The sequence below is a fragment of the Abiotrophia sp. HMSC24B09 genome (assembly GCF_001815865.1).
In the GTDB taxonomy this organism is placed as follows: Bacteria; Bacillota; Bacilli; order Lactobacillales; family Aerococcaceae; genus Abiotrophia.
Genome location: NZ_KV822202.1, coordinates 9,584 through 67,254, shown reverse-complemented (window position 1 = coordinate 67,254; position 57,671 = coordinate 9,584). Strand labels below are relative to the sequence as shown.

The 57,671-nt window shown below is 45.3% G+C and carries 52 protein-coding genes (1 of these 52 cut by a window edge); 15 read left to right on the top strand and 37 right to left on the bottom strand.

What is annotated here, in order from left to right; translation table 11 throughout:
- Both HMPREF3093_RS04565 and HMPREF3093_RS04560 read left to right on the top strand, forming a co-directional pair.
- Positions 1-311 carry the 3' portion of an ABC transporter ATP-binding protein gene (locus tag HMPREF3093_RS04565; protein ID WP_070755808.1) on the top strand. It extends 364 nt beyond the left edge of the window, so 311 of the gene's 675 nt are visible here — the last part of the coding sequence; its start codon lies off the left edge, out of view; the stop codon is at positions 309-311.
- Between the two features lie 241 nt (positions 312-552).
- Positions 553-756, top strand: coding sequence for a hypothetical protein (locus tag HMPREF3093_RS04560; RefSeq protein WP_070755807.1), 204 nt, complete (start codon positions 553-555; stop codon positions 754-756).
- A gap of 153 nt (positions 757-909) precedes the next feature.
- On the opposite strand, the gene HMPREF3093_RS04555 is transcribed toward HMPREF3093_RS04560, so the two are convergent.
- Positions 910-2,118 carry a hypothetical protein gene (locus HMPREF3093_RS04555; protein WP_070755806.1) on the bottom strand — a complete coding sequence of 403 codons (1,209 nt, stop codon included), beginning with the start codon at positions 2,116-2,118 and terminating at the stop codon, positions 910-912.
- 416 nt (positions 2,119-2,534) lie between these two features.
- Here HMPREF3093_RS04555 and HMPREF3093_RS09555 point away from each other — a divergent pair, with 416 nt between their 5' ends.
- Genes HMPREF3093_RS09555 through HMPREF3093_RS04540 form a run of 4 tightly spaced genes read left to right on the top strand, consistent with a single transcriptional unit; the run spans position 2,535 to position 3,779 of the window.
- Complete coding sequence (locus HMPREF3093_RS09555) at positions 2,535-2,780, top strand: hypothetical protein (protein ID WP_001813542.1); 246 nt, start codon at positions 2,535-2,537, stop codon at positions 2,778-2,780.
- Positions 2,777-3,112: a DinB/UmuC family translesion DNA polymerase gene (locus tag HMPREF3093_RS04550; RefSeq protein ID WP_000806926.1), complete on the top strand. Its 336-nt coding sequence runs from the start codon at positions 2,777-2,779 to the stop codon at positions 3,110-3,112. Before HMPREF3093_RS09555 ends, HMPREF3093_RS04550 begins: the two co-directional genes overlap by 4 nt.
- Positions 3,113-3,124: 12 nt before the next feature.
- Positions 3,125-3,493, top strand: a complete 369-nt coding sequence (locus HMPREF3093_RS04545; RefSeq protein WP_000567222.1) for a hypothetical protein — start codon at positions 3,125-3,127, stop codon at positions 3,491-3,493.
- Positions 3,480-3,779, top strand: coding sequence for a DUF5960 family protein (locus HMPREF3093_RS04540; RefSeq protein ID WP_001072467.1), 300 nt, complete (start codon positions 3,480-3,482; stop codon positions 3,777-3,779). Before HMPREF3093_RS04545 ends, HMPREF3093_RS04540 begins: the two co-directional genes overlap by 14 nt.
- Before the next feature lie 117 nt (positions 3,780-3,896).
- Here the strand turns inward: HMPREF3093_RS04540 and msr(D) are convergent, their stop codons facing one another.
- From msr(D) to HMPREF3093_RS04485, 11 genes are all read right to left on the bottom strand, one after another.
- Positions 3,897-5,360, bottom strand: coding sequence for an ABC-F type ribosomal protection protein Msr(D) (msr(D), locus tag HMPREF3093_RS04535; protein ID WP_000420313.1), 1,464 nt, complete (start codon positions 5,358-5,360; stop codon positions 3,897-3,899).
- Between the two features lie 119 nt (positions 5,361-5,479).
- Entirely contained in the window at positions 5,480-6,697 is a 1,218-nt protein-coding gene (gene mef(A), locus HMPREF3093_RS04530; protein ID WP_000417519.1) for a macrolide efflux MFS transporter Mef(A), read from the bottom strand.
- A gap of 385 nt (positions 6,698-7,082) precedes the next feature.
- A complete protein-coding gene (locus HMPREF3093_RS04525; RefSeq protein ID WP_000873143.1) occupies positions 7,083-7,253 on the bottom strand; it encodes a hypothetical protein in 171 nt (56 codons plus the stop codon).
- A 514-nt stretch (positions 7,254-7,767) separates the two neighbouring features.
- On the bottom strand, positions 7,768-9,141 hold the full coding sequence (gene rlmD / locus HMPREF3093_RS04520) for a 23S rRNA (uracil(1939)-C(5))-methyltransferase RlmD (RefSeq protein ID WP_070755805.1): 1,374 nt from the start codon (positions 9,139-9,141) through the stop codon (positions 7,768-7,770).
- 409 nt (positions 9,142-9,550) lie between these two features.
- Positions 9,551-11,314, bottom strand: coding sequence for a flavocytochrome c (locus tag HMPREF3093_RS04515; RefSeq protein WP_070755804.1), 1,764 nt, complete (start codon positions 11,312-11,314; stop codon positions 9,551-9,553).
- A 571-nt stretch (positions 11,315-11,885) separates the two neighbouring features.
- On the bottom strand, positions 11,886-12,500 hold the full coding sequence (locus tag HMPREF3093_RS04510; RefSeq protein WP_070755803.1) for an ATP-binding cassette domain-containing protein: 615 nt from the start codon (positions 12,498-12,500) through the stop codon (positions 11,886-11,888).
- A complete protein-coding gene (locus tag HMPREF3093_RS04505) occupies positions 12,497-13,180 on the bottom strand; it encodes a hypothetical protein (protein WP_143227654.1) in 684 nt (227 codons plus the stop codon). Before HMPREF3093_RS04505 ends, HMPREF3093_RS04510 begins: the two co-directional genes overlap by 4 nt.
- A gap of 149 nt (positions 13,181-13,329) precedes the next feature.
- A complete protein-coding gene (locus tag HMPREF3093_RS04500) occupies positions 13,330-14,175 on the bottom strand; it encodes a hypothetical protein (RefSeq protein ID WP_070755801.1) in 846 nt (281 codons plus the stop codon).
- A 1-nt stretch (position 14,176) separates the two neighbouring features.
- Complete coding sequence (locus tag HMPREF3093_RS04495) at positions 14,177-15,262, bottom strand: hypothetical protein (RefSeq protein WP_070755800.1); 1,086 nt, start codon at positions 15,260-15,262, stop codon at positions 14,177-14,179.
- A gap of 854 nt (positions 15,263-16,116) precedes the next feature.
- A complete protein-coding gene (locus HMPREF3093_RS04490) occupies positions 16,117-16,854 on the bottom strand; it encodes an amino acid ABC transporter ATP-binding protein (protein ID WP_143227653.1) in 738 nt (245 codons plus the stop codon).
- Complete coding sequence (locus tag HMPREF3093_RS04485; protein WP_083316274.1) at positions 16,854-18,461, bottom strand: ABC transporter substrate-binding protein/permease; 1,608 nt, start codon at positions 18,459-18,461, stop codon at positions 16,854-16,856. Before HMPREF3093_RS04485 ends, HMPREF3093_RS04490 begins: the two co-directional genes overlap by 1 nt.
- Positions 18,462-18,660: 199 nt before the next feature.
- Between HMPREF3093_RS04485 and HMPREF3093_RS04480 the strand changes: the two genes are divergently transcribed.
- A complete protein-coding gene (locus tag HMPREF3093_RS04480; protein WP_070755798.1) occupies positions 18,661-19,683 on the top strand; it encodes an LTA glycolipid anchor biosynthesis glycosyltransferase, IagA/BgsA family in 1,023 nt (340 codons plus the stop codon).
- Between the two features lie 360 nt (positions 19,684-20,043).
- Here the strand turns inward: HMPREF3093_RS04480 and HMPREF3093_RS04475 are convergent, their stop codons facing one another.
- The 8 genes from HMPREF3093_RS04475 to spxA form a co-directional block, all read right to left on the bottom strand.
- Positions 20,044-20,478: a hypothetical protein gene (locus HMPREF3093_RS04475; RefSeq protein WP_070755797.1), complete on the bottom strand. Its 435-nt coding sequence runs from the start codon at positions 20,476-20,478 to the stop codon at positions 20,044-20,046.
- A gap of 631 nt (positions 20,479-21,109) precedes the next feature.
- Positions 21,110-21,460 (bottom strand): hypothetical protein, encoded by a 351-nt coding sequence (locus tag HMPREF3093_RS04470; protein ID WP_023392317.1) that lies wholly within the window; start codon positions 21,458-21,460, stop codon positions 21,110-21,112.
- A 16-nt stretch (positions 21,461-21,476) separates the two neighbouring features.
- The gene (locus HMPREF3093_RS04465) at positions 21,477-22,313 is read right to left on the bottom strand and encodes a Cof-type HAD-IIB family hydrolase (protein ID WP_070755796.1); all 837 of its coding nucleotides are present in this window, start codon (positions 22,311-22,313) and stop codon (positions 21,477-21,479) included.
- Between the two features lie 343 nt (positions 22,314-22,656).
- Positions 22,657-24,321 carry a hypothetical protein gene (locus tag HMPREF3093_RS04460; protein WP_070755795.1) on the bottom strand — a complete coding sequence of 555 codons (1,665 nt, stop codon included), beginning with the start codon at positions 24,319-24,321 and terminating at the stop codon, positions 22,657-22,659.
- Between the two features lie 462 nt (positions 24,322-24,783).
- On the bottom strand, positions 24,784-25,707 hold the full coding sequence (locus HMPREF3093_RS04455; protein ID WP_070755794.1) for an aldo/keto reductase: 924 nt from the start codon (positions 25,705-25,707) through the stop codon (positions 24,784-24,786).
- A 44-nt stretch (positions 25,708-25,751) separates the two neighbouring features.
- Positions 25,752-27,245, bottom strand: coding sequence for a helicase HerA-like domain-containing protein (locus HMPREF3093_RS04450; protein ID WP_070755793.1), 1,494 nt, complete (start codon positions 27,243-27,245; stop codon positions 25,752-25,754).
- Between the two features lie 140 nt (positions 27,246-27,385).
- Entirely contained in the window at positions 27,386-28,099 is a 714-nt protein-coding gene (locus tag HMPREF3093_RS04445) for an adaptor protein MecA (RefSeq protein ID WP_070755792.1), read from the bottom strand.
- A gap of 126 nt (positions 28,100-28,225) precedes the next feature.
- Positions 28,226-28,624, bottom strand: a complete 399-nt coding sequence (gene spxA, locus HMPREF3093_RS04440) for a transcriptional regulator SpxA (protein ID WP_035364812.1) — start codon at positions 28,622-28,624, stop codon at positions 28,226-28,228.
- A gap of 305 nt (positions 28,625-28,929) precedes the next feature.
- On the opposite strand from spxA, the gene trpS reads away from it, so the two are divergent.
- Positions 28,930-29,925 carry a tryptophan--tRNA ligase gene (trpS, locus tag HMPREF3093_RS04435; RefSeq protein ID WP_070755791.1) on the top strand — a complete coding sequence of 332 codons (996 nt, stop codon included), beginning with the start codon at positions 28,930-28,932 and terminating at the stop codon, positions 29,923-29,925.
- Between the two features lie 69 nt (positions 29,926-29,994).
- Entirely contained in the window at positions 29,995-30,459 is a 465-nt protein-coding gene (locus HMPREF3093_RS04430; protein WP_023392324.1) for a Fur family transcriptional regulator, read from the top strand.
- A 97-nt stretch (positions 30,460-30,556) separates the two neighbouring features.
- Here the strand turns inward: HMPREF3093_RS04430 and HMPREF3093_RS04425 are convergent, their stop codons facing one another.
- The 3 genes from HMPREF3093_RS04425 to HMPREF3093_RS04415 are packed head-to-tail and all read right to left on the bottom strand — an operon-like array spanning position 30,557 to position 36,427.
- A complete protein-coding gene (locus tag HMPREF3093_RS04425) occupies positions 30,557-32,416 on the bottom strand; it encodes a beta-N-acetylhexosaminidase (RefSeq protein ID WP_070755790.1) in 1,860 nt (619 codons plus the stop codon).
- A 5-nt stretch (positions 32,417-32,421) separates the two neighbouring features.
- Positions 32,422-35,115, bottom strand: coding sequence for an alpha-mannosidase (locus HMPREF3093_RS04420; protein WP_070755789.1), 2,694 nt, complete (start codon positions 35,113-35,115; stop codon positions 32,422-32,424).
- A gap of 19 nt (positions 35,116-35,134) precedes the next feature.
- A complete protein-coding gene (locus HMPREF3093_RS04415; protein WP_070755788.1) occupies positions 35,135-36,427 on the bottom strand; it encodes a glycoside hydrolase family 125 protein in 1,293 nt (430 codons plus the stop codon).
- 210 nt (positions 36,428-36,637) lie between these two features.
- Between HMPREF3093_RS04415 and HMPREF3093_RS04410 the strand changes: the two genes are divergently transcribed.
- The 4 genes from HMPREF3093_RS04410 to HMPREF3093_RS04390 all read left to right on the top strand — a co-directional run bounded on the left by HMPREF3093_RS04410 (position 36,638) and on the right by HMPREF3093_RS04390 (position 41,448).
- Complete coding sequence (locus tag HMPREF3093_RS04410; RefSeq protein WP_070755787.1) at positions 36,638-37,906, top strand: DUF1576 domain-containing protein; 1,269 nt, start codon at positions 36,638-36,640, stop codon at positions 37,904-37,906.
- 12 nt (positions 37,907-37,918) lie between these two features.
- Entirely contained in the window at positions 37,919-38,263 is a 345-nt protein-coding gene (locus HMPREF3093_RS04405) for a hypothetical protein (RefSeq protein ID WP_070755786.1), read from the top strand.
- A 32-nt stretch (positions 38,264-38,295) separates the two neighbouring features.
- Positions 38,296-38,568 carry a hypothetical protein gene (locus HMPREF3093_RS04400; RefSeq protein ID WP_070755785.1) on the top strand — a complete coding sequence of 91 codons (273 nt, stop codon included), beginning with the start codon at positions 38,296-38,298 and terminating at the stop codon, positions 38,566-38,568.
- 921 nt (positions 38,569-39,489) lie between these two features.
- Positions 39,490-41,448: an ABC-F family ATP-binding cassette domain-containing protein gene (locus HMPREF3093_RS04390; protein ID WP_070755783.1), complete on the top strand. Its 1,959-nt coding sequence runs from the start codon at positions 39,490-39,492 to the stop codon at positions 41,446-41,448.
- A 216-nt stretch (positions 41,449-41,664) separates the two neighbouring features.
- Here HMPREF3093_RS04390 and HMPREF3093_RS04385 read toward each other — a convergent pair whose 3' ends face one another.
- The 7 genes from HMPREF3093_RS04385 to tsaB all read right to left on the bottom strand — a co-directional run bounded on the left by HMPREF3093_RS04385 (position 41,665) and on the right by tsaB (position 48,635).
- On the bottom strand, positions 41,665-43,389 hold the full coding sequence (locus tag HMPREF3093_RS04385; RefSeq protein ID WP_070755782.1) for an ATP-binding protein: 1,725 nt from the start codon (positions 43,387-43,389) through the stop codon (positions 41,665-41,667).
- Positions 43,390-43,400: 11 nt separating this feature from the next.
- Positions 43,401-44,471 (bottom strand): SIR2 family protein, encoded by a 1,071-nt coding sequence (locus HMPREF3093_RS04380; RefSeq protein WP_070755781.1) that lies wholly within the window; start codon positions 44,469-44,471, stop codon positions 43,401-43,403.
- A 51-nt stretch (positions 44,472-44,522) separates the two neighbouring features.
- Positions 44,523-45,563, bottom strand: a complete 1,041-nt coding sequence (gene adhP, locus HMPREF3093_RS04375) for an alcohol dehydrogenase AdhP (protein ID WP_070755780.1) — start codon at positions 45,561-45,563, stop codon at positions 44,523-44,525.
- 250 nt (positions 45,564-45,813) lie between these two features.
- The gene (gene tsaD, locus HMPREF3093_RS04370) at positions 45,814-46,827 is read right to left on the bottom strand and encodes a tRNA (adenosine(37)-N6)-threonylcarbamoyltransferase complex transferase subunit TsaD (protein WP_070755779.1); all 1,014 of its coding nucleotides are present in this window, start codon (positions 46,825-46,827) and stop codon (positions 45,814-45,816) included.
- The gene (gene rimI / locus HMPREF3093_RS04365) at positions 46,824-47,309 is read right to left on the bottom strand and encodes a ribosomal protein S18-alanine N-acetyltransferase (protein WP_083316273.1); all 486 of its coding nucleotides are present in this window, start codon (positions 47,307-47,309) and stop codon (positions 46,824-46,826) included. The genes tsaD and rimI (HMPREF3093_RS04365) overlap by 4 nt, the downstream gene beginning before the upstream one ends.
- 11 nt (positions 47,310-47,320) lie before the next feature.
- Positions 47,321-47,914 carry a ribosomal protein S18-alanine N-acetyltransferase gene (rimI, locus tag HMPREF3093_RS04360; protein WP_070755778.1) on the bottom strand — a complete coding sequence of 198 codons (594 nt, stop codon included), beginning with the start codon at positions 47,912-47,914 and terminating at the stop codon, positions 47,321-47,323.
- Positions 47,886-48,635, bottom strand: coding sequence for a tRNA (adenosine(37)-N6)-threonylcarbamoyltransferase complex dimerization subunit type 1 TsaB (tsaB, locus tag HMPREF3093_RS04355; RefSeq protein WP_070755777.1), 750 nt, complete (start codon positions 48,633-48,635; stop codon positions 47,886-47,888). The genes rimI (HMPREF3093_RS04360) and tsaB overlap by 29 nt, the downstream gene beginning before the upstream one ends.
- Before the next feature lie 292 nt (positions 48,636-48,927).
- On the opposite strand from tsaB, the gene HMPREF3093_RS04350 reads away from it, so the two are divergent.
- Positions 48,928-49,329: a DUF1310 family protein gene (locus HMPREF3093_RS04350; protein ID WP_070755776.1), complete on the top strand. Its 402-nt coding sequence runs from the start codon at positions 48,928-48,930 to the stop codon at positions 49,327-49,329.
- Between the two features lie 91 nt (positions 49,330-49,420).
- A complete protein-coding gene (locus HMPREF3093_RS04345) occupies positions 49,421-49,837 on the top strand; it encodes a DUF1310 family protein (protein WP_070755775.1) in 417 nt (138 codons plus the stop codon).
- 66 nt (positions 49,838-49,903) lie between these two features.
- On the opposite strand, the gene nagE is transcribed toward HMPREF3093_RS04345, so the two are convergent.
- The 7 genes from nagE to infC form a co-directional block, all read right to left on the bottom strand.
- Entirely contained in the window at positions 49,904-51,352 is a 1,449-nt protein-coding gene (gene nagE / locus HMPREF3093_RS04340; RefSeq protein ID WP_257244502.1) for an N-acetylglucosamine-specific PTS transporter subunit IIBC, read from the bottom strand.
- A 23-nt stretch (positions 51,353-51,375) separates the two neighbouring features.
- Complete coding sequence (locus tag HMPREF3093_RS04335) at positions 51,376-52,275, bottom strand: DUF7916 family protein (RefSeq protein WP_070755773.1); 900 nt, start codon at positions 52,273-52,275, stop codon at positions 51,376-51,378.
- Positions 52,276-52,545: 270 nt separating this feature from the next.
- Positions 52,546-54,312 carry an ABC transporter ATP-binding protein gene (locus HMPREF3093_RS04330; protein ID WP_070755772.1) on the bottom strand — a complete coding sequence of 589 codons (1,767 nt, stop codon included), beginning with the start codon at positions 54,310-54,312 and terminating at the stop codon, positions 52,546-52,548.
- Between the two features lies 1 nt (position 54,313).
- The gene (locus HMPREF3093_RS04325; RefSeq protein WP_070755771.1) at positions 54,314-56,056 is read right to left on the bottom strand and encodes an ABC transporter ATP-binding protein; all 1,743 of its coding nucleotides are present in this window, start codon (positions 56,054-56,056) and stop codon (positions 54,314-54,316) included.
- Between the two features lie 95 nt (positions 56,057-56,151).
- Positions 56,152-56,505, bottom strand: a complete 354-nt coding sequence (gene rplT, locus HMPREF3093_RS04320) for a 50S ribosomal protein L20 (protein ID WP_023392342.1) — start codon at positions 56,503-56,505, stop codon at positions 56,152-56,154.
- A gap of 30 nt (positions 56,506-56,535) precedes the next feature.
- Positions 56,536-56,733, bottom strand: coding sequence for a 50S ribosomal protein L35 (gene rpmI, locus HMPREF3093_RS04315; protein ID WP_023392343.1), 198 nt, complete (start codon positions 56,731-56,733; stop codon positions 56,536-56,538).
- A 22-nt stretch (positions 56,734-56,755) separates the two neighbouring features.
- Entirely contained in the window at positions 56,756-57,271 is a 516-nt protein-coding gene (infC, locus tag HMPREF3093_RS04310; RefSeq protein WP_023392344.1) for a translation initiation factor IF-3, read from the bottom strand.
- Positions 57,272-57,671: the final 400 nt, after the last annotated feature.

Below are 57,671 nucleotides of genomic sequence, written 5' to 3'. Positions count from 1 at the left end.
ATCGTCAAAAATTATTCAATCTATTAGATTTAGAGAAGGTAAAAAACAGCTACCCAAAAGAACTTTCTGGGGGCGAACGTCAACGTGCTGCGATCGCAAGAGCCCTCTACAATAATCCAAGTATCATTTTGGCCGACGAACCAACTGCGAGTCTCGACACCCAACGGGCTTATCAAGTCACTGATATGTTAGCTACTATTGCCCATGAACAAGGAAGAGGCGTTGTCATGATTACACATGACACACGACTTTTAGACAAGTTTGACCGTATTTACACCATGAATGACGGCCGCTTGAAAGAGAAAGTCTAAAACTATTGGTAAGTAATTCCATCTATTTGGTCTTCATATATAGAGAAAAAGCCTTGAAACCAAGGCTTTTTTTCTATCCACATCTATCTTCAATTTTCTAGGCTCTCAAGAGCAGCCCCACACACTCCACTAAAGCCAATCAAAACAAGAAAGGCATCCCTTCTACACAGTCACTACCTTAAGCGCCTTGATAAGCTAAACTGTCTACGAGTTCTTCAGACACTAAGTATACTCACCTTTTATGTACCTACTCTTCCTGATTCCCCTCCTACTAGAGCTAGCGCCTAATCTACTAGCCCAAAAACTTCATAAGTACTTCCTCAGCTCAGAAAACGCCAAGGCAGCCTACAAAATGGGCGTCCTCACCCTCATCTTCGGCTCCTTCCTAAAAGATGTCTTCGATATCTACGGCACCCATTCAGTCTATCCGACCTTCTACCATTAAAAGATTAGTACATATCGCGACTTATCCACCAAGACATAATCGCAGATTTATAGCTATTTCAATTACATCATATCTTAAACAGCCTATCTCCAAAACTTTTAAAGTAATCTTTTCTATTCTGAGTATATTCCTATGATTATTTTTTAGGATAAACTACTCTCTACTATCAATACTTTTAGAAGTCATACGCTCAATTCTAGAACAATAAAGGTATCGTGACAGTTCAGAACTTGCACGCTTAAGTAAATAAAAAAATTTCAGACTATCATAGATATCATAAGATAACCTAATAGTCTCCGCTTCTATTATTTTTTCATCCCCTCTAATTATAGATTCTTTTCGAGTTTTCAAAATTACGTCGACTCCGTTTTTAGTATAAAACAGCTTTTCAATATTATCTATTTCTTTTAAATCTTCAAGGGAAAATTTGGAAATGCTAGATTTTATTTTAATTGTACGGATGCCAAACTTTTTCTCTCCAAACAACATCCTTGCCCTCTCTAAATCTTTTTTATAGATACCCATAACTATATTTTTTAATTCCTCTACATCCGATAGCTCGATAAATCTCCAATAATATTTATCTCTAGGATATATTGCGGGAGAAAGCTCATTACAGGATCCATTTAATATATTTGCCACTATCAATCGTTGATTACCTATTACATAATCGAAGTTTTTATCGATATTGGAATCATGCCTATTAATCCAACCTAGTAATTTTTTGTATTGTAAAACTACCTCTTTAAATTCCTGATTAAACTCACTTTCAATTACTCTTCTAGCCTCGCTCTTTCTACCACTTTTATAAAAGTAGAAAACTATTACCACCAATGGCACAACTATACTAGTTAAGTTTGTAAATCCCCCAAAAATACTAACCCAATTATTTTTCGCATCAAAAACCATCTTTAACCTTTCTTGTGCTATCGAAGTTAGGTTATTTATCAGATTTATTTCGAAATCGAAATCAGCAGCAAACAAAATAGCCAACAGGGTATAGATGTTACAACCGAAAGGTAGCCGCACCCAATAAAGACGCAGAAATCGATATATTTGATTCCAAAAGTAATTAATCTGAATATAGGATTGGGCCCTTTGCCTATTTCCCATACGTACTGCATTACGACCTTTATGTTGTGTAATATATGATATGCCCTCATCCAATAGACTAAGGAGCACCCTAGCATAGCCAAAAAACACTACTTTCCACATAAAGAAACGTACTACAAATTTAGCAATCACATTCATCTCAGCCCATTTTTGCATAAGTTTTTCCTCTGGAAATAGTAAATTTTTTGCCAACATGAACACAAAAAACAAAAAAACGATGCCTATTACTATGTCTCCTACTTTTCTCATTACTATTAATCCCCTTAATTGATATAAATCGTATCGTGTTAATCGCTAATTACATAACTAGGATTCTATATGACTAGATACGAAACAGTTTCAATATTCTACATAATATCGAAAAACGCGGTAGTTTCGAACTAGTTACTTCACTTTTTTATAAGCACCGCCACACACTCAACATGTGCTGAGAGCTTTCTTCTATACTAATAGACGAAAGGGTGTGAAAATGATTTTTAAATGATACTGTGGAACGGAACAGTAGCCCTAGTATTGACTACTGTCGTTTCTATTCATATTGGCTATTCTAGGACTGAGATGAAAAAATCTATAAATGCTCAGAATAAAATTGAACCCGCAAATCTCCCCAAAACAATGGTGAGTCATGTACTTGTATTATTCCGAAAAAATACACCTCTGGTGCAGTGAGACAAATTGGTGTATCTTATAGTGGCTTCGTAGATGAAAGCTATACTCTACTATCACTCTTTGATGATGTAGAACAAATTGAAAAAGATAATAGACTTCAGACAGCTATTGATGTTGTCAGAGAACAGTTTGGTTTTTTAGCCATACAAAAAGGAACCGTCCTAACTGAAGGTTCCAGAAATATTGAACGCAGTAAACTTATCGGTGGTCATTCCGCGGGTGGATTGGAGGGATTAAAATGAAACAAGAAAAAAATACAGTACAATTTTCAGAAATCCGTAGCAAAGGATGTAATGATATTGAAATGCTTGAAAGATTTTTACATGGAATCGTTGAAACAGCAACTTCAAAACTTCGTCAGAGAAAACTCAAAACAACTGAAATATCGATACGACTAGTACATGCTAAATCTGAAAACCGATTACCATTGGAATTTACATTTAGCATTAAGCCAACAAGCTCATCTGTGATAATCTATACTGAGGTAATCAATCGCTTTAAAGAATGTTACACAGGTGGGGGAATTCAAGGTTTTACGATTCAATTTGATAAAAATACCCTTGCCTCTGCATAGAAAGGATTTGATATGATTGACCGTTCATATTTACCATTTCAATCAGCAAGAGAGTACCAGGATACAAAGATGCAAAAATGGATGGGCTTTTTCCTATCTGAACATGCATCAGCACTCTCTGATGATACAAACAAAGTAACGTACATGTCTGACTTATCACTAGAGAAGAAATTATTACTCCTCAGTCAAGTATACGCCGGGCAGCTACGCACACGCATTCAAGTGATTGAAAAAAACAAGCGTGTTTCCTACACTGGAACAATACCAAGTCTGACCAAAGATTTCATTTTGATAAAAACTACAACAGGTCACATCAATTTGAAATTAAAAGACATTATTAGTATTGAACTTGTCGAGGAGGTGCTCTATGAATCAGCTTGAGTTTCAGCGTAATCACCTACAAATGGACTATTATAGCGAGAGCTACCAAGATTTTGAACGTGACTTCTACCGCTACTCTAACATGAATATTCCATTGACCTTCCTAACTGATGATATCCTAAAAACAATGGCGACTTCACGTAAGAATTACTTTGTCCTCAATAAGGAAAAGTCCAGAGATAACCGCGATCACTTCTTCATATTTGAAGTAAGTACCGTAGATGAGAATCCGCTAATCTATCATTATACATATAAGAAAACTACAATATATTTAGCAGAAAAATAGGAGCAGTTCAATTGACTGTTCCTATTTTTAATATTCATAAAATCTAAAGTCTTTATACTCTTTAACAATGGAGTCGCCAACCAGAACAGACTATACTGACCAGCGACTACCTTAAATTTAATGTTTCAGATTTATTTTCTTATCTCTAATTTCATAAACTACATCTGCTACATTTTCGAGTAATCGTTTATCGTGGGTGATAAACACGATAGTTCCGGTGTACTCCTTCATTAGTATTTCCAAAGCCTCTAAACTTGGTATGTCAAGGAAGTTACTGGGTTCATCCATTATTAGGATGTTATATCTACCCATGAGCATTTTAGCAAGCAACAATTTTATAATTTCTCCACCGCTTAAAACAGATAAACTTTTTCCAATATCGTTCTGTTTGAACCCCATAGATGCTAGCACTGAACGAATTTCTGATATATTGTAGTCACAATCCTTCTGCATAAACTCCATAACATTCTGATTACTGTTGTACTTGTAACCATTCTGTGCAAAGTAACCTATTTTTGCCTTAGGCGAAATAGAAATTCCTTCTTCATGGTTTAAGATCATTTGGATTAAAGTTGTTTTTCCGATTCCATTACCACCAGTTAACGCCACTTTTGCTCCTAACGGAATTTGAAAAGATGCATTTTCAAACAGAGCCTTATCCCCAAATACTTTATTAATTTCTGCACCGACTATAGGGTATGGATTATGGAGCTCCAATGCTTTACTTTGCCTGAAACGAATTCTGCGAATGCCTTCCGGAGCTTCTACTTTTCCTAAGGCCGCAATCCTGTGCTCTAGGGTTTTAGCAGCATTATACATCTTTTTTTCCTTACTTCCTATTGATTTTTGATGAGCTAAACGCCCTCCGTCTTCAGTACTTTTTTTCTTTGAAGAACCTTTTGCCTTCTGTTCTATTTTACGAGCCTGTTTTCGCTTTTCCTCCGCAGCCCTTTCCAATCGGGCACGTTCCGCAATAAATTGTTCGTATTCTGCAGCTTGGCTCTTACGTTCTTCCTCTTTCTGACGAAGATAATCAGAATAGTTTCCCCAATACTCAGTGATTTTGCCATCTTTCAGTTCCCATATTTTATCTACTATTTCATCAAGAAAATAGCGGTCATGGCTAATAACTAACAGTGCACCTGTAAAATATTTTAGCTGTCCTATTAGAAAATCAATTCCTTCACGGTCTAAATGGCTCGTAGGTTCATCCGCTAAAATACCATGAACCTGTGCCGATAAGGCCTGTGCTATTTTAAGCCTTGTTTCTTCACCACCGCTCATAGTCTGTATATTTAATTGCTCAACACCTAGCTTGCCTACAAGTGCAAAATCTTTTTCCTCCTGCAGAGTTACTTCGTCCAACTGGGGAATATAGGCAAGTTCACCCAGACGATTCATTTTACATCCTGGGGGAGTTAATTCTCCTAAAAGTACCCTGAGTAAAGTGCTTTTTCCAGCACCATTTGCTCCTACTAAACCAATACGGTCATAATCATATACTTCTAATTCATTTATATCTAAAACATCGCGTCCTTTGAATTCCACACGAATGTCTTTTGCTTTTAATATTAATTCCATAACATTTCCTCCTGTCTATAATCGCATGCTTTCATTTGCTTGTATGCAGGGAAAACCCTGCGATTTTAGCAGGAAGAGTTACATGAAAATAAGATACATAAATATTCCTCCAATATTGTTTATTTTAAATCTAATTTTCTAACCTCAGTTATCATTTGGCAAACTATAGCAATGCCAATAATTAAAATACCTGATAGTAAAAACCAATGATTTACACCGATTTTATCAGCAAAGAATCCAGAAAGAATTAACCCAATTGGCATAGCAAGTGACATGATACTTCCGATCAAAGAAAATACACGTCCTAAATATTCAGGCTTAATTTTCTCCTGAAAAAGAGCTGTTTGCACACCGCTATAAAATGGCACCGAAAGCCCCATTATTGCACAGCAAACTACGAATATTACAAATCCATTTGGAGGAAGTATTCCCGAAACGGCTAAACTGGTCCCCATTATAAAAAATGAACTTGTTATTAGTAATACATGCTTTTCGAAGCCCCCTAATCTTCCTAATAATAAGCCTCCTGCTAGCATCCCAAATGCAAAGGAAATTTCCGTAATAGAAATATGCACAGGCGTTCCATTAAAGTGTTCCATGCTTATTAAAGGAAATAGTGCATTGATTGGCATATAAACAAAAGTATATAGTGTTCCTAAGAGTAATAAGGCAAACAATCCTTTGTTTTGTCTCAGAACCACAACTCCTTCTTTCATCTCCCTTATGAAATTTGGTTCTAAACTTTGCACTTGATTACCCAGCTTAGGTATACGTACAATTGCTACCGTAATAGATGCAATCACAGCACCCAATACGTCGATGGCAATAATAGCATTTAAATCCCAAACGGAGTATAAGAGTGCTGCAACTGCCGGACTAACAATATAGCTTATAGACTGCAAAGACTGACTATAGCCTGCGCATTTCGTTAGCTGTTCTTCTGGTACTAAAAGTGGTGTAACCGCATTGAGTGCTGGGGTATGAAAAGCTGTTCCAATGCTACGGATAAACAATACTATCATAATCATCCAGACAGGTAGCTCCATACAGAATGCAACAATAGCAAGCACTGCACCAGCTGCTGCGATAATTAAATCGGCACCAATCATTATCTTCTTCCTATCATGACGATCCACTAGCACACCAATGGCAGGTCCCAAAATCGCATAGGGTAAAAAACCTACTAATGAAGCCATAGACAAGACCATCGCAGATCCTGTTTTTTCTGTAAGGTAAAAAATAATCGCCATTTGCAGGATGGCACTAGTGATTAATGATACTGCTTGCCCTGCCCATATTGCATAAAATTTTCGTTTCCAATTGTTGTATTTTTCCATTTATATTATCTCCTGCATATTATTTTGCTTGAATTTCTATTTTGAATAGCATTCTAGGCAATAAAAAATGCAGGCCAAACCCCACAATGTGGCTTTTGGTCTGCATACATACAATTTGGAAACATTCATATTAAAGACATAGTTAAATAAAGGTATAGTTAAATAACCAATATCCTCACCGTAACTAATGAATGCTCAATATCGTATAAATAAGCACAACAAAAAAGCCTATCATCGGGTATAGATTCTGCTTTTTTTATTGCCAGCTTATCTTAAACGCATTGAGGCTGTCATAGTTTCGGTTCCTCCTACATCTTTGTTTATATCAATTTATAGTATAACACAACAAGATGATATGTTCAATATAAAAGTTATGGAATGAGACTCATACTTCCAATTCGATGCCAGATTTAAAGGATATGACGAAGTTTTCTTCATAGACTGTAACGCTCTGGATTATCTTCCTTAGTAGCAAGCGATTAGCTTTCACAAAATCTTCTGTTTGTAGTTTTAAAAATTCATCAGGATTTTCTAACTCAACCTCAAAATATTTCATTTTACATTCCCTCATTTCATTTATTGATAAATTGAGTTTGCAAAAAAGAGTGGACAATTTTTGTCTACTCTTAACCTTTAAAATAGTTTTTTTTAATCGATTTGAAGTTGCCTAAATTATTACTTATTCGGTAAAATGAAGTATTGCTTTCAACAGATTTCCTTCAACTACACTTCACTTGATTCAAACAAGGTGGGTACATTTCTATTCCCACAAACTCCTTGTCAATGGAAACAAACACGTACCCACAGGGTAAATGGAAATAGAAACTGATAATTTCTAGCTATCACTTCTACTCATTCCAAAAATTTTCTCACTCTGATACTTACCCACCATAAAGCAAAAAGCCTTGCAATCAAGGCTTTCATTATCCCTTTCGTTCAAAGGTTTCTAAGCTTTTACGAGCAGAGCGACACACTCAGCGGTTCGCTATCTCCGTTCTGTCTGCGTGCTAGCACTTGTCAATCACGGACAGCTATCGCATGGGCGGAAGTAAATGCTAATCTTCGTCGTTTTACTCCTTGACTAGCAAACTTACCGCCTCAACATGCGCAGTCTGCGGGAATAAATCAACCGGCTGCACCCACTGCAGCTCATAGCCTGCCTGGGCCAAGAGTTGACAGTCCCGGGCGCAGGTGGCTGGGTTGCAGGACACGTAGACGATCTTGTCTGGTGCCAGTTCAATCAGGGTCTTAACGAACTCAGGGTCTAGGCCCTTGCGTGGTGGGTCAACCACCGCTACATCAAAATGAATGCCTTCTGCCTGCCAAGCTGGCAGCACCTCTTCGGCCTTGCCGGCTTGAAAGGTGACATTGTTTAGGCCGTTGGCCTCGGCATTGGCCCGCGCCATGTCGATGGCCTCAGGCACGATTTCCATGGCATAGACCTGACCGGCTTGTTTGGCTAGGGCCAGGGAGATGGTGCCAATCCCGCAATAGGCATCCAGGACAGTCTCACTGCCACTTAAGTCAGCCGCCTCAAGGGCATAGCGATAGAGGGCTTCGGCCTGAGGGGTATTGACCTGATAGAAGGAATGCGGAGAGATAGAGAAATCCAGCCCAAGCATCTGATCCCGATAGACCGGCTGGCCCCACAAGAGGCGATTGGTCGGTCCCATAATGACATTATTTGCCTGCGTATGACTATTGAGGACCAGGCTGACTAAGTTAGGAATGGCCTCTGTGAGCGCCTGAATCAACTTATCTTCAGCTGGCAGTCCTTTGCCATTGACGATTAGGATCAACATGACTTGGCCACTATAGTGACCGCGTTTAACAATGATATGGCGAATTTGGCCCTTACGACTTTCCTCGTCGTAAGCCGAGTAGCCCAGCTGGCGCAAGATATCTCGCGTCTTAAGAATGGCTTGGTCGATGGCTGGATCTTGAATATGGAAATTCTCCACGGGCACTAGCTGGTGGCTATTCTTGCGGAAGAAGCCAGTCTCTAGTTGGCCTTTGACAGTCCGAACCGGAATTTGAGCCTTATTGCGGTATTGCCAAGGATGGTCCATGCCATGAGTTGGCCGGACCTCCAGACTTTCCGGGAATTTCCCTAGGCGACTGAAGACTTGCTTGACTAGGGCCTGCTTAGCCTTGAGCTGGGCAGGATAAGCCATATGTTGCAAGGTCATGGTGCCAATCTGACGGCCGATAGGGTCGGTAATCTCCACCCGATCCGGGCTGGGCGTTAGAACCTCTTCCAGGCGCGCAAAGCCGAAGGACTTGCCGACCTTGAGAACCTTAATAGCCACCTGCTCGCCCGGAATAACACCCTCCACAAAGAAGGGATAGCCCTCGATTTTGACTACGCCCTGGCCTTCATGGGTCAGGTCGACTACCTGGCCTTGGTGTACTTGATTCTTCTTAAATACTTGTTTTGCGTCCATCTTCAGTCTCCTTTGCTCTTCCTTCCTATCATACCACGAAATATTAGTCAGGCAAAGGATGCGCGCCATCACGTTGATCTTACTTTTAAGTCTGATTTGCTGAGCTTCGTACGATTAAGATAGCAAAATCTAGCTTTACTTTGCTCTATTGTTATCGCATCTCTCCTTTAACTTCCCTTCTGCAAAGAGACAGTATGTTTGTATACATGTTATTATATTTCTTTTAGAATGCTCTGTCTTTACAGATTCTTGCTAGAAACATACACATTCTTGCTGTTTTTTCCTCCAACCATCGAAGATGACTATTTTTAACGGATATTTATATCCATAAACCTACTTTAAATCAAAAGCAGCCTATCAGATGGATTTCTTGTCCACCTGATGGGCTGCTCTTTATTATAAGACACTATTATTTACTTACCATCTTCCCAGCAACACGTCCGAAAGTGATGATATCGGCGATGGCATTCCCACCTAAGCGGTTAGCCCCATGAATCATACCGGTTAATTCACCGGCTGCATAGAGGCCTTCAATAGGCTTGCCAGCTTCATCTAGAACCCGGGTATCCTTATCGGTCACCAAGCCCCCCATGGTGTGGTGGACACTTGGACGAACTTTTTCTAGGATATAGGGGCCTTCTTCCAAGGAAGCCAAACCAGCCCGGTGGTTGAAGTCGGGGTCTTTCTTGTCCTTGGCATATTGGTTGACCTTGGCTACTGTCTCCTTAAGCTTAGCTGGATCAATGTCGAAGTGAGCCGCCACTTCTTCAAGGGTGTCCGCTTCAACTAGCAGGCCTTGCTTCTTGAGTTCTTGATACTCAGCTTGATGGTGCTCCTTAGAGTGGGAGATATCGTCGGTCTTCTGGTTCCAGAGTTGATATGCATAGCCCCCTGGTTGAGCCAAAATAGCCTTAGAAATCACATCCCGCCGGTCCAATTCTTCGACAAAGCGCTGGCCCTCTTGATTAATGAGGACCGCCCCATCGAAACGGGTATCGGCTAGGAGGGAGATTTCCCCAGTCTCAGGGTTAGACACCGGATAGGTTTGGATGGAAGACATATTAGTGACAGCTGCACCAATGGCTTGAGCCATGACAATACCATCACCGGTAGAGCCGACCGTATCCGTGGATAGGTAGCGCTCGTCCATCTCAGGATTGTATTGCTTACGCATGTCAATGTTAGAGCCAAAGCCCCCCGTAGTCAGCACGACCCCATTCTTGGCATGGAAGGTCACGGCCTGGCCTTGATGGTCTGCCTTGACGCCGACAACACGCTTGCTGTCATCTTGGATGAGTTCAGTAGCCTTGGTGTTCACCAGAATCTTAACACCTAGTTCTTCTGCCTTGGCATTGAGCTTGGTTACCAGTTCCTGGCCGGTGTGGCCTTCTGGAATCAAGGCCCGCTTGTAAGAATGGCCGCCAAATTGGAAGAGCTTGTCTTCTAGGAATTTGACGCCAACCACGTCACGTAGCCATTCGGCTGACTCTAGGGCATGTTCTGCTAGATAGCGAACCATCTCGGGATTACCCAGGTTGTCGCCACCCTTCATGGTGTCTTGGTAGTAGGTTTCTACGCTGTCGCCTTCAATACCTAGTTTCTTCTGAACCCAGTTGCCTGGCGCATTCATTTCGCCCCCACTAATGAGGGTATTCCCGCCGACAGCCGGCATCTTCTCGATAATCACCACGGATTTGCCTGCTTGAGCTGCTTCGATAGCCGCACTAAAGCCCGCGCCCCCTGCTCCGACAACGACCACATCATAGGATTGTTCGCTGTCTAGCTGCTCTTGGGTTGAAGTAGTAGAGCTTACCTCTGCTAGGGTCAGGCCTGATTTCTTGACGGCATCTTGGACGGCTTCCAGATAGCCTTGGCTAGTGGCTGTGGAGCCGGACACCACATCGACATCAGCCTTGTTGTTGCCAATAATCTTATCCTTAAGTTGCTTGTAGACGGGTGTGGCTAGGACTTCATTCTCATCGGACTGGAGCACCTTAATGTCCGCAATCCGGTCGTCTTGGAAGGTCACTTCCACCTCGACAGTCCCATGTTTCCCCTGACCTTGGCCCTTGACTGTTTGGCTGCCGGCCGCCTGAGCTAGGCTAGCCAAGGGGCCCATGACTAGGACTAAGAGGGCTAAGACTAGCCAGAACTTTTTCCAGTAATTTTTCATATTCCATCCTCCTATCTATTTTTACCACCAAGACTAGGCTCATTATCTTGGTTGACTTTCCATTATACTCCTTTTTAGGCTGACTGTCTTTGCATATTCTTGCTGAAAACATGCGCAATCTTGCGGTCTTATCCTTCAACTTTCTGTCAAGATTTGCTAAAATCTGATATTATTCTTAGTTTTAGTTGACAAGGAAGAGCTAGTATTCCACTAATATCTAGGTCACATATGGACTTTTACATTCCAAGAACCCTGATGACTTTCCTATTTATCTATTCTATAGATAAATAGGGTTTAAGTTGGCAAATCTACGTTTATTTCTCGTCACATATTTCTCAGACCTACTTGTCCATGAAAGTAGGATCCCTATTGTTGTGACCTAAACTTTTCGATGCATAATAAAAGAGGATAGGAACAAGACATTCTCTAACCTCTTAAGAATCTATTATTTATCTCTATATGTGAATCTAGCACAAGACCATTCTCATCTACAAATTTCTGCCAAGATAGTAAGCAAAATCCTTAGGCATGAATGCACTAGGTTGGGGAACTATCCTCCCTCTACTTTGACTTACGACATATGAATAACCTGATCACTTAGAAGCTCAATATCTTGTTCTAGGTGAGAGGCTATGAGTATAAGCCGCCCTTTAGAACGGTAATCTAGCAACACTTGTCGAATGTTAGCGACTGACTGCTTATCCAATCCATTCATAGGTTCATCTAGCAAAATTACATCGGGAGATTCCATGAAGGCCTGAGCCAAGGCAAGCTTTTGCTTCATTCCTAATGAGTAGTGCTTGACCTTCTGACGCGAGTTCGGGTCGAGCCCTACTAGAGCTAGGTGCTCACGAATAGTCGCATCATCAATCTTCCCATTGATAAGCGCCAATTGCTTGAGATTATCAAAACCCGAATACGCCTCTAAGAACCCTGGCGTTTCAAGAATCAAGCCCAAACTTGGAAGAAACTGCATATCTCGACCTAGCACCTGACCATCAATGTCAATTTGACCACTAGTTAAAGGCTCCAGTCCACAGAGACATTTGAGAAGAACCGTTTTACCTGAACCATTATAGCCAACAACCCCATAAATTTTTCCACCTTCCAATGTTAGGCTAAGATCTTGGAAAACTATTTTTTGTTTAAATCGCTTACTGATGTTATGAACGTGAATCTTAGTCATTTGACACGCACCTTTCTGGTCTTGAGGCGAAAAGCAAGGATTCCCATAAGAATGATATAAAGGACTGCTAATCGAAGACAGACGTTCTCTAAGCTAGGCAGGCCGGAATGAGGCTCATACTTAATCTGATAAATACTAAGCCAGTTTAGAGGTGAAAGGTAATAGATCCAGTGACCTGACGCCAAAGAGAAAAATACCGACTCTACCACTAAGCCACAAGCCACCATCAAGCCTAGATTTTGGGCCAGTTGATTGAATGTAAGGATTATGAGACCTAATAAGATAACTAACAACCAAAAGAGTAACAATGTCTGGATTAGGGCAGCTCTTGGCGTGTAGTATTGGAAGGCAACCTCATGAGCCGCCCCCTCCAAATACTCCGTTGAGGTCACCCTCCCCTGAGCTAAGGCATTAAGCAAGCGCCCCCAAGAGTTCAAGTTCCAGTTGAGATGCGGTTGAATCAATGCCCATATTAAACCCACATTGAAAGCAACGAATACAGTACTACTAACCACCACATAAAGAACTTGACTTACTATCCAACGGACATACCCCAGTTTGAGCACTAGCCAGAACTGAAAACTATTGCGGAAAGGCAAGACACTAAAAAAGATAATTGCCCCTATCATGACAATAGCCACATACCAATAACTCCCCATCAAAACAGCGATAATACTCAAGGGATAAGTCTCCTGATACTGGGTTGCAAGACGCCTATAGGGTAAAATAATAATGAGACTATAGAGTAACAGGTAGAGACCTATTGGCAAAAGCCTCTTCCATGTCAACTGCTGTCGTAAATGAAGACTTAGGGCACGTAAGGTTCCCATTAAACCACCCCTTCTTTCTCGTAAAAGTGCCATTGGCGCTCGAGGGCTACCTTGATAGCCCAGGTTACTAGGAAACTGATAACTACGAGATAGCAATAAGGAAAAATAAGGCCAAAGATCCGACGTATGGCCTCGTTACCGAACTGAAAGTACTCCATAGCTTCTATTAAGGTATTATCAGCAGACAAGACTGAAGGCGGTAAAAGGAAGAATGGGACTACCTTCTCCAAACCAAATTCTGTAAAGAAGAACCACCAGACTACCGGCATCATATAGCTAGTCAATTTATTCGGATAGTAAACGGTCACCCAAACTCCTATTAATGCATAAAATGACAGCATCAAGCCAATACTACTTATTAGTTGAAGGTAAAAAATTAGGTGGTGTCCGTCAGCATATAGCCAATTGTTGGTCATCACCGTGACTACGGAGTTTGGCGTCTCGATAACAGATAGTGGGGCTCCAGTCAACAGATAGGCGAAGAAAAGTAATCCTGATAGGAATCCTATCCCATAGACTCTCAATAGAACGCGCCCCACCAAACCAAAAGCATAGCCACCATAACCGCCGCGCGTGAGCAAAAAAGGTAAGCGATTCTGACCGTAGTCCTCACAAAAAAGCGCTAAGGCGGCCTGGCTACCAGCCAAAAGGTAGGTTGCTATAGCCACTTTTTGGTTGAAAGCTGAGTAAAAATAAAATGCGACCGATTGTGGTTGGGATGTGCCTTTCATAATATAGAAATCCCTATAAGATACCATCATTGCAACTAGCACAATTGCGCCTACGCCGAACCAAATACGCCTATCTTGCAGAAAAGTTCGTACATAAAAGCGTATCTTACGCATCCTACTGCACCTCTTTCCAATTAAGTGGATTCAGATAAAACTTTTCTAGGCGATTTTCTTCCTTCGCAGTAACCGCAACAAGTGGTTGATAGCTTCGCGCTTCGTAGAGTTGCCCTTCATTTTGTTCAATAGGAAGGGGAGCATATTCTATTTGTATATTTTCGATATATACTGGATTTTCCAGTAAAGTCTCTTTGTATTTCTCTTTAATCGCCTCAATTGCTTGAGCGTAGCTGACTAATATTTGTTCACCCGCCTGAGTAGGGAGATAAACACCTAGCATGTCCGCATGAATAATTCCAGACTCAGTGATTGCAAACATAAAATTTGTACCATATGTCACGTTAAGTTGTCCGCGTGAACCTAACATGACATTTGAATCAATCACCCGGTACCCTTCAATCTTTGGATAGACACTAATTACACATAAATCCTCCGCTTGATTATCGTAGATGCTGAAATCTGTTCCTTCTTTCATGGGATTTTTTTTCATTTGAGGTAGATAGGCTTCCAAGGATTGTTTAGATACTGTCGCAATTACATAATCATAGTCAGAAAAGTTGAGCTGATAAATTTCAATGAACTTTTTGACTTTATCTAAAGCTTCATCACTTGAGAAACCAATACTATCCTTAAACTTGCTGTTATCTGAAGTGTTGTCCGCAGAATCTGCTAAAAGCGAGCTATATAGTGATACTAAAGGAGCTTTGGATTTATTATCTAGCGTAATCCACGTTCCATTTTTATTTACTAAAGCTTCCCCAGTCATCTGACCTAGAACTAATTGAGTGTGCGTACTACCATCTCCCGTGAGATTGCTCTCTTGAGCTCCTTCTCCCATCCACTCCATAAGTTTTTTAGTGGCGAACGCTTCATCTCCAGTCGAAACACCATATTGATATAGTTTAGTCTGGAAATCACGTTTTATATTGTCAGAAATATAAACTTTGGCTAGGAGTTCCTGATAACCATCCACTAATTGTGTATCCGCATTGGAAGAGCTTATGGACTCCTGCTTTTGTTCGTTCGAATAAGTACATCCAACACATAGCAAAACAGAACAAACTAAAGTAAATACACGTTTCATCACGTCACTCTCCATTTCTATATGGGAATAAAGCCATATGACAAAATATCATATGGCTTATATGTCTCTTAATTCATCCTAATTATTCCATCTATGCGCAAAGCGACCATAGTAAACTATCGTGCTTAGAAGCATTTAAATAATTGCGTCCATTACTTCCTACCATAACCAGTGCATTATCAACACCTTGGCTCCACACAATAATCATTGACAAACTCAACAATAACGCCAACAACAATTTTCCTCTTGAAAGACTTCTCAATCCGTTTTGTATCCGGATACAATTATAGCATACGTATTCCATAACTAGTTGTCAATCATTTTTAATTCAAATTAACTGTATATATACTGTGTAAATTATATTCTAAAACATAATTTATCCTTAGAAATTAAATTTCACATATATAAAATACGTTATATAACATTAATTAAATATAGTTTTTTGTGAATTGATATCCTATGTCTTTTGAAACAAAAATAATGGGTTTATGTGATTGGTACTAACAGCTTTTCAGCTCTATCGCAATCGTAATTAGGTTATCTCATTTTCTTGGCCTCTCACCTTCTGTCAAGATTTGCTAAAATCTGATAGCACCCTCTACCCAGTAGATGATTCATCGAGCTTTGCCAGGGGCGGGTGGGCCCAAGCTTAGCCCTCAGTGCCAAAAGGATGCCGAGCGTATGAGTTCCCCTGGGAGCTTTAGCGACCTAGGGGACCATAGATCGGCAAGGCGGAAGACATCCGCAGGATGGCTGCAGCCGGTCCCGCACTGAGGACTAAGTTGGAGCCCACCCACCCTAGGCAAAGCCAAGCACAAAAACAGGCGACTGGAAATCCAGTCGCCTGTGGCTTATTAACTGCGTAAGTAACGTTCCAAGAATTGTTGGGTCCGTTCTTCTTGCGGGTTGACGAAGAGTTGCTCTGGTGCGCCTTGTTCGGCGATGACCCCTTGGTCCATGAAGACCACGCGGTCGGAAACCTCACGAGCGAACTCCATTTCGTGGGTGACAATAATCATGGTCAAACCAGTGTGAGCCAATTCCTTCATAACCTTCAAGACTTCGCCGACCATCTCAGGGTCAAGTGCAGAAGTTGGTTCATCGAAGAGAATGACATCTGGCTGCATAGTCAAAGCCCGAGCAATGGCTACCCGTTGCTTCTGCCCCCCAGATAATTGGCTAGGACGGGCATGGACATAATCCCCCATGCCGACTTGTTCCAGGAACTTAGTAGCTAAGGCTTCGGTCTCAGCCTTGTCCTTACCTAGGACCTTGATAGGGCCGACGGTACAGTTAGCCAAGACATCCATGTTGTTGAAGAGGTTGAAGGATTGGAAGACCATACCGATATGGGTTCGGTACTTGTTGACGTCATGCTTAACGTCTAAGATATTCTCGCCCCGGTAAATGATTTCCCCACCACTTGGTTCCTCTAAGAGGTTAATACAACGCAAGAGGGTGGACTTCCCTGAACCTGAAGAGCCGATAATGGTTACGACTTCCCCTGCTTCAACGGAAAAATCAATGTCCTTGAGGACCGTACGGTCGCCAAAGGTTTTGCTTAAGTGTTGAATTTCTACAATCGCCATGATTAGGCCTCCTCTTTGAGCACTGCCACTTGTTGTTGGTTACCGGCAGCCAGTTGATCACTTGGGCGCCCGTCAATGCGTTTTTCAATGGCGCGCAAGAGTGATGTAATGGTAAAGGTTAAGATGAAGTAGATAACGGCCGTTACGAAGAAGGTCTCGAAGTAACGGAAGTTATTGCCGGCAATGGTCTTGGTCGTGAAGTACAATTCGCTGACCGAGATCACGTTGAGGACAGATGTATCCTTAACGTTGATGACAAATTCATTCCCGACAGATGGCAGAATGGTCCGGAAGACTTGTGGCATGACCACTTCTTTCATAGTTTGCCAGTGGTTCATCCCAATAGCACGAGCCGCTTCAAATTGGCCCTTGTCGATAGCATAAATCCCACCCCGAACGACTTCGGCAATGTAGGCCCCGGTGTTAATGGAGACAACCAGGAAGGCCGCCGACATAGGGGTTAATTTCCAGCCCCAGAGTAGGTCAGTCCCGTAGTAGAAGATCATAGCTTGAACGATCATCGGTGTCCCACGGAAGATGGCAATATAGGCATTGAGCAATAGGTTAGCAGCCTTCAAAATCCCATTATGGACTTGGCTCTTAGACTTAGGTATAGTCCGGATAATCCCGACGGCCAAACCAATCAGGAGACCGATTAAGGTACCGGTTAAGGATACCCAGAGGGTCATACCTGTCCCGGCCAGGTATTGACGCCAGTTCTGAGTGGCAATCTCCCAAGTACGAGCAAAGAAGTTATAATCTTCTGTGGCCGCTGCCTCGGTGCTGGTTTCTTCTTGGCCGTCAGCCGCTGGCTGGTTCTTAATGGCCTGGTCCATGAAGTCCTTACGTTGCTGATCTGTAATTTCCGCGATGGCCTCATTAATTTGGCTCATAAGTGGGCTTCCCTTCTTGACCCCGATAGAGACCTTGCGATCTTCTGGCGCCACTTGGAAGCTTGGATTAAGTTCTACGTAGGTGAATAGAGGGTTAGCGGCTGCCGCAGAGACAGCTTCTGGATATTCTGAGATGTAGGCATCTAACTTGCCCGCTTCTAAGGCCACTCGCAAGACAGGGAAAGAATCCTGTGCCTGCTCAACCTGAGCGTCCTTGAGTTGTTTCAACAAGTCATAGTGCAGGGTTCCTTGTTGGCCCGACACCTTAGCGCCCGCAAAGTCTTCTAAGGTCTTAGCTTGGGCGTAAGGCGAATCCTTGCGGACCACCATAACGAAGCGTGACTCATAATAAGACTCGGAGAAGTCAATCTCCTTAGAGCGTTCTGCTGTTGGCGACATGCCGGCAATAATCATATCTATCTTGTCCGATTGGACAGCTGGTAAGAGCCCATCCCACTCCGTCTTGACCACTTGGACTTCGCGGCCTAATTTTTCCCCAATCTTACGCGCAATTTGCACGTCGTAACCATTGGCGAATTCCTTGGAGTCCTTAATAGGTACAGCACCGTTAGCGTTGGTGGACTGTGTCCAGTTATAAGGCGGATAGCCCGCTTCCATCCCGATCAATAGGGGTTGAGTGTCTTGCTTCTTGGCGCCACACGCTACCATTATGAATGCAACGAAGGCTAATGCCAAGAATTTTAACGATTTTTTCATTTTTCTCACTCCTATTAATAGAATTATAATAATAAGTATACACCTTCAGAATCATTGTGCAAGATATTTTTAAGATGAAAGCGTTATTTATGGTTTAATTTTTTCAAATGTCCCTAGGATTCTCTCGGCCAAGCTTGCACTCTAGCTTCTATTACTATACACTTAAGGAAAGCAATCGCATTTTAAAGGAGGTTTCGGGGTGAAAGTCCTACTCTACAGTCAACATCTCGACAAGATCGCCAAATCTGGCCTTGGTAAATCAATTAAACATCAAATGAAGGCCTTGGAACATGCCGGGATTGACTACACCACCGATCCCAAGGACTCCTTCGATTTATTACATATCAATACCTACTTCCCCCAATCCATGCTCTTCGCCCGTAAATGTCGCAAGCAAGGCATTCCGGTCGTCTACCATGCCCATTCGACCATGGAAGACTTCCGTAATTCCTTCCGCTTCTCTAATCAGCTAGCGCCTATCTTCAAGCGTTGGCTCATGACTTGCTATCAGCAGGGCGATGTCCTCATTACACCTACGCCCTACTCCAAGCGTCTACTCGATTCCTATAATATGGGGCGGGAAATCTTCGTTCTATCTAACGGTATTGAACTAGAAAAATTTGCCCCTCAGCCTCAGGCGCGGGAGCTCTTCCGGGCGCGCTACGGACTGACCGAGCAAGACTTCGTCTGCATTGGGATTGGCCTCTACCTAGAGCGCAAGGGCATTCTAGATTTTGTGGAGTTGGCTAAGCGCCTGCCCCATATCCGCTTCATCTGGTTTGGCTATACGGATTTGAACCTAGTGCCGTCCGCTATTCGGGCTGCCGTCTCTAATCCACCAGCCAACCTGACCTTTGCCGGCTATGTTGACAATCAGGAGATTATTCAGGCCATGCAGGGCAGCGACCTCTACCTCTTCCCTACCTTGGAAGAAACCGAGGGCATTCCGGCCGTCGAGGCCTGTGCCGCCCATGCCAAATTCATCGTTCGGGACATTCCGGTCTTCGATGACTGGCTAACCGACCAGGTCAACGTCTACAAGGCTAAGGATGTCGATGACTTCGAGCGTCTGATTAGGGCTAGCCAAGCCCAAGAGCTACCTGACTTGACCCAGGCAGCCTATCCCGTGGCGGTCCAACGTGACCTATCGGTCATCGGCCAAGAACTAGGCCACATCTACGGCCATGCTATCCGTGCTAGCCAGGAGCGACAAGGATTATAAAATAAGTAAAGGGTGGGAGTTTCCCCACCTTTTTTCTATGCCCTAAACCGTGTGAGACCAGTCCCACTCGAGCCAAAAGACGGGGCTTGTGGTGGGACCGGCTGCAGCCAGCCTATGGCTGTCTTGCGCCTTGCCTCGCTATCGAATGGCTAGGTCACTAACCTTCCAAGCCCTTCTGATACGCGAGGCATCCACTACACCACAAGCCCGCTTTTGGACGTGGGGCTGGTCTCACACTGGACGATTGGCAAAATGAAGAAAGCTAAGTTGTATGCCTCTTGAAAAGCACCCCATAAGTTAGACATTAAAAGTCCAACTAATGGGGTGCTTTGCATAAAAGGCGAAATCTTATTTTCTAACTCAATTGTTTGCTCCTGGACCTTGTAAAATAACCGCCCCCTTATATAGAGCGTAGTAAATTGGGCCCAGTTGCCATATTTTAACCAAAGGGATATAACCATAGTAGTGATTTTTATTATAGTAAATGGTTTGAGGTGGCTGAGAACTAAAGAATCGAATCTCTTCTACCACAATAGAGGTTGGAAATGCGTCTCGTTTTTTGTCCTTCTTATCAGGAATATAGGCTGTCAAATCTTCTTCAATCGGCCGAACACCATTTGGATTTGCTCCCTTGTACCACTCTACAGCATATTCTTCACACCAAGATTCATGTGGCTTCTTAGGACAGCAACATAGGTTATCACCTGCTAATTGATTGGCTTGAACGTTTGAAGTCGAAAGACAAAAGAGCAGTAGAAACAAGAAAGTGAGTGGGGTCAAAATAAAACGTTTCATATTGCATTGCTCCTTTATATCTTGCATGCCTGATGACGACTTTATCCTAATCCTCCCTTCTCGAAGACATCGTCATCCAAATCCTATCTACACATTCATTATACATCCAGAAAATGCTTTCATCAACCTTCTTTATGCTTTTTGACAGTCCAGTGTGGGCCAAGCCCCACGGCCAAAAGACGGTGCTTGTGGTGTCCAGGATGTGGCGCCTATCTGAAGGGCCTGGAACGTCAGTGACTTAGCCCTTCGATAGCGACACAAGGCGGAAGACAGCCAAGGGCTGGCTGTAGCCGGTCCCACCTCAAGCACCGCCTTTTGGTTTAAGTGGGGTTTGGTACACACGCCTTTGAATACCTTCAACTTTGCCTCTGTCCCCTTTGACAGTCCAGTGGGAGCCCAGACCCACGGCCAAAAGAGGGTGCTTGTGGTGCCCAGGATGTGGCGCCTATCTGAAGGGCTTGGAAGCTCAGTGACTTAGCCCTTCGATAGCGTCGCAAGGCAGAAGACAGCCAAAGGCTGGCTGCAGCCGGTCCCACCTCAAGCCCCGCCTTTTGGGTTAAGTGGGGCTGGGCTCACACGTCTCTGGACACAGATAAAAAGGGTGGGAAATTCTTTTCCCACCCTTTCTATATTACCCCTCCGTCTGGCGGAGGTGGTCCACAAATTTATCCAGTTGATGCTTGTCCCGCGCCTTCTGGGCCTGAGAAATATTGCTAGGATTGAGGTAAATCCGTAGCTGTTCGACGTCGGCCGCATCATAGGCGACCACTGCCTCCCCTTCTTCCTCATTGTCCGAGACCCGAGCCACCCGGGCGAATTCCTGACTCAAGAGAGCCAACAAATCCTCGGCCACGGCTTCCCGTAAGACTTGATACATGGCGGCAAAGGGCGCCGGAATCATAAAGGCGTCAACCTGCACCAAGTCATCTTGGGCTTGCTCCTTGTGGGCTTTTTGCTTTCTTTTGCTTGGCTTTTTGGACACGGTCTTGCTCCTTTACTTAGCGACGATATTGGGCCAGGAAGGCCGCACTTGGGTCGGCCACTAGGGCTTCCAAGATATCAATCACTGCTTGCGATTCGTTATCGCCAATCTGATAACGGCAGATAGCCAATAAATCTGGATCGGCATTACCCATGGCTAGGCTATAATCGACCACTTCCATCATGGTCTGGTCATTGAGGCTATCACCAAAGGCCATGGTCTGACTGGCATCCGTCTGCAGATAGTCTTGCAGGTAGCGAATGGCCTTGCCCTTGCCCCCTTGAGGACTGAAGACATCAATCCAGCGACCACCACTAGTCACCGCATGCCCCTCTGGAAAACGCTCATTGAGAATGCGCGTCATGACCTTATTGTCAGCTACACTCCGCTTACTCATGACTGATAGTTGAAGAATAGCTTCTTCTGGATTGAGGTCACGGAAATTAGCCAAATGGTCAATATGCGGATGGTAGAGACGGAAATGATCCAAGGCATCCAAATCTTGAGTCACGGCATAGGAACCCCGGTCAGTCATGACCAGACAGAAGAAGTCCGAGAACTCATTGAGAAAGTCAATAATGGCTTCGGTCGTGTCGTAGTCTAAGGCACTATAATGGAGGCCTTGTTCTTCTACCATAATGGCATTGCCGTTAGTTGAGGCAAAGAGCAATTCCTGGCGCAGTTGCTGGTCAAAGTAGCCACGTAACTTAGGATAGCTATTGCCAGAGGCAATACAAACACGAGTTCCTGCTTCCTTCAGGGCATGAACTGCCCGCTCGAAGCGCTCCAAATCAAAGGACTTGTCCCCTCTTAAGAGGGTACCGTCCATATCCGTTGCGATTAGTTTTATCATACAATTAGCTCCTTTTTGAGTTAGGGGTGTGCAAAGGGCATTTAGGGTGTGCAACGGAACAGTTCTATTGGATAATAAATTATCTTAATAGAATACGCTTGCAACTATTTTGTGGACAAGCTAGTTCCCTTGCTACCTCCGTAGCGATATTTTTCGTTTATCGCTACTTCGTGTCGCACTTTGTAACGATTTATGTATACCCCTTTATTTCTTCAACCTGTCTAATTCTATTTATTGTACCATAAAACCAATGTTACTCTCCACAGAAAACAGCCAGATTATATTTCTATAACCTGACCATTTTTATTTTTTCTGTTACACTTCATTTTACAACTTACCCCGTTTAACTTTTGTTGTTTTCCTTTAATTTGTAAAAATGCGGTTTATTATCCTCAATAAATTTTTCGAATTCAACTCTTGTAAAATTTTTAATATTAAATTTTTCTGAATCTAATTCTCTATTATTACTCAACACATTTCGATTTTCAAACACATTTATCAACTCTAACTTTGCATAATCAATTTCTAGATTTAAAAGTTCAAACAGATCTCTTTTCTCCAATTCCAATACACTCAAAAGATTTATATGAGATTTATTTATTTTTTTTATTCTTTCTTGTTCTTTATGCATACCTAGAAAATTAAACGAGACATCCTGCCAATTTTTGTATTCTCCAATCAAAAGTACCTTACGGGAAGCATCAAAAAGAATAAAATCTACTTCTTTAGTTGTTCCCCTAGAATCTGGAAAATTAAATTTTTGCTCGAAATTCTTCACCTGAATTTGAATCCAAATGTTTTCACTAGTTAACTTACTATGTAGATTAACTAACCATTTTTCTGCATAGCTATTAGCAAGGTGCCTTGAAATTTTTTTACTTGATAATTCATGATTCCTTAAAAAATCCTGATTTAGTAAATTATTTCCTAACTTAATTGAATATGAAGCGATAGTCGCAAAATTAAAAAAATAATTATCTTGAATTTTTACGAGACCTTTTGCTGATACCTTACATTTATCACTAAATATAAACTCATATCTATCTTGTTTGTTATATTCTAAACAAATATCCGTTTTCAATAATGTTACCAAACCTTTATAAGTTAAAGTTCCTTTGGAAATATTTATTAGCTTTCGAAATTCATCTTTCCTACTACAAAAAACCATTTCAAGCGAATCCGGCTTAAACATAACATTAAAAGTATTCAGTACTTTTTTAGGACTAAAACCAAATTCCTCTTCATATAAACCATAAATTTTATTTAATTCACTATTTTTAACAGGATATGTAAAATCTTTAAAGGCTGCGTTAGTAGCTAGATCAACCATAAAATCTTTTGAATTATGATAATATAATTCTCCATTTTCCACATAAATGGTATTATCAGAAAAATCACTCTCTTTTTCTTTTGAAACCATTTGAAAAAAATTGAATAGTCTACATACTCCAAAAGAAAAATCTAAAATTTCTAAAAATTCTTTACCTGATGGTCTATTTAAACTTGATGCAGTTTGATTTTCTTCTATTCTAACTAAATTAACATTTACCAAAACATCTATAGCTTTCTTATTTATTCCTATGTAGCTAGAAAGAGTATCAAAAAGAATTCTTATATCTTCTTCATCATTATTATTGATAGAATTTAAACTTTTATATATTTTAGGAAAATAAAACTTAATTCCTTCTAAATCTATCTTCCCATTTAACTTAAGTATTGAAAGTCTAATTAATGGTGTAAAAAAAATCATTGCTTCTTCTATTACCAACCTAGGATCGAATTTTAATAATTTATCTTCTAGGTGACTAAGTCCATTTTCATATAACTCCTTTAAAAATTTATATGCTTCATTCTTATTTTGAAATATTTTTTTACTTGAAATGTCTTTTAAAATCTCCCTTTCTAAATTCGATTTCTTAGTACCAATTTCAACTAAACCTTTCATACCTAAGATAATATTCATAGAAAGTTCATCATCAATTAAATCTTGATAAAATTTTACATTCATCTGCTTCTCCTCATAGTTGTAGTTTTCTTACTAAAAACAGTCCCTCCTTCCAATCAAACATCATCATCTACAAATACTGATATATAATCCATTTGTGATTAAATTTTTCTTCTAGTCTACCATCAATAAGAAAATTGCTTTAGAGATTTCTATAAAATATACTTTACTTTGCCCTAATCAAAACTATTGAGTATGATGATTTAGTATCAAATTTAATTGCTGTTATAGGGGTCTTAAGTACATTCATTTAGAAAAATTCTTATTCTTATATTTTAACGATTACCAACTTTTTAACGTTTTAAATTTCAACCACTTGACATCAAACCATCTCATCACACCAAAATTTCTATCAAACATCCAATTCCTTTATTTCAATCTATTTAGAGCTTTTATTGTATTATCCACTTAATTCCCATTTCAATGGCGATTAATTTCATTGATTCTTGTCTCCTTCACACTTGATTAAGGGAGGCGATTGCCTGCACTCTTGTAGATGTCATACCATTCTTGGCGAGTCATTTGCACACGTTCAGCCTGGGCCAGCGCTTCAATCCGTTTTGGGCTCATGGTCCCCACAATGGGTTGGAAGCCTGCCGGATGGCGCAAGAGCCAGGCAATGACCATGGCTTCGAAGGCCACGCCATGTTGCTTAGCGCCCTGACTTAAGGTCTCGGTCAAGAGCTGATAGTCAGGATGGGTCATGAAGACTCCTTGATGCAAGTCTACCTGGAAGGGCGACCATGGTTGGATGGTCATGCCCTTAAGGCGGCAATAATCCAGAATGCCCCCATCACGGTTAATACCTGCGGCTTCTTGCATGTTGACATTGAGGCCGGCATCAATCATAGGCGTGTGGGCAGGCCCCAACTGCAATTGATTAATAATGAGGGGCTGGCTTACACTGGCCTGAAGTAGCTCTATTTGATAAGGGTTCTGGTTGCTGACGCCGAAATAACGCACCTTACCGGCTGCATGCAAACGATCGAAGGCGGCTGCCACCTGGTCCGGCTCCATCAGGGCATCGGGCCGATGTAGGAGCAAGACATCCAGATAGTCGGTCTTGAGGCGTTTGAGAATGCCGTCTACCGAATCCAAAATATGCTGGCTGGAAAAGTCAAAATATCCTTCCGGCAGGCGAATCCCACATTTGGACTGGATCAGCAGTTGATCACGCGGAATACCAAGTTCCTTCACAGCTTGAGCAAAGCGGACTTCCGACTCGCCCCGGCCATAGATATCGGCATGATCGAAGAAATTAATGCCGACCTGGCGGGCAGTCTCCAGAACCTGGCTAGCTTCTTGTAGCGAATGGGAGGCCATGCGCATGCAGCCTAGGGCGATGCGACTGGCTCCGGCTAAGTGACGACCAAGACATAAGGTTTCCATGATAGCGACTCCTTTATTGGCTGGCGTAGGAATAGGGCAAGGTCTTACTTCTTGAACATACCGGTAATCCCGCGGGATACTACACGGCCGACTTCACGACCCACTTGTCCGACTACATTTTTCATGAAACGATCCAAGAGATTGTCTGTCTTGCGACCACCAGTGCTAGTTGATTTCTTGCTAGTTTTTGCCACGTCTTCATCCTCCTCTTCTTCTACTTCTGCTGCCTCTTCGGCTTGAGCGGCTGCTAAGAGGGCCGCTTCCTGTTCTTGGGTTTGTTTGAGAATGACTTCATGGGCACTCTCACGGTCAATGGCTTCACCATACTTGTCATCCAATGGTGAGCTATTCATTAGGCTGGCCTTAACGGTTGGGTCGATGGTCCCTAAGAGACTTTGCGGTGGGTAAATGAGTACCCGGTCGGCCAGGCTAGGGCTCCCATCTTCCGTCAGGGTAGACACCACGGCTTCCCCTACCTTGAGTTCTTGAATGACCTTGGCTAGGTCTTGGTTGGCTTCTTGACGGAAGGTGTCCGCTACCGTTTTAACGGTTTTGAGTTCCTTAGGCGTAAAGGCCCGTAAACCATGCTGGATGCGGTTAGCCAATTGGCTGGCTACCTTGTCTGGAATATCGGTTGGGTTTTGGGTAATGAAGTAAACCCCGACCCCTTTGGAACGAACCAAGCGGACAATGAGTTCAATCTTCTCTAATAAGACAGCCGGCGCATCCTTGAAGAGGGCGTGGGCTTCATCGAAGAAGAAGACCAACTTAGGTTTATCCAAGTCCCCGACTTCTGGTAGGTTCTCATAGAGCTCGGCCAAGAGGGCCAAAAGCACAGTGGCATACAAGGTTGGTTGGTTGAAGAGCTGTTCCGCATTGAGGATGTTGACAATCCCTCGACCGTCGCTGTCTTGGCGCATGAGGTCAGCAATCTCTAAGCTTGGCTCACCAAAGAACTTGGCTGCCCCTTGTTGTTCTAAAATTACCAAAGAGCGTAGAATCGCCCCAACGGAACGTGCTGGAATGTTACCGTAGTGTTGGCTTAATTCGCCAGCATGAGCGGCCACATAGTTAAGCATAGCCCGCAAGTCCATGAGGTCAATCAGCAAGAGACCTTGCTTATCGGCCACATCGAAGACCACGTTGAGAATGGATTCTTGGGTTTCATTGAGGCCCAAGAGACGGGTTAACATGACAGGCCCCATATCGGAGACGGTCAAACGCAAAGGCGTCCCGTTCTCGCCTTTGACATCCCAAAGTTGTACAGGATAAGAACTTGGTTCATAGTTCTCACGACCTGTCTGAGCCAGACGCTCGCTGACGTCTGTATTGTTGGCTTGAGCCAAGGACATAAGGTCCCCCTTGATATCAGAGAGGACGACTGGAATGCCTTCTTGGCTTAGCAATTCGGCCAAGACCTTAAGGGTCACGGTCTTACCGGTCCCTGTCGCACCGGCGATAATGCCGTGACGGTTTAATTTATCAAGGCGAAGTTGCGCTGGATGCGCCCCCTGCCCGAAGGTGATGACTGAAGTCATGCTCTTTCCCCCTTTTTTCCTGATGACACTGGACAGTCTTCGCCCAGTTGCCCATTCTACTCTTATTTTAACATATCCATAGCCCGTAAGCGACCACAAAAAAACCGTCTACAGGTAAAACCTGTAGACGGCAGTCAATCTTAAAATTGTGCGAAGAATTCCAAGGCATCTCCCGCTTGCAAGAGTTCCCCGTGTTCCTTCAAGATGGCTTCCTTGACGGTGGCTTCTTCCCCAAATTCCAGCATGAAGAGGAATTGTTGGTAGAGGCCGTCTGGTTCATAATCACCAATCACATCGCTCAAGACCAGATAGTAGGCGTCATTGTAGCGATAGAGGCTATTTTCAACTGGGAAGTCCCGTAGTTGACGTGCCAACTTGAGGAAATCATCCAAGCTATCGAAGCAGACAATCTCGGGCCCTACAGGTTCTTCTTGATCCTGGGCCTGTTCAATCTCGGCTTCAATCTCCTTGGTCAAGCCTTCTAGGACTTCTAGCTTCTCATTGACGCTGAGATCTTCTTGATCTTGGGCTTGTTGCTTATCTTTTAGGGCGGATTTACGACGGTCCAAGAGACGTTTGAGGACTTCGTTCTCCAGCAAATCTTCTAGGCCATTACCACTGCTACGGCTAATGTAGAGTTCGAGGCCTCGATCGGATGGGATGACATGGAAAGTGACGGAATCAGATTCCGCGAATTGGTTCTCTACGTCCACCTCTTCCAGGATGGAGTAGAAGAATTGCTCAATGCGGGCGTGGTTGCTAATCAGTTCTAAGAAGTTAATCCCTCGTTCTTCCAGATCTTCCGGCATAATCAAGACTTTGATTGTATCCTCATTGATACGTTCCATTTCCATAGTAACACCTCCTCTATTTCTTCATTATACTAAACTTTAGGCCAAGACGCTATCCTAATGTATTGTCCTAAGGGAAAAGAAAGGCGAGGCAGAAACAAGGTTCCGGCCTCACCTAGACTCTATTCATTACTCATTGACTAAGGCTTGCACCTTACGCAATTCCAAGGCACGCACTTCGCGTGGCAAGAAACGACGAATTTCATCTTCATTGAAGCCGATTTGCAGGCGTTTCTCGTCAATCATGATTGGACGACGCAAGAGACCTGGTTGCTCTTGCACAATGCGATAAAAGTCATTCAAGGATATTTCGCTAATTTCAATATTTAAGTCTGAATATGCTTTGGAACGGGTTGAGACGATATCTTCTGTCCCTTCTTCTGTCATACGTAAAATATCTTTAATTTCTTGTAGAGACAGTGGTTCCGAAAAGATATTACGTTCTGTGTAGGGAATTTGATGTTCTTCCAACCAGGCGCGGGCCTTACGGCATGAAGTACAACTTGGGGTCGTATATAACGTTACCAAACTAATCACTCCTTTTTTCAATAACCACTACGATTACTACTCTGCTATTATACTACCCCTAGCCCCTGATTACTATACTTTTTTTGAAATTTAACAATAAATCATACTTAAGACCGAGATTAGTTCATAGCTGTAAACAAAACTTCACAAAAAATTCATATACTCTTAGGGAATTCTTTAAAAGTCCTTGTTCAATCTCTCCTCTGCCTTCTTTTGCCAGGCGAGCGCCACATTGCTTTTGTCAATTAAGTGAAACTGCGTTATAATAATAGTAGCGAAACTAAGAGAGAATGAGGCTCGATTTGATGAAAGCAAAAATTTTTTCTGGCGTTCAACCTACTTCGGTTCCAACTATCGGGAACTACGTTGGAGCTATGCGCCAATTTGTTGAATTACAAGATGACTATGACGCTACCTACTGTATCGTCAACCAGCACGCCATTACCGTGCCCCAAGAGCCAGCCAAGCTCCACCAAACAACCCGTGAGCTAGCGGCCCTCTATCTAGCCCTAGGGATTGACCCTAAGAAGGCAACCATTTTCGTTCAGTCTGATGTCCCAGCCCACACGCAAGCAGCTTGGATAATTCTCTGTACGACCGGCTTGGGCGAATTGGAACGCATGACCCAATTTAAAGATAAATCCACCAAGCAAGAAAGTGTCAATGCTGGCTTGCTCTGCTACCCTGCCTTAATGGTGGCAGACATTATTCTCTATGATGCTGCCTATGTACCGGTGGGCGAAGACCAGAAGCAACATTTGGAGTTAACCCGTAACTATGTGGACCGCTTCAACCAACGCTACGGCAAGGGCAAGGAGCTCCTAGTCAAACCTGAAATCATCACCCCTAAATCCGGTGGCCGGGTCATGAGTCTGCAGGACCCATTCAGCAAGATGAGCAAGTCCGATACCAATGCCAAGGCGACCATCTCCCTCCTAGATGATCCTAAGACCATCCTGAAGAAGATGAAGAGTGCCGTCACTGACTCGGTTGGCCAAGTCAATTACGACCGTGAAAATCAACCAGCTGTCAGCAACCTGCTGGATATTTTCTCTGCTTTTTCTGGCCGTTCGATCGACTCTCTGGTGGCTGAATATCATGAGGCTGGCTATGGGACCTTTAAGCAGGCCATTGCCGACAGCATTATCGCGACCCTAGAGCCCATCCAAGCGGAATATCATCGTCTCTTGACTTCTAGCACCCTAGACGACATCTTGGCCGACGGAGCTAAGAAGGCCAACGAACAGGCTAACAAGGTCCTAGCACGGATGGAGAAGGCAATTGGCTTGACTTATCGCTAAAATTTGTGCTACAATTTTATATGTAGTAGATTGTTTTAATTATCAATAAATAAAAGGAGGTGACCCAAAATGGAATATGTAACTGATGTCGCTAAAGAACTGGAACAAGTTGTTGCCCAACTTAAGAATAAGCACATTCGGATGACGCCGCAACGTCGCGCCATTCTATCCTATATGATTCAGACACACAATCACCCTACCGTGGAAGAAATCTACCATGATCTCTTACCCGACTGGCCAAGCCTTAGTCTTGCGACTATCTATAATAACCTGTCTTTCCTAGTCAAAGAAGGTTATGTCAATGAGATGAAATTCTCTGATGTCACCAGTCGTTATGACTACATGGGCCTAAATGGCTACAACCATCAGCACATTATCTGTGAACGCTGTGGGAAAATTGCGGACTTCGCTATGACTAAGTTCCCAGATCCAACCGAAGACGTCCATAAACAAACCGGCTATACAACCAACCGGACTAAAGTCGAAGTTTACGGTGTCTGCCCAGACTGCCAAGGTCGCATCCGCGCCTGGTAATCACAGACGAAATCAAATGACGAGGACTGAGTCCTCGTCATTTTTGTATTCATAAAGCCAAAGGCAAGGGGCATTCCCTTGCCTTTTTTGTCTGATGCTACCAGGTCATACGGGACCGCGACATGGTCCGTAGGGCGCGGTTGTAGTTGACGGCTGGTTTGAAGCCACTTTGGTCGTTTGGCAGCGGATTGAGTCGTGCTTCCTCCAACTCTGGCAGACTGTCAAGGCGGCCTGACAGATAATCCTTCAAGCGCGAAATGACCGCTTGCGTCCGGGTCATCAGCCCGCCAATCCGATATTCTAAGATTTCCAAGCCAAATGGGTTGGCTTCTTGTAACCAGACTTGACGACGACTTTGCAGGACGCGGTCGTAGTCCGCAATCAGTTGTGGCAAGCGACCGTGAACGAGGTCAGCTAGCGTCTGACGGTCGTGGGCATGATAGGCCTGCCAGATTAAGTAAGGCAGGTTCCATTTGTTGGCCAAGCAGAGGGCATAGTCGCTATAGAACTGGTTGACAGCTGGGTTGCCACCCTCCATAGCATCGAAGTCAACGGCTAATTTGGCCATACGGGCCCCATAGTCCACATCCATGGACTCAATTTGTGGCATAAACATCGGCAGTAGCAAATCTTGATAGAAGAAGTATTTAGAAGGCGTCACATCAATGCCTGCTAATTGATCCCATTCTGGCAACAAGTCTAATTCCCCTTGCTTGAGCCAGTCGGATAGGGATAAGCCGGTGAAGAAGCTTAGCCATTGGCTAAACTCCTCTTCTACATAGTCAGCATGGCTGTCTAGGTAAGAATAGAGGACCAGGCCGAAGACGGCCACTTCAAATGGTGACTCAGAACTATCGTCACCCCAGGCAGTCGCCATGACTTCCTGGATGCCGGTTTGGCGGGCCGCTGCTAGGCCGGCCAGGCTAGCCACCAAGGTCTTACGGTGGTGCGGTGTGTAACCCGTCCAACGCCAGGCCCCACCAGCAAAGCTGACTTGAGCCCCTAAACTACGGCGTTGGGCGATTTTATCCAAGTAAGCTTGGGTGGTATGTTGGTAGTAATCCCAGTACATGAGGCTGATGCCCTCAGGAATGTCGATTTTCTCGTCTTCTCCCACTTGGTTATACCAAGAGAAGAACATGTCATCCCAAATGATTGGTTCTAGGTCATAGCGGTCACAGAGGGTCTTCATACGGGCTAGGTGGTCCAACATAATGTCAGTCTTGGCTCGCAAGCCCACTTGATCCAGATAATGGCCTCGCCCTAGGTCATAGGCTTCATCCATGCCTAAGTGAATGCGCTTGGTTGTAAAACAAGAAGAGAGAGAGGCCAACATTTGGTCGATTAAGGTATAGGTCTCTTCCCGCCCTACGTGGAGGACGTCAGCCAAGTCTGCATATTGACTGTTAATATGCTCCCATTGGAAGAACTGGTTGAGGTGGGCCAAGGTCTGTACACAAGGCACCAATTCAATACCCAAGTCCTGGGCGTAAGCATCCAATTCACGCAAATCGGCCTGGCTATAACGCCCTCGGAAGGCCCCAAAATAAGGTTGCTCCGGAATTTCATAGACATCTTCCATATAGAGCATATACCAACTGTGGCCTAAGACGGCCAAGCGTCTTAAGAGGGACTTAACATAGTCCACCTTGGCAACGGCATTGCGGGAGTTATCCAGCATGAGGCCATTACGGCTGAAGCTAATGGGCTGACTAAAGCTGCTGGTCTGACCAGCTTGCTGGCGCATATTCCAGAGGGCCAAGCCATGGAAGAAATGTGGTAGGTCAGGTGCCACAATGAGGACGCCCTCCCCTTGGTGAGATACTTCTAACTTGCCCGCTGGGCCCGCTTGATAGTCAACCAGGCGGCCATCAGGTGCTAGGGATAGGTCTAATTCTGCTTCTAGACGCTGAACCTTGTCGCGCAAGGCCGCATCTTCAATCCAAATCTTAGTCATAATACTTACCCTTTCTTAAGGCGATAGGTCTTGATTTCATAAGGCGCAATCAGCGAAGAGGTCGCCTCTAGGTCCTCTTCTAAGAGGTTGACCGATTGCAACTTGCTAGGTAGATAAGGTGCTAGGTCGAGCGTCTCTGAAGCATGGCTGACTAGGCGGAGAATCCAATCTTGGCTATCGTGGGCCTGCTTGAAGGCCGTCACTTCGATGCCTCTTGGCAGGTCATTGACCTTGACTGGGCTAGCTTGCCAGTCAGCCAAATCTTGGCCTAGGCTAGCTTGCTTAACCAAGAGTGGGATGAAGATGGAAGACCCGGTCGCAAAGCTTTGGCTTAACTGATCTTGGCCTTGCCAGAATTGGAGGTAGGCACTGGCTTCGTAATCGCCCAGACATTGGGCTTCCGGTGTTGGGAAGTAACCCCAGTCCCCTAATTCGCCAGTGCAACGCAAGCAGGTCAGATAGAGATAAGTCGCCTGGTCGTCGGCGGTCACTTCATATTCAGGTAGCCCCTGTACGCTCACGGTCAAACCTTGACTCTCCCCAATGGCCACATTGCGGTGTAGGGCTTGTGGGTTGCTTGGGTTACGCCATTCAGGTGCCACATGGTTAGAGCGCCAGAGCCATTCATAGGCAGAGTCGACAAAGTGGCGATCCGTGCGCTCAGGCAGCTTGAAGCCCAATCGTACCCGATGATCCAAGACCTCATTGTGCCCTTCTAGGCGGATGGCTAGGCCCCGTGATTGAGGGGTGAGGCTATAGGTCACGAAGATTTCAACCGGTACTGTCTCGTCAGCCCGACCAATTTGGCGCTCGACCACATCGATGACTTGTTTTTGCGCCTCTAGTAAGGCATAGTCAGCCGAAATTGGCACTTGAAGTTGATAGCCTAGGACCAGATGATCGGCCAAGCCATCATGGATGACCCGGGTGCTAATGAGAGCGTCGGCTTGGGTCAAAGATTGGCCTAAGGATTCGCGGAAAATATATTCATTGCCCACATCCCCGGTCTCTTCTAAGAGACCTTGATCTTCATAGACCTTGCCGGTCACCTTATCGGTGATGGTAACAGAGCCGTTGGCTGCAAGGGCCACTTTGAGGTAGTCATTCTCGATTAACTCCTTGTCTTGGGCTCCACCTTCTAGTTCCAGGTCCTCTGTCTTAGGTACCAGATAGTACTCAGCCAAGGACATAGCTGGCACGGTGGCTAGCCATTCCACTTCTAATTCACGTGCGAAGTAGGCTCGGCGGAAGCGGTCATCTGGTAGGTCATAGTCGAAGTTAGCCCCTAGGTCCACAATGGTGGCAGGCACGACTTGACCTTGGCCATCCACTAATTGGTAGTCTTCAATGGCTAATTCCGCCATACGTTGATAGGCTTCTTTAACTGGATATTGACTGAAGAAGGCCCGGTCTAAGACGACTTTGCTGACTAGACGACCTTCCTTGAGGCAATTGCTTGGATTCCATACCTGCAAGACATAAGGCTGGTCTGGCAAACGATTTGGCGCCTTGACCTGCTGAGCCAAGAAGTCTAGGATGCCTCGCACTAGGGTCTGGCTAGCCGCTTCAACGGCTTCAAAGCGGGACACCATGCCCCGGTGAACTTCGTCGATACTACAGCCACAAATGCTGTCATGAGGGTAGTTCTGCAAGAGGGTCTTCCAGATAAAGTCAATTTTATCGCTTGGGTAGACGTAGCCGTAGCGGCTAGCTAAGGTGGCCAAAGGCTCTAGAACTTGCTCCAAGTAGTCAGACAGACGAGCTGAATACTGCTTGAGGTAGAGACGGGAAGAAGCGGTGTTGGCCAAAGTATACCAACCATCGGTTGCTTGCGAACGTAATTCCCCTTCCACCACACTTAATTGTGGTTGATTGCTTGCTAGACTCGCTTCTAGGGCTTCTTGATAGAGGGTAAAGTTAGAGTGGATAAATTCATAGTCTGGGTAGAGCTGGTTGGCCAAGGCAATGGCTTGGGACAGATCAGTCTGGGCAGGTTGGTGGTCACAGCCATTAAGCATGAGCAACTGGTCAGAGACCGCATAGCGCTCAGCATCGGCTAATTTCTTATCCCAGAAGACTTTGGCTTGCTCAGGATCAGCAGGGATTTCATTGCCGTTACTATACCAGTTAGCGAAGAGAATCCCCAGGACATCCGAGCCATCTGGACTCTTCCAGGTAAGCTCTGAGAAGGCCGACTTGAAGCTACCTTCTTCAAAGGTCTGGTTATCAAAGCCCGTTGGTTTGACCCCGCGACCAAAGGCCGCCACAGACATGCCCATGCCACGAGTGATTTGTGGAGTTTGGCCGGTTAGGCCGAAGGTATCCGGATAGTAACCTAATTGTTCGCCCTTAACCCCCCAGCGTTTGAGATCCTGATAACCAATCAGACCGTTACGAACCGTTGCCTCGCCACTAATCAGGAAGGCATCCTGCAAGATATAGAAGGGCCCAATCCGTAATTTACCGGACTGAACGGCCGCCTTAAGGCGCGCTTCTTGATGGGGACGAATTTGTAGATAGTCGGCCAAGGTGATAGTCTGGCCATCCAGGTGGAAGTAACGGTAGTCTGGATCTGTGTCGAATAGGTCTAGGACTTGATCAATCAAGTCGACTAAACGTAGGTGGTGTTCTTCAAAGGGAAGATACCATTCCCGATCCCAGTGGGAGTGGGAAATGATATGAACGGTTTTCTTGCTCATTTTATTGCCTCATGTCTTTCTAGCGTTTAACGCGAATATCGAAGTAGTCTAAGAGGAGTTCGCAGAACATCATATTAGACCAGGAGAACCACTCCCGGGTGTAACGACTGTCATCGTCCACGTGGAAGGATTCGTGCATTTGGTTAGTGCCGGCGTCCGTATTGACCAGCAAGTCTAAAATCCGAGCCTTCTCTGCCTTATGGCTGGTCGTCAAGCCTTCCATAGAGAGGGAAATTGGCCAGATATATTGATCCCAGGTATGGGAGGAGCCCAAGCCACTAGCTAATTTGCCACTGTAGTAGTAAGGGTTCTCTGGCGACAGAACGGTCTGGCGTGTGGCTACATAGATCGGATCATCTTCTGAACAGAAGCCTAGGTAAGGCAGGGAAAGTAAGTTTGGCACATTGCCATCATCCATGATGCTGGCATTGCCTAAACCATCCACTTCGTAAGCATAGACTGCTTGACCTTGGGCGTTTTGAATAATCCCATAACGCTCAATGCCGGCCTGGATTTGATCCTTAAGGGTAGCCGCTAGTTCGATTTCTTCTTGGCTCAAGCCCAAGAATGGCGCCAATTCTGCCACATAGCCCAAGACCACGCTGGCAAATTGGTTGGATGGCACCAGGTAGTGGTAGGTGCAACGGTCATCACTTGGCCGGAAGCCAGACCAGGTCATGCCGGTGTAGCCAACGGGTGAGCCCTTGCCATCAAATGGTAGGGTATCTTCTTGGCGGTCGGTGTCACGCACAAAGCGATAAGGACTAGACCCTGCATGGTCTTGCTCTGTGCGCCAGAGGTCTAGAATGGTCACCAAACCCTTGCGGACAGTCTCTGTTAAGTGGTCGGTCCGGCCACTATTGACATAAAGTAGGTAAGCTAACTGAATGGCATAGGCCAAGCTATCAATTTCGTATTTGCGCTCCCAAATCCAGTCATTCATTTGTGTGTGGTCGGTCGCTCCGTGGCCTTGGCCATTTGGTTCTTGGTTGAAGGCATTGGTATAAGGGTCAATTAAGATATAGCCAAATTGGCGCTCGACTAAACCGGCAATCATGTCGTAGATGTCCTCGTGCTCCTTGGCTAAGACTAGGTAAGGCCGTACTTGTGCGGTCGAGTCACGCAGCCACATAGCCGGGATATCCCCGGTCACCACGAAGGTGCTGCCATCTTCTAGGCGTTCGATGGTGGTCTCTAGGGTATTTAAGAAGCACTCATGAAAGACCTCAGCCCAACGGGGATTGACTGCCCGGGCTTGATCACAAATCTTTTCCATATATTTTTTTAATTCAGTTGATACTGGCATTGCCATTTTTCTTCCTCCTCATCACGAATCGAGTCTCCTCTATCCTCTATTATTGCTAAGCGCTTACCCTAAATCAAGTCTTGTCACAGACTTCTCTATTTTTTGCTAAAACAACTATAATTTGTTAATATAAGCCCCTCAGAAAAACAGCAAAAAACCCCGCGAAAGCCTTTCCTTTGTGCTATACTAACATTAGCAGCTGATAAGGAGGTTCCCATGGCTGATTCTACTATTCCATCTTTTCTGCGGCCCACCAAGAAGTCTAGTCTCTTAGTGCTGGCCCTCTATACCTTTATTTTTAGCTTTTTGATGCCAGATGCTGGAAGCCTCTGGTCTGATTACGGCCAAATTTTAAGTAAACAAAGCTACCTAATGACCGACTTTACGGCCATGGGGATGGCGGCTACCTTCTTCAATGTGGCTTGCCATTTCGTTATTGCCTACATCCTGGTCTACACCAACACGCGGTCACGTCTCAATGGTCTGCAAGCGGCAGCCGCCGGTATCTTTGCTGGCCACGCCCTTTTCGGGACCCATGTCTTGAATATCCTGCCTATTATTTATGGGGTCTACCTCTATAGTCGCTGGACCGGCCAATCCTTCGGCTCCTTGACCACGGTCAGCCTCTTCGCCACTTCGGCGGCGCCTTTTATCTCCTTCTGGGCCATCGCACCTGGCTTGTCCTGGTGGTCGCTAATTTTGGCAGCCCTGATTGGGACTGGCGTCGGCTTTATCTCGGCGCCTTTGGCTGAGCAATACCTTAAGTTCCACCAAGGCTTTAACCTCTATAACTTTGGCTTCGCCATGGGCCTTATCGCCATGTTCGGGACTATCAGCTTCCGCTACTTCAAGCTAGAGGCGCCTAGCCTCAGCATCCTCAATCAAGAGCATCATGGCCTCTTAGTCCTCTATCTGCTAGGCATCTTGCTAGGGCTCTTTGGCCTAGCAGCCTTCAAGCGGACAGAAGTCAAAGCCAACTACGGCAAACTCTTGCGCCGGGCCGGGCGGACACCGGATGACTTCCTAGCTCACTTCGGCTTCGGAACGGCCGCCTTCAATATGGCCCTTAACGGTAGCCTCTACTTGTTGATTGCCCTGGTCTTGGGTGTCCAATTCAATGGCCCTATCCTGGGCGGCATCTTAGGGGTCATGGGCTTCTCCGCCTTCGGTAAGCACCCGCGTAACTGCCTGCCTATCTCAGCCGGCATTCTGCTAGCTGCCTTATTGCTAGGCCAAGATCCCGCCCAATCCTCGGTTTGGGTGCCTATCTTATTTGGGACCACCCTAGCGCCAATTGCTGGACATTATGGCATCATTTATGGTGCAGTCGCAGGCTTTTTGCATTATAATGTAGTGAGTATGGTCTTTAGCTTACACGCAGGCATGAGCCTCTATAACAACGGCTTTGCGGGTGGCTTTGTCGCCGCCTTCCTGGTACCCATCTATGATACCCTGCGCAGCAACCATCACGCTTATGATGATTAGAAGGAGCCCCCTATGAATATCGAAAAACACAAAGCAACGCGTATTATGAAGGAGATTGTCTCCTATTTCTTAGACAATGGCCTCAATGATTTTAACCTGGACTTTAAGGCTAGCAACCAAGTCATTGAAATAACGGTCCAAGCGCCCTGCCAGGCCGAACCCGCTAGCTTCCAAGAGCTACTCAAGGATTTACAAAGTCCGCGGGAAATCGAAGTGGACGAATACTTCAATGCCCTCCTGGGTAGTCACTGCTCCGGCCATGACTACAGCTTCCTGGGCAAGGCCATCGACGAAGCCCAGGGTGGCTTCCAAGACGGCGTCTTGACCCTTACCATCAGACGATACAAAATCAAATAAATTAGTTACTAGTAGAAAGGATTGTTTCCCCCATGGATTTTCTCCGCATGCCAGCCTATCAACTCTTCTTACATCCGATTACGGGTGGTGCCATCTGGGGCTATGTGCTCGCCATGATTTATCTGCGCTATGTCCGTCGCTTCCCACAATACAAACCGCACTTCTATGGCGCCTTGGCTATCTTGATTTATGTGGCCCCTCTCTTCTTAACCCAGCACATCACCTTCACGCATGGTGTGTCCTGCGGATTGGCCTATGTCCTGACCCGTCTCTATGACTATGATCGGTCACAAGTTGCTAGCTAAATAGACTCGAGCTCCTCTTGAGGGGCTCTTTTTTGTGGCTAGCTCGATAAGATTTGAGGTAAAAATATTTTGGGGCATTTTAACTTTATCTGAATATTTTCGGGATGGCTATTGATGCGACAAGCATATCAGGAAACTCTATAAACTTCTTGGTTTTCAGTTTTTTGATGTGAGTTGTGGTTAACCACAACTCGATGCCAAATATTGATTAGCAAGATTGTTTTGATTTGGAGTTAGCGCCTATCCGTTATGCGTGCCTTTGGTCTTTAAACCTAAACTAGCTATCTGGCAGCGCCAGTCTTCCGCCTGGCTAGGCTATTTTTAACAAAAATTATTCTGGCCATTTTACATTTCTAGCCATATTATTCCGATAAACATTGATAGCACAGCAATAATAGACACCACCATCACTTTCTTGTTTTTCAGTATCTTTATGCGAGTTCGGGTTAACCCGAACTCAACGTAAAATGTTGAAAAGCAAGATAATTAAATTCTCGGTCTTTGTGGCGAGAACCCGTGATTGTCTTTCGGCATTAAAACCTAAAGCAGGCATTGGGAGCTGGACCGGCTCTAGCCTGGCCAGGCCAGTCTTCCAACAGATTTCTCGCCGTCTAACTCTCTCTTTTGTCCCAAACATGAGCCTTGTCTCCACTAAAAAATACTTGGACTAATTTAAGTTTCTCAATGTTTTCTACACTTTGCTATTGATATAAAGGCAATAAAATCTTCCCCTATGACTTTCTTGCTTGTCAAGATTACCCACCCAGTTCGGGTTAACCCGAACTAGGCCTAAAATATTGAAGAACAAGATGACGATAACCCGCCCTCCGGTCTCCGAGAATTCGTCCCTTCTCTTTCCTTGAAGGTCCTGAATCTTCAAGGTATAATGATAGAGACACTGATAGAAAGGAATCGCCTACTATGATTCTACTACAAGCCAATGACCTGGCTCGGCGCTTTGCCGATGACACCCTCTATGAAGGGGTCTCCTTCAATATCCAAACTCAAGACCGCATTGCCCTAGTGGGCCGTAATGGGGCCGGCAAGTCCACCCTGATTAAGCAAATCATGGGCGAGGAGCCAATCTCGGACGGTTCCATCACCAAGGCCAAAGGCCTAAAAATCGGCTACCTGGCCCAACATGTTCGGACCGAATGGAACGACAGCCTGTCCATCTGGGATACCATGCTAGCGGTCTTCCAGGAGACTTTGGCCCTACGCCAGACAGCTGAGGAAGCCGCCATGCGACTAGCTGAGCTGTCTGATGACACCCAAGCGCCAGCCTACCAGGCTGCCTTGGAGCGCTACGACCAACTCCAGGAGGCCCTAACCCAACGCAATGCCTATGCTATTGAGTCCGATATCCGGACCGTTCTACACGGTTTCCGTTTCTACGAAGCTGACTATGCTACGCCGGTCAGCCAATTATCCGGGGGACAGCGGACCCGTCTGGCCCTGGCCCGCATCCTGCTCATGGACTATGACCTGCTGATTCTGGACGAGCCGACCAACCACTTAGATATGACCACCCTAGCCTGGTTAGAAACTTACCTGACTGGCTACAAGGGTGCCCTCCTCCTGGTTTCCCACGACCGTTATTTCCTGGATAAGGTGGTCAACCAGGTCCTAGAACTGCGCCATCATCGCCTTCACACCTACAAGGGCAATTACAGCTACTATGTGGAAGAGAAGGCCCTGCGCCTAGCCGCGGAAGAGAAGGCCTATGCCGCTCAACAAGCCACCATTCAAAAACTCGAGGACTTCGTCCAACGTAACCTGGTGCGGGCGTCAACGACCAAAAGGGCCCAAAGTCGCCGCAAGCAGTTGGAGAAAATGGACCGCCTAGAAAAGCCTAAGCAGGACAAGCAGGCGCCACGCATCCAGTTTCTGGCGGCCAAGGATTCCGGTGAAGATGTCCTCGCCGTCGACCATTTGGCGGTGGGCTATGAGGCAACGCCGGTCGCCCAGGATCTCGACCTCCAGGTCCGACGCCAAGAAGCCATCGCCCTAGTGGGGCCTAACGGGGTCGGCAAGACCACCTTGCTCAAGACCCTGATTGGCCAACTGCCCGCCCTGGCAGGGACCTATCGCTTTGGGACGGGCGTCCAAATCGGCTACTACGACCAGAACCTGGTCTTGCCTGACGAGAATTTGACCGTCTTAGAAACCCTCTGGCAGGCTCATGACACCACTGACGAGAAGGTCATTCGGACCATTCTTGGCAGCTTCCTCTTCTCCGGCGATGACGTCCTCAAGAAGGTCTCCATGCTGAGCGGGGGCGAGAAGGCCCGGCTCAGTCTAGCCCTCTTAGCCACTGAGCACGACAACACCCTGATTCTAGACGAACCGACCAACCACTTGGATATCGACAGTAAGGAAGTTCTGGAAGATGCCTTGATTGCCTTCGATGGCACCCTGCTCTTCGTCTCCCACGACCGTTATTTCATTAACCGACTGGCGACGCAAGTAGTCGAAGTCACCCCACAAGGCGTCAAGACCTACCTAGGCGACTACGACTACTATCAGGAGAAGAAGGCTGAAGAAACCTTGATTGCCCAGAGCCAAGCTAGCCAGGCAAGCACTGAGCCTAAGACAGCCAATTCAGCTAATCCGGCCCAGCAAGACTACCAAGCCATGAAAGAAGCCAAGCGTCAACGCCGCCGCTTGGAAGAAGCCGTGGATCAGGCAGACGCCAGCCACGCCCAATGGGAGGCTCGCATCGCCCAACTCCACACCCAGATGGAGACGGCTGCCCTGGCCAATGACCAGAGCCAACTAGCCCAGCTCCACCAAGACCTGCAAGAGGCAGAAGCTGCCCAACTTGAGGCCTTAGAAGCCTGGGAAAGCGCCAGCCTGGCCTTGGAAGACTTCCTGTCCTAAGTTTAGAAGCTGCCCATTATATCATATATGATATATCGGGAAATCAAAAAGGCACTGAGACTTAAATCTCAGTGCCTTTTTATACTATCTCTTATTACCAGAGTTAGACATATATAAGATATTGAATAGGCTATAGGCAAGATAATGTTCACTAAACTGATAATTTAAGAACTATTAATGGCACTCAGTCTCCAATATTGCAGTAAATTGCTAATCTCATCTTGCTTGCTTTATCATATTCTGAATAGCCGAATCTATATCAAATACTGTATTTTCTCCGTCATTCCATCTATCCCAAAAATTAATGGTCGAACTTTTTGGAGCCTCACCAGGTCTATCTAAAAGTATTTTAGTTGGTAATTTTATAGAATCTCCCACTACAATGCATTCTCCAACATCTAAATTGGGCAATGTTTCTACTAATCCTACTAACGAATCTGTGAGCATAGTAGATACGGCTGCTTTGTCTCGATCATTAGTAATTTTCAAACTAATGATATTATTACACTGCGAAATAATGGTTGTATTCAACTCTGCTGGTCTCTGCGAAACTATAACTAAAGATACTCCGTATTTTCTCCCTTCTTTTGCAATTTTCTCAAAAATCTCAAGGGATTTATTTTCTACTGCTTTCAACTTTTGCGAGTCTCTAGGCATATATATATGCGCCTCATCACAAATCAATGCTAACGGATGTCTTGTGTGATTTTTTGTAGGAGACATCCAGAATTGAACATCATAAACTAATCTTGTTACAATCCCCATGACTATCGAGAGCATATCAGAGGGAACCTCAGATAAATCAATCACTTTAATTTTTTTACTGTGATCCATAATTTCTGAAACAAACTTATTCAAATACGACGACTCTTGCGTGTCTTTCTCATTGAAAATGAAACTGTATTTCTTATCATCTATTTTTGTTTGCAATCTAGTAATTAGATTAGTTAATTTGCCAAAATACTGCCCTTGCTTTGTTTTCTCTAGCCCTTTCTTTTCCCCTACTTTATATTGTTCTCCGGTCAATTCCACCTTCACATTCTCATCTTCCAAATATTCTTTTAGTGCAATAGCAGAAAACGGAATTGGCGTATCCGCCGTGATAATGTCTGCGGTAAGATCCGGCATCTTGGCATTAATATACTGCTTCTTATTCTCTAGGATATATTTTATGATGACCGCCCTCTGGTTTGATGCTGTTCCCTCTGAAGATTCAATAAATAAGGAGTGAATCTCCTCGTAATTAAAAAACCAAAGTGGTATATGCAAACCGTCTTCTGTGTCATTAATTTTAATCTGTTTAGCGTACGATAATTCGTTGTACTCACCATGTAGGTCAAATACGATAAGATTAGAATAATCTAATATATTTGCCTTTTCTAAAATATTAGCTACAGTATAAGACTTACCACTACCTGTACTACCTACAATACATGCATGACGTTGGAAAAATCTATTACCATCTAATATCGCTGCAACAGATTTATTACTAGCATATTTTCCAATTACTAATTTTTGAGAGTTTTCTGTACCACTATCCAGCGAATTCATAATGATTGATAAGCAATCTCCATCTGCTAGATAAACATCACTATTAATCTCAGGGTATGTGTTTACCGCACGTTTAAAAACATGTTGATGTGACACCCCCTCTCGGTTATAAAAGGTCCCTACTAATGTTACAGTACAGTAGTTATATGAATATACCAACTCAATATTATCATCATTCTCATCTTCGTTAACATCTACTCTTTTCTTACTAACCTTTGTAACTATTCCGATTAGTTTCTCGTCAGCATTATTCCCAGCCATAACAAGTAAGTCGTTGATTTTTAAGTTATTAAGCAATTGTTCATCTGCTACATAAATCGTTACTTTCTTTGTATCTACAGCTTGAACTGTACCAACTAGTTTAGTAAAATAATCCTGAATTTTACTCATTTTTGAGCTCCTTATCCTATAAATATGTCGGCAAACACATCTATATTCCATAATTCTGTACTTAATTTGTATTTTTGCTTTTTATATATCATATAAGAGTGTGAGTAACTTAAGTTATCACCACTAACGCCTTTGTAAATCAGTGTCCAATTATCATTGCTCATAGCTTTATCTACTATTTCCTGTTTTATGTCTCTCGTTAAGATGATTATATTCTTTGTTTTGCTGTCTAGCACAGAATTAAAATGTTCATCATTAAACCCATAGCCATAAATAAAGATGGAGAAGTCAGTATTTCTTGCGGTGATAATTTCGTTAAAAACTTCTCTATGTATCCTAAACAATTCATGTGTCATTCCATATTGGTATTTCATGCCCCCCGGAGTGATTATTTCTATGTCTCCTTTATTTCTTTTAAGATAACCTACATCATTAATTTGTTTGACCGAACTCTCGCCATTTATCCAGTTAATTGATCCATGCGGCTTTAATAGCCTTATCATTGGGACAGAATTCGAATAGTAGTTACGTGGATTTCTTATTCTGTCTTCATTAAAGTACTGAAATATATTTCCCTCAAACCCTAGATTGGTTAGCAACTCTAATTTATCTGCAATTGTCTCAATAACCAAGTCATAGTTAGGTGTCATAATATCAATTATTCTATTCTGTACACTAACTGTTTCAGATAGATATCTAATGAGTTTTTCAAAGCCAGATTCCCTACCTAGAATCCCCTCTCTAGCTGCTAAATCAGATGACAGTATATATTCGGCAGTAATCTCTCGTATTTTTTCCACAAAATCCACTTCATCAGGTTTAATTTTTAGTAGAGCTGCCTCTAAACCATTGGAACGAACATCAGCCTGGTATTCGTTCCATTTTTCTAAGTAATCACTATATTCATTATTAAAATTTTTTTCTAACTCATCTGACAATCCCACCATACCAGCAACACCAAGGCTTATTGAAAGTCCTGTCCCTACTATTATTTTTGGAAAGGAGGTTCTAGATAGATATCTCTCCTTAATATCTGCATAAATTGTATTAAAGTTATCTCCATTGATGTCCAATTCTTCCATCTTCTTTATTTCCTTAAAAAAAAGGGTCAGAAATTCTGACCCTATTCTTTTTTAGTGGTGATGACCACATGCGCATTGATGCTTCATGTCTAGCACCATCCGACCTTGAATGGTGCCGGCTTCCATCTCAGCGAAGACAGCCGCCACATCATCCAGTGGGCGTTTTTGAACGATTGGGACAACCAAGCCTTCAGCCCCGAATTGGAAGGCTTCTTCCAAGTCTTTGCGGGTCCCTACCAAGGAACCGATGACTTCAATGCCGTCCAGAACGGCCTTAACGATTGGCAAGTCCATGGTTTCAGATGGCAGACCCACGGCTACCACTTTACCAGCGGCCCGCACGGCGTTGATGGCATCATTGAAGGCATCCTTGGATACGGCTGTTACCACCGCAGAGTGGGCTCCACCGAAATGTTCTTGAATGTATTCCGCCGTATTCACGTCCTTGGCGTTGAGGGCCACATCTGCCCCTACTTCTAAGGCCAAGTCCAACTTGTCTTGGTTGATATCAATGGCCACCACATGGGCATTGAAGACCTTCTTAGCATATTGTATAGCCAAGTTACCTAAGCCCCCGCAACCATAGATAGCAACACATTGGCCAGGCTTAGCATCTGCTACCTTAATGGCCTTATAGGTGGTAACCCCAGCACAGGTAATTGAAGAGGCTTGGGCAGGATCCAGACCTTCTGGCACCTTAACCGCATAGTCCGCTGTTACCAAACATTGTTCGGCCATACCCCCATCAACGGAGTAACCCGCATTTTTCACGCTACGGCAAAGGGTTTCGCGACCTGTTGTACAGTATTCGCAGCGACCACATCCTTGGAAGAACCAAGCAATACTTACTCGGTCGCCAACCTTCAAGCTGGTCACATCGGGTGCCACTTGAGTGACAATCCCAATCCCTTCGTGCCCGAGAATCCGACCTGGCACCTTACCAAAATCTCCATGGGCTACGTGCAAATCGGTGTGGCAAACCCCACAATATTCCACATCGACCAAGGCTTCCCCTGGGCCTACCTTAGGCGTTTCGCGTTCGACAATTTCTACTGTTCCATCACAGGCTTGACTTACTACTGCTGCTCTCATTGTTTGACTTCCTTTCTGTATTAACTTACTGATTTTTGGATGTGACGGTCGCACCTGCTCCCCTCCTTGGCTACCTGCGACTCGTGCCATATTTCACATTATATATTATAGCACTTTCTTGCTCAAAAAGCAAACGCTTACATTTTGACAAACATTACGCTTTGCATGTGAAATGACAAGGGCTTAAGACTAGGCTTAGCGGACCTTTCTGCGCAAAGTCTAGCCCTAAAGACCCACAAAAAAGCCTAGCTTATAGGAATAAGCCAGGCTTAGCATTGAGGCTGAGGGGACTAAATGTTTTTTGTAAATAAAGCGGATAGGCAGCTGCCCCAATCATGGCTGCATTGTCCCCACAGAGGGATAGGGGCGGAATCAAGACTTGCACATCAGGATAGCGACTGGCCAATTCTTGACTGAGACCTTGGCGGAGCCCACTGTTGGCGGCCACACCCCCGGCCAGAATAAATTGCTTAACAGGATATTGTTCCAAGGCCTTGAGGGTCTTGCCCACCAAGACATCGACGACGGCCTGCTGGAAGCTGGTGGCTAAATCAGCCGTCACTAGCTCCTGCCCCCTTTGCTTGGCATTATGAACTAGGTTCATGACCGCGCTCTTCATACCACTGAAGCTGAAGTCCAAGTTATCTTCCTGCAGCATGGCCCGTGGCACTGGATAGGTATCCTGGCCTTGATGGGCCAAGGCATCCACATGCTTGCCGGCCGGATAAGGCAGGCCCAGCAAGCGCCCGACCTTGTCATAGGCTTCGCCGACCGCATCATCCTGGGTCTCCCCCACGACTTGATAAGTGGCATGCTCAGGCATATAAACCAACTCGGTATGGCCACCCGAAGCAATCAGGGCCAGCAGAGGAAAGGCCAGCTCCTGGCTGATTTGACTGGCATAGATATGGCCGGCCAAATGATTGACCGCAATCAAAGGCTTGTCATGGACCAAGGCCAAGGTCTTGGCGGCGGTAATCCCGACTAGGAGGGCGCCGACTAGTCCAGGCCCCTGGGTCACCGCAATGGCATCAATGTCCTGCCAAGTGACGCCGGCTTGTTCTAGGGCCAGACGGGTTACCTGACTGACTTGTTCCACATGATGGCGGCTGGCTACCTCTGGCACTACCCCGCCAAAGCGGATATGACTTTGGACCTGGGAAGCCACCACATTGGCTAAGATGGTCTGGCCGTCTTCGACAATGGCCACACTGGTCTCATCGCAAGACGATTCAAAGGCCATAATCCGAACTTTTTGACTCATGAAGGCTCCCCCTCCTTTTCTGATAGACTTAGCAATTTCTGCATAATGACCGCATCATCCACCGGATCCTGATAGTAACGCGGCCGGACGATTAAGATTTCAAAGCCAGCCTGTTGGTAGAGGCCCAGGGCTGCTGCATTAGCCTGGCGGACTTCCAAGAAGACATGGCGGATGCCCCGATGGGCTAGTTGATTTAAGACAAAGTCTAGGAGCTGGCGCCCCAGTCCCTGACCTCGCAAGTCAGGTCGGATATAGACTAGGTTGAGGGTGGCTTCATCCAAGACATGGTGGAGGCCGACATAACCCAGCACCTGATCATGGTCTAGCAGCAGGTAATACTCGGCTTGGTCCAGTTGGAAGTCGCCCCGACTCTGGGCTTCATTCCAGTGCAAGGCCTGATTGCCTTCAATAATGACCTGACGGAAGGCCTCGGGTAGCTGGGCCCCGGTGAAGGGCACCACCTGATAATGTTTGCTGTCCATGCCGACACCTCCTATTGCTGACAGTCGTAGACCATGAAGAGGGCGTCCTCCTGCATGGTGTGGTAGTAGTTGGGCACTAGGCGATCAATTTCAAAGCCTAGCCCCTGATAAAGGGCTTGAGCGGCCTGGTTGGTCGCCCGAACCTCTAAGGTCACCCGCCGGCTGCCGATTTGGCTGACGCAACGACACCAGCGTTGCACCAGGCGACGGGCATAGCCCTGGCGCCGAAAGCGCGGGTGGATGAAGAGATGGCTGATGTGGGCGGTCTTTTGCTGGCAACGGCCAGAAATCAGGCCCTGAATATGGCCATCGATTTCTAGCACCCAGTAGATGGCATAGAGATTATAACGGAAGTCGGTCCGGAAATCCTTGAGGGTCCAGGCCAGAAAGCCGTCATAGCAGAGTTCTTCTAAGGCCACTAGCTCAGGCAAATCCTCTTCGACTAATGGGCGTAGATAGGCCCCCGCACCCAGGGGCTGGGGCGGGAACTGACTGATGTCAAGAGCCGCATGACGCTTGGGTGGCGTCTGACTCGCTTCCTGGGAATGGCGACCTAGCACCTGCTCCTGCCAGAACTCACGAATAATAGTGGATAAGTGCTGCATGGTCGACACTGGTGCCTCCTTCTTTGGCTAGCCATTCCTGTTCCGCCAGGGTCAAATGGCCATAGACAGGCTCTAAGAGGGCCGGCTCTGCCACCCGCTCATGGGCGACTTGCTGGAACTTGTCGGTATGAGGATAGGCAGTCCAGCCTTCCACCGTCTTAAGGCTGATATCTGGCAAGGCCTGGCCAAAGGCCTCAGCGAAAGGCGCCAGATGCTGGCCTATCATCAGGACTTGGGCTCCGGCCTGCAAATATTGGCTAGCCTCCGAGCTCAGCCAGGTCTGCCAGTCGGCATGGCAATCCGCCGTCACCGCCACCAGACCCTGGTTTGTCTGCTGATAGAGAGCCGTGTAGGCTGACAAGCGGCGGGCATCCATGAGGGGGATAATGTAGTCTCCCACTGGAACACGGACTTGGGCTGCTAGCAGGGCCAGGGAAGACATCTGATAGAGGGCTAGACCCAGACTGTCAGCCCAGGTTTTAGCTAGGGTCACCCCAATCCGCACGCCGGTATAAGAGCCGGGTCCTACCCCCACATAGAGGCTATCCACGGCTTGGCGGTCCACATTGCAATCCTCCAGCAATTGGGCCACAACAGGCACCAAACGCTCCCCATGCTGTCTGCCAGCCGCTAAGCTGGTGTGCCCTAGCACTCGGTCCGCATCATCTATGACTGTCACTGACAGTGCCTCCGTCGCCGTATCTAATGCAAGCTTGGCCATGCCGCTCGCCTCCTTCTCTGATTTATCACCTATCTATTTTAACACAATGTGACCAGCAACTGAAGAGGCCAACACATCTCTGTGCTGTCTTTATAACATTCTTTCCCTAGCCCTTTAGTCGACTTCTAGGACCTGAGACCTGTTCTTAGTCAATAAAGCTTATTGTCGTTCTAACCTACCTATGGTATGATGGCATTAATTAAGATGCCGATAGTAGAGATTCGCATTAGAGCGAGACTCCATTATTTTCCCATATGTCTAATCCCCACATTTTCAATCCTGGAGGGATACTATGTTTAAGACCAAACGCATTCTGATTTCAATTATTCTCGCCATGCTCTTATTGATTGGCTTTCAAATCTACAGATATCAACAAGATAGAAATACCGCTGAGATTGAAATGATTCAGGTGCTCCATGACAAGGATGTACATGCAGAAATTGAAAAATTTCTAATGTCAAGAGACCCTAACGCTCTGACAAGCAAAGGAAAAATTAAGTCCTATCAAATAGACTATCATACAGCTCATCTGAATCCTATGGGCGGAATTGGATTTACTGTTTATGTTAACGATGACCACACAATTTCTTTTAGTTCTATCCTTAGTAAATATGGACCATCAGGGATTTACGGACTTTCAACAGCAGAGTCTAACGAGTTTCAACGCTTAGTAGGGATTGAAAAATATGAATAGAATATCTGAGCAAGGATACATGATAATTTCTAAGAAACAATGAGAGCCTCTCAAAATAGGGAATCCTTATATCTGCTAAGGAGGATATAGAATGTTTAAGCAAACTCGAAAGATGGTTACCATCAGCCTTTTAATATTATTCGCCATTATCTGCTTCCCTCTTTATCGATACCATCAGGCTCAACAAGAGATTGAGGCAGAAATCAATCGCACCATGCATAGTCCCGCTGTACACGCGGAGATTGAAGGTTTCTTGCTCAAAGAAGACAAGCAAGCCCTAACCAGTAAGGGAAAAATCCAATCTTACGAGATTGACTACTCCTCTGCCAGACCAAATCCTATGGGCGGAATCATGTTTACAGTCTATATTAATGGAGACCGAGAGATCTATCTAAAATTCGCCCTGTCGAAACATACGAATAGGGAGGACTCTTCTCAATCCTCTGAAAATAGATTTAGCTATAGCGTATCCATCTCAGAAAAATTCCAACAGTTAGTAGGCAAATAATAAGAAAAAGCGTTGGCAGCCTCAAGGCTCCAACGCTTTTTTTATCTACTCTATCAATAGACTGGCTTATTTTACTTGTGCTGCTAAGGCATCGTGAACAAATTGTACTTCGGTCCCGATAATGACTTGCACGTTCTTTTTGTTAAGGACACGCGTTGCAACAGCACCGGTAGATTTGATCTTAGCTTCGTCAACCTTGCTAGTATCAGCTAGGGTTAAACGTAAGCGAGTAGCACAGTGGTCAGTTGCTTCAATGTTGTCCTTGCCACCTAAACCTTCAATTAATAAAGGAATGTTGAAGTCGCTAGCTTTAACGGTCATGTTAGCATCGCCTTCAGTGGACTCATCTTCTTCACGACCTGGAGTGGTGAAGTTGAATTTCTTGATTAAGAAGTCGAAGACCAAGAAGTAAACCGCGAACATTACCACACCTAAGACAATCAAGAGCCAAGGATTGTTAGCCATTGGCAAGCGGCTAGTTAAGATAAAGTCAATCAAACCAGCACTGAAGTTGAAACCTGCAGTAGCATGTAACAAGGCTGCAATTGTCAAGGATACCCCTGTTAAGACAGCGTGCACCAAGTAAAGAACAGGTGCTAAGAACATGAAGGAGAATTCAAGTGGCTCGGTAATCCCAGTTAAGAAGGAAGCCAAGACAGCCGCTACTAAGAGAGCTGCTACAGCTTTTTTCTTGCTGTCTTTGGCATTGCGGTACATTGCCAAAGCAGCCCCTGGTAAACCAAACATCATGACTGGGAAGAAACCAGCTTGGTACATACCAGTTTGACCTAGAACCCCAGTGTTACCCCAGAAGTTCCCGATATCGTTAATCCCAGCTACGTCGAACCAGAATACAGCGTTGAGGGCATGGTGTAAACCAACTGGAATCAAGAGACGGTTGAAGAAACCATAGATACCAGCACCGATTGCGCCCAAGCCAACAAATGACTTACCAAAGGCTACTAAAGCACTGAAGACTGCTGGCCATACGAAGAGCAAGACAAGGGCAGCAAGTGATGCTACAAGACCTGCCATGATTGGCGCAGAGCGACGACCGCTGAAGAAACCTAGAGCGGTTGGTAATTTAACATCTTTGAAACGGTTGTACATTTCCCCACCGATGATCCCTGATAAGATCCCGATGAAGGCGTTAGTGCTCTTAGAGAAAGCCAAAGCTACTTCTTCTGGTTTTACCCCTTGTAATTGAGCTACAACATCCTTAGATAGGATAGTCGTGATAATTAAGAAGGCGACCAAACCACTGAGACCGGCTGCCCCGTTCTTGTCTTTGGCTAAACCAACAGCCAAACCAACGGCGAATAAGAGTGGAATTTTGTCGATTAAGACTAAACCTGCTTGAATCAAGAAGACTGCTACTGGGTTGGTCCCGGTTTGGCCTGGAACACCTAAACCAGCAGGGCTAATCCAGTAACCAATCCCCATTAAAATGGAAGCTACTGGTAAGATGGCAACAGGTAGCATCAAAGAGCGACCCATTTTTTGTAAATATGACATCATTGTTTTTTCCTACTTTCTATTTATCTTAATACTGATTGTCCCATACGGAAATAAGTATGTCGCTTCCCTCTAATTGCTAGCGACAAGGCCAGAATATTCTCTGGATCTGGCATGCGTCCGTAGGAACCATCGCCAATGTGATGAATATCTGTACCCACGCGTTTGTTGGCTAGCGCAAATTCGCGAATGGTCCCACTATCGGCACTTTCCTGACTGGTGCCAATGGTTGAGATAACTAAACCGCCCAAGTCCTTGACCTGATCGGCAATCCGCGCCACCTGGTCTTCTCTGACACCCGGCACGGTCCCCACACTTGGAATCAAGACGCCATCCGCACCTGCTGCCATGTAGGCTAACAAATGCGCTTCCGAGACCACCTTCTCGCCGGTCCCGGCACTGTGCATCTTACCTGCAAAGACCAGTCCCTTGAAATGCTGCTTAGCTAGCCGCACCGTGGCTTCAATGCCCTGATGACTAACCCCTGTCGAAGGGTTACCCGTCAAGACCAAGAAATCAAATCCCTCTCGGTTAGCGGCTTGGAAGTTCTCTACCGTGGCACGTCGGCCCTCCGGTAGGTCAATCCAGTCTTCTAGCGCTTCAGCACTTGGATCAACCGGTTCTAAGTTCAACCCCATAGGTCTACCGGTTAATTCCTTGAGATAGACAATGGGCGCGTCCATTGCGGGCAAACTATGGATAAATTTGGTGGATAGATCATATTCATTCAATAATAGCATATCCGCACTAAATGCCCGCATCATCTCCGCATTGCTCACCCCTTCAATTAGCGGTGCCTTAGTGACTACTGTTTCCGCCAAGATAATACGGCCTTCGCTAGCCTTAATGGCTTGTTTTAGTTCCGCGGCTGTCAAAGTTTTGACCTCACTGGCTGTGCAAGACAACAAACGTTTATGAGCCATGCTTCTCCTCCTTTCCAGATATTTTTTAAACGCATTCATTGATACGTCTTGCCTTCATTATAGTCCTGAAACCCCTTAATGTAAAGCCTTTCCGCTCCAAATTAAGCACATCACTAATTGAGATAAATTTCAGCTTAATTTTGACTGTCATTCTTAAAGGCAACACTTGGGCGATAAAACTATAAGCTATCTAATCCGCACTATTGTGACACTTTTTTGTCTAGTCTAATTACAAAAATAAGGTTAGGACAAAATCCTAACCTTATGGGCTTATTGATTAAATTGACTTTGATAGAGCTCGTAGTAGAAGCCCTTGGCTGCCAAGAGACTGTCGTGATTGCCTTGTTCTACAATCTGGCCATCATGTAAGACCAGAATCTTATCGGCTTCCTGAATGGTCGACAGACGATGGGCAATAACGAAGCTGGTCCGGCCCTCCATCAGACGGCTCATGGCCTTCTGAATGAGGAGCTCCAGACGGGTATCCACTGACGAAGTGGCCTCGTCCAGAATCAGAATCTTAGGATCTGCCAGCAAGGCCCGGGCAATCGTCAGCAGTTGCTTCTGACCCAAGGAGATATTGCTAGATTCCTGGTTCATCTTCATATTGTAACCACCTGGCAAGGTCCGGATAAAGTGGTCCACGTTGGCGGCCTTGGCTGCTTCCACGATTTGTTCGTCAGTAGCGTTTAAGTTACCGAAACGCAGATTGTCCTTAATGGTCCCTTCATAGAGCCAAGCATCCTGGAGCACCATGCCAAACTGCTGGCGCAATTCCTGACGTGGCAAGTCCCGGATATCCAGGCCATCCACTTGAATGGCCCCCTGAGTCACATCATAGAAGCGCATGAGCAGGTTAATTAGGGTTGTCTTACCGGCGCCCGTTGGCCCGACAATGGCAATCATTTGACCCGGCTCGACTTCTAGGTTGAAATTACGAATCAGAGGCTTATCTTCCTGGTAGTGGAAGGCCACGTCCTGGAAGCTGACCCGCCCTGTCAGCGGTCCTGCCAAATGAGCCTTAGCACTGACTACTTCCTCTGGCGCATCCATCAATTCTAGAATCCGGTCCAGGGAAGACTTAGCTGACTGCAAGGCACCTGTCAGCTGGGTGATCGTCTGAATCGGTTGGTTGACCTGCCAGACATACTGGACGAAGGCTTGCAGGTTACCGATAGTCAGCACCCCTTGCAAGACGGCCAAGCCCCCCAGCAACGCTAGGAGCAAGTAGGTCATGTGGGAGATGAAGCCTACCAGCGGCATGACCATCGAAGACACCATGGTCGCCTTAAAGCCTACTTGTTGTAAATTATGGGTAATGTCATAAAATTCCTGGGCGGATTGTTCTTCCCGGCCATAAAGCTTGATGACATTGAAACCTGTTAGGTTCTCCTGGACAAAGCCATAGAGGCGACCTAAGGCGTCGGCCTGGCCTTTGAAATAAGGCTGAGATAGAACCAGGATCTTCTTAGCCACCCAATAAGACAGTGGCATAGAGATAATGACCACTAAGGCTAAGCTTGCGTTAAGCCAAATCATCATGGCTATCACCAAACCAAGGGTGAAGACGGCATTGACAATTTGGAGTAAACTCTGCTGCAAGGCATTGGAAACGGACTCCACATCACCAGTCATACGGCCTAAGAGGTCACCAAATTGATGTTGGTCCACATAGGAGACCGGCAAGCGGTTGAGTTTCTGGTTCATGGCCTGACGCAGATCCCGAATGGTCCCTTGGACGGCATTGGTGATGGCCACGTTGGCTAGATAGGCAGACACTTGATAGGTCAAGCCACGGAAGAAGTAGATGACCAGAATCCAGCCAATATAGGAGTAATTGAGGCTAGCGCCCGGCACCTTTTGCAGGATGGCCACACTGCCCCGCGAGATTTCCGTCAGGGCCAAACCCCAAATGAAAGGTTCCAAGACGGAGGCAATGTCACTCACAATGGTCAAGAGGATTGCCCAGAAATAAGACAAGCCATATGGCTTCATATAAGGCAGGAGGCGCTTGATACTAGATACTTTTTTATTCATCTTACATGGCCTCCTCATCTAGACTGGCTTGCTTAAGCTGAGAATTGGCGATATCACGGTAAATCTCATTGCTAGCCATTAATTCTTGGTGGGTACCGCGACCCACGATTTCGCCCTTGTTGAGGACGATGATTTGGTCAGCATTCATAATGGTCCCCACGCGTTGAGCCACAATCAAGACGGCGGCCTCTTGGGTCACTTCCTTGAGCCGCTTACGCAGTTGGGCGTCAGTCTTATAGTCCAGGGCCGAGAAGGAATCGTCGAAGATATAGATATCAGGACGCTTCACTACGGCACGGGCAATAGACAAGCGTTGCTTCTGACCCCCTGACAGGTTGCTGCCACCCTCTTCCAGGAAGGCTTCATAGCGTTCAGATCGGCTATGAATAAATTCCCGCGCCTGGGAGATATCGCTGGCCTTCTCCAACTCGCCTTCACTGGCATTCCATTTACCATAGCGCAAGTTGTCGCCGATGGTCCCGGTAAAGAGCAGGGACTTCTGCGGAATAAAACCAATCTTCTGGCGCAAGGCCTTGAGATTGTAGTCACGGACATCGACGCCATCCACCAGGATTTTACCCAGGGTGACATCATAGAAGCGCGGAATGAGCTGAACCAGCGAGGACTTCCCGCTCCCGGTCGACCCGATAAAGGCGATAGTCTGGCCAGGCTTAACTTCAAAGCTAATATTATGAAGCACCGGACTCTCCGTCTCACCTGGATAGGCAAAGGTCACATTCTCGAAGGTCAGATAGCCCCGCGTTTCCGTCTCGGTCACTCCCTTGGGATTTGGATCAATAGAAATAGGTAGATCCATGACCTCCTGCAACCGGGCTGCCGATACGGCGGTCCGCGGATACATCATGAAGAGGTTGGCGAAGAGCATGAAGGAGAAGAGAGCATGGAAGGCATACTCCACAAAGGCTACCAGATTCCCCACTTGGAGTGAACCCTGAGCGATTGGCTCCAAGGCAAACCAAACAATGGCCACAATCATCCAAATCAAGATATGGACGAAGAGTGGGTTAGCCCAACCCATTAATTTGAAGAGGCGGGACGAGGTCTCGGTATAGGATTGGTTTTGCTCATCGAAGCGTTGCTCTTGGAAATCCTCGCGCGCAAAGGCCCGGATAACCCGCAAACCAGATAGGTTCTCGCGGGCATACTGGTTAATCTTATCTAGTGTCTTCTGTTGTTGCTTAGACAGGGGCGTCGACTTTCTGGCCAAAAACCAGATGGAAATGGCTAGCGGTGGCACCGCCAATAAAATCAACCAGGCCAGGGACGGGCTGGTTACCAGAATCATGACCATGGAAGATGCTATCATAAAGGGGGTAATCATCCCCAAACGCAGACTTTGGTCGGCAAATTGCATGAGGGCGAAGGCATCCGAAGTTATCCGGGTTACCAAACTAGAAATCCCAATCTGCTCATATTCATGGTGGGAGAACTGCTGAATTTTGTCATAGAGATCGTTACGCATCTCCCGAATCATCTCGGTAGTCAGCTTGCTGGCGGTGTAGGAGAGCAGGATGCGCCCTGCCACCCCGGCCAGAATCACTAGGAACATGATGACAGACCAGTAATAGAGACGGCTGACATCGTGAGGTAGGATGGCTTCGTCTACCATACGGGCTAGGATGGTCGGCAGGCCCAAGTTAACTAAGACAAAGAAAAAAGCCCCTAAGAAATCTAGAAACAAGAGCTTGGGTTGCTTGCGTAAATAACGCCAAATGTACTGCATATAGAACCTCCTTTTTGTTATTGATTGATTAAAATTCAAAAAATAGAGGCATCGACCGACCGGTCCTGCCTCCATTTATCTGCTTAATCCGCTTCTTATAAAGCTTTCTTAGCTTGTTCTACTAAAGCAGTGAATGCTGCTGCATCGTGAACTGCTAAGTCAGCCAACATTTTACGGTTCACTTCAACGCCAGCTTTCTTCAAGCCGTTCATTAAGACGCTGTAGCTGATCCCGTTCATACGAGCTGCCGCGTTGATACGGGTAATCCATAAACGACGGAAGTCACGTTTTTTCTGACGACGGTCACGGTAAGCATACATGTAAGATTTCATTACTTGTTGCTTAGCGGTCTTGAATAAGAGATGTTTGGCACCGTAGTAACCTTTAGCTAATTTTAATGTACGTTTACGACGTTGACGGGTAACGTATCCACCTTTAACACGTGGCATAGTAAATTCCTCCTTGGTTCTTCTCTAGTATTATAATTGCGAAATTTGTTGTTTAATACGTTTGTAGTCTGAATTAGATACTAAGTCAGCTTGACGTAATTGACGACGTTGTTTCTTAGTTTTACCATGGAAACGGTGGCTAGTGAAAGCGTGTGAACGTTTCAATTTACCTGAACCAGTCTTCTTAACGCGTTTTGCTAAACCGCGGTGTGTTTTTTGTTTTGGCATGGGAATTCCTCCTATAAAAAGATTAGTCTTGTTGCGCCGCTTGGGCTAATGGGGCTAGCACGATGAACATGCTGCGACCTTCCATTTTTGGTCGAGCTTCAACCGTTGACACATGGCTTGTGTCATCAATGAAGTCTTCCAATACGTCTTGACCCAATTCCTTGTGGGTGATGGCCCGCCCGCGGAAACGAATGCTGGCTTTGACCTTGTCACCATGTTCGAGGAACTTGATGGCCTGGCGTAATTTGGTTTGGTAATCATGGTCTTCGATACCAGGAGAAAGACGAACTTCTTTGACGGTTACGATCTTCTGATTCTTCCGTTGTTCCTTTTCCTTCTTCTGCATCTCATAACGGTATTTACCGTAGTCCATAATCCGAGCAACAGGTGGCTTGGCATTTGGTGAGACAAGTACTAGGTCAAGTCCGAAAGATTCTGCAATAGTGAGCGCATCATTAAGTGATTTGACTCCGATTTGTTCACCATTGTCTCCAATCACACGTAATTCACGTGCGCGGATATCTTCGTTAATGATCATTTCTTTAACGATGGTAGTCCACCTCCAGTTAGATTTCGAGCCTTACAAGAAAAAAACTAGCTTGTGTACACAAACTAGCCGCTACTTATCCCCGCACCAAGGCGCAAAGGAAACTCTCTATCAGCCAAGCACCTAAGGGGATTGGCGAGAAACGGCTGGTTTCTACTTGTTTTACTCAACTACGATAGTATAGCACAGCTTAGACCGGTATGCAAGGGGAAATTTTTTGTTTTTGCTGGTCGCCTAGGCAGCTAGTGGGGCGTAGGCGCGTGACTTTTCGGAGCTTTCGGCTAGGTTGCTGTACTTTTTTGGGCAGCCAGTGGTCCACAACTTTTCCTGACTTTTGACCCGTTTTCGACACTTCCTCGGGTAGCTAGTGGTCCACTCGACGGAGTGGACC

What these genes read in the sequence shown, in the direction of transcription:
- HMPREF3093_RS04515 (WP_070755804.1), bottom strand. Translation starts at nt 11,314, where the DNA reads ATGAAAAATTACTGGAAAAAGTTCTGGCTAGTCTTAGCCCTCTTAGTC.
- HMPREF3093_RS04425 (WP_070755790.1), bottom strand. Translation starts at nt 32,416, where the DNA reads ATGACTAAGATTTGGATTGAAGATGCGGCCTTGCGCGACAAGGTTCAG.
- HMPREF3093_RS04445 (WP_070755792.1), bottom strand. Translation starts at nt 28,099, where the DNA reads ATGGAAATGGAACGTATCAATGAGGATACAATCAAAGTCTTGATTATG.
- HMPREF3093_RS04420 (WP_070755789.1), bottom strand. Translation starts at nt 35,115, where the DNA reads ATGAGCAAGAAAACCGTTCATATCATTTCCCACTCCCACTGGGATCGG.
- HMPREF3093_RS04455 (WP_070755794.1), bottom strand. Translation starts at nt 25,707, where the DNA reads ATGGAAACCTTATGTCTTGGTCGTCACTTAGCCGGAGCCAGTCGCATC.
- HMPREF3093_RS04390 (WP_070755783.1), top strand. Translation starts at nt 39,490, where the DNA reads ATGATTCTACTACAAGCCAATGACCTGGCTCGGCGCTTTGCCGATGAC.
- HMPREF3093_RS04495 (WP_070755800.1), bottom strand. Translation starts at nt 15,262, where the DNA reads ATGAAACGTGTATTTACTTTAGTTTGTTCTGTTTTGCTATGTGTTGGA.
- trpS (WP_070755791.1), top strand. Translation starts at nt 28,930, where the DNA reads ATGAAAGCAAAAATTTTTTCTGGCGTTCAACCTACTTCGGTTCCAACT.
- rimI (WP_070755778.1), bottom strand. Translation starts at nt 47,914, where the DNA reads ATGCAGCACTTATCCACTATTATTCGTGAGTTCTGGCAGGAGCAGGTG.
- HMPREF3093_RS04545 (WP_000567222.1), top strand. Translation starts at nt 3,125, where the DNA reads ATGATTGACCGTTCATATTTACCATTTCAATCAGCAAGAGAGTACCAG.
- infC (WP_023392344.1), bottom strand. Translation starts at nt 57,271, where the DNA reads ATGATCATTAACGAAGATATCCGCGCACGTGAATTACGTGTGATTGGA.
- HMPREF3093_RS04460 (WP_070755795.1), bottom strand. Translation starts at nt 24,321, where the DNA reads ATGAATGTAAAATTTTATCAAGATTTAATTGATGATGAACTTTCTATG.
- HMPREF3093_RS04385 (WP_070755782.1), bottom strand. Translation starts at nt 43,389, where the DNA reads ATGAGTAAAATTCAGGATTATTTTACTAAACTAGTTGGTACAGTTCAA.
- HMPREF3093_RS04430 (WP_023392324.1), top strand. Translation starts at nt 29,995, where the DNA reads ATGGAATATGTAACTGATGTCGCTAAAGAACTGGAACAAGTTGTTGCC.
- HMPREF3093_RS04540 (WP_001072467.1), top strand. Translation starts at nt 3,480, where the DNA reads ATGAATCAGCTTGAGTTTCAGCGTAATCACCTACAAATGGACTATTAT.
- HMPREF3093_RS04325 (WP_070755771.1), bottom strand. Translation starts at nt 56,056, where the DNA reads ATGCAGTACATTTGGCGTTATTTACGCAAGCAACCCAAGCTCTTGTTT.
- adhP (WP_070755780.1), bottom strand. Translation starts at nt 45,563, where the DNA reads ATGAGAGCAGCAGTAGTAAGTCAAGCCTGTGATGGAACAGTAGAAATT.
- HMPREF3093_RS04510 (WP_070755803.1), bottom strand. Translation starts at nt 12,500, where the DNA reads ATGACTAAGATTCACGTTCATAACATCAGTAAGCGATTTAAACAAAAA.
- HMPREF3093_RS04560 (WP_070755807.1), top strand. Translation starts at nt 553, where the DNA reads ATGTACCTACTCTTCCTGATTCCCCTCCTACTAGAGCTAGCGCCTAAT.
- HMPREF3093_RS04410 (WP_070755787.1), top strand. Translation starts at nt 36,638, where the DNA reads ATGGCTGATTCTACTATTCCATCTTTTCTGCGGCCCACCAAGAAGTCT.
- HMPREF3093_RS04350 (WP_070755776.1), top strand. Translation starts at nt 48,928, where the DNA reads ATGTTTAAGACCAAACGCATTCTGATTTCAATTATTCTCGCCATGCTC.
- nagE (WP_257244502.1), bottom strand. Translation starts at nt 51,352, where the DNA reads ATGTCATATTTACAAAAAATGGGTCGCTCTTTGATGCTACCTGTTGCC.
- HMPREF3093_RS04450 (WP_070755793.1), bottom strand. Translation starts at nt 27,245, where the DNA reads ATGACTTCAGTCATCACCTTCGGGCAGGGGGCGCATCCAGCGCAACTT.
- HMPREF3093_RS04335 (WP_070755773.1), bottom strand. Translation starts at nt 52,275, where the DNA reads ATGGCTCATAAACGTTTGTTGTCTTGCACAGCCAGTGAGGTCAAAACT.
- HMPREF3093_RS04475 (WP_070755797.1), bottom strand. Translation starts at nt 20,478, where the DNA reads ATGAAACGTTTTATTTTGACCCCACTCACTTTCTTGTTTCTACTGCTC.
- HMPREF3093_RS04400 (WP_070755785.1), top strand. Translation starts at nt 38,296, where the DNA reads ATGGATTTTCTCCGCATGCCAGCCTATCAACTCTTCTTACATCCGATT.
- tsaB (WP_070755777.1), bottom strand. Translation starts at nt 48,635, where the DNA reads ATGGCCAAGCTTGCATTAGATACGGCGACGGAGGCACTGTCAGTGACA.
- HMPREF3093_RS04345 (WP_070755775.1), top strand. Translation starts at nt 49,421, where the DNA reads ATGTTTAAGCAAACTCGAAAGATGGTTACCATCAGCCTTTTAATATTA.
- HMPREF3093_RS04555 (WP_070755806.1), bottom strand. Translation starts at nt 2,118, where the DNA reads ATGAGAAAAGTAGGAGACATAGTAATAGGCATCGTTTTTTTGTTTTTT.
- HMPREF3093_RS04525 (WP_000873143.1), bottom strand. Translation starts at nt 7,253, where the DNA reads ATGAAATATTTTGAGGTTGAGTTAGAAAATCCTGATGAATTTTTAAAA.
- rlmD (WP_070755805.1), bottom strand. Translation starts at nt 9,141, where the DNA reads ATGGACGCAAAACAAGTATTTAAGAAGAATCAAGTACACCAAGGCCAG.
- tsaD (WP_070755779.1), bottom strand. Translation starts at nt 46,827, where the DNA reads ATGAGTCAAAAAGTTCGGATTATGGCCTTTGAATCGTCTTGCGATGAG.
- HMPREF3093_RS04330 (WP_070755772.1), bottom strand. Translation starts at nt 54,312, where the DNA reads ATGAATAAAAAAGTATCTAGTATCAAGCGCCTCCTGCCTTATATGAAG.
- HMPREF3093_RS04550 (WP_000806926.1), top strand. Translation starts at nt 2,777, where the DNA reads ATGAAACAAGAAAAAAATACAGTACAATTTTCAGAAATCCGTAGCAAA.
- rpmI (WP_023392343.1), bottom strand. Translation starts at nt 56,733, where the DNA reads ATGCCAAAACAAAAAACACACCGCGGTTTAGCAAAACGCGTTAAGAAG.
- HMPREF3093_RS04380 (WP_070755781.1), bottom strand. Translation starts at nt 44,471, where the DNA reads ATGGAAGAATTGGACATCAATGGAGATAACTTTAATACAATTTATGCA.
- rimI (WP_083316273.1), bottom strand. Translation starts at nt 47,309, where the DNA reads ATGGACAGCAAACATTATCAGGTGGTGCCCTTCACCGGGGCCCAGCTA.
- rplT (WP_023392342.1), bottom strand. Translation starts at nt 56,505, where the DNA reads ATGCCACGTGTTAAAGGTGGATACGTTACCCGTCAACGTCGTAAACGT.
- HMPREF3093_RS04415 (WP_070755788.1), bottom strand. Translation starts at nt 36,427, where the DNA reads ATGGCAATGCCAGTATCAACTGAATTAAAAAAATATATGGAAAAGATT.
- HMPREF3093_RS04405 (WP_070755786.1), top strand. Translation starts at nt 37,919, where the DNA reads ATGAATATCGAAAAACACAAAGCAACGCGTATTATGAAGGAGATTGTC.
- HMPREF3093_RS04465 (WP_070755796.1), bottom strand. Translation starts at nt 22,313, where the DNA reads ATGATAAAACTAATCGCAACGGATATGGACGGTACCCTCTTAAGAGGG.
- HMPREF3093_RS04500 (WP_070755801.1), bottom strand. Translation starts at nt 14,175, where the DNA reads ATGCGTAAGATACGCTTTTATGTACGAACTTTTCTGCAAGATAGGCGT.
- HMPREF3093_RS04485 (WP_083316274.1), bottom strand. Translation starts at nt 18,461, where the DNA reads ATGAAAAAATCGTTAAAATTCTTGGCATTAGCCTTCGTTGCATTCATA.